Annotated in this window: 53 protein-coding genes and 3 pseudogenes (1 of these 56 running past the window's edge); 28 read left to right on the top strand and 28 right to left on the bottom strand. The window is 71.0% G+C overall.

Going from position 1 to position 55,703, the window contains the following annotated elements; translation table 11 throughout:
* Positions 1–1,237: the 3' portion of a sigma-70 family RNA polymerase sigma factor gene (locus KZ829_RS38330; protein ID WP_220148738.1), read on the top strand. 161 nt of this gene lie to the left of the window's left edge; only the last 1,237 of its 1,398 coding nucleotides appear in the window; its start codon lies off the left edge, out of view; the stop codon is at positions 1,235–1,237.
* Here KZ829_RS38330 and KZ829_RS38325 read toward each other — a convergent pair.
* A complete protein-coding gene (locus KZ829_RS38325) occupies positions 1,234–2,367 on the bottom strand; it encodes an EAL domain-containing protein (protein ID WP_220148737.1) in 1,134 nt (377 codons plus the stop codon). The genes KZ829_RS38330 and KZ829_RS38325 overlap by 4 nt on opposite strands.
* Before the next feature lie 108 nt (positions 2,368–2,475).
* Here KZ829_RS38325 and KZ829_RS38320 point away from each other — a divergent pair, with 108 nt between their 5' ends.
* The 5 genes from KZ829_RS38320 to KZ829_RS38300 all read left to right on the top strand — a co-directional run bounded on the left by KZ829_RS38320 (position 2,476) and on the right by KZ829_RS38300 (position 6,262).
* On the top strand, positions 2,476–3,147 hold the full coding sequence (locus KZ829_RS38320; RefSeq protein ID WP_220148736.1) for a hypothetical protein: 672 nt from the start codon (positions 2,476–2,478) through the stop codon (positions 3,145–3,147).
* A complete protein-coding gene (locus tag KZ829_RS38315; RefSeq protein WP_220148735.1) occupies positions 3,144–3,473 on the top strand; it encodes a transcriptional regulator in 330 nt (109 codons plus the stop codon). Before KZ829_RS38320 ends, KZ829_RS38315 begins: the two co-directional genes overlap by 4 nt.
* A gap of 54 nt (positions 3,474–3,527) precedes the next feature.
* A complete protein-coding gene (locus KZ829_RS38310; protein WP_220148734.1) occupies positions 3,528–4,853 on the top strand; it encodes an MFS transporter in 1,326 nt (441 codons plus the stop codon).
* Positions 4,854–5,099: 246 nt separating this feature from the next.
* The gene (locus KZ829_RS38305) at positions 5,100–5,360 is read left to right on the top strand and encodes a hypothetical protein (protein ID WP_220148733.1); all 261 of its coding nucleotides are present in this window, start codon (positions 5,100–5,102) and stop codon (positions 5,358–5,360) included.
* A gap of 329 nt (positions 5,361–5,689) precedes the next feature.
* Complete coding sequence (locus KZ829_RS38300) at positions 5,690–6,262, top strand: GNAT family N-acetyltransferase (RefSeq protein WP_246636963.1); 573 nt, start codon at positions 5,690–5,692, stop codon at positions 6,260–6,262.
* Here the strand turns inward: KZ829_RS38300 and KZ829_RS38295 are convergent.
* The 6 genes from KZ829_RS38295 to KZ829_RS38270 form a co-directional block, all read right to left on the bottom strand.
* Complete coding sequence (locus tag KZ829_RS38295) at positions 6,229–6,672, bottom strand: hypothetical protein (RefSeq protein ID WP_220148732.1); 444 nt, start codon at positions 6,670–6,672, stop codon at positions 6,229–6,231. The genes KZ829_RS38300 and KZ829_RS38295 overlap by 34 nt on opposite strands.
* Before the next feature lie 345 nt (positions 6,673–7,017).
* Complete coding sequence (locus tag KZ829_RS38290) at positions 7,018–7,809, bottom strand: RNA polymerase sigma factor SigF (RefSeq protein WP_220148731.1); 792 nt, start codon at positions 7,807–7,809, stop codon at positions 7,018–7,020.
* A gap of 79 nt (positions 7,810–7,888) precedes the next feature.
* The gene (locus KZ829_RS38285) at positions 7,889–8,710 is read right to left on the bottom strand and encodes an ABC transporter permease (protein WP_220148730.1); all 822 of its coding nucleotides are present in this window, start codon (positions 8,708–8,710) and stop codon (positions 7,889–7,891) included.
* Positions 8,707–9,639, bottom strand: a complete 933-nt coding sequence (locus KZ829_RS38280; RefSeq protein WP_220148729.1) for an ATP-binding cassette domain-containing protein — start codon at positions 9,637–9,639, stop codon at positions 8,707–8,709. Before KZ829_RS38280 ends, KZ829_RS38285 begins: the two co-directional genes overlap by 4 nt.
* Before the next feature lie 20 nt (positions 9,640–9,659).
* Positions 9,660–10,505, bottom strand: a complete 846-nt coding sequence (locus tag KZ829_RS38275; protein WP_220148728.1) for a DUF4097 family beta strand repeat-containing protein — start codon at positions 10,503–10,505, stop codon at positions 9,660–9,662.
* Positions 10,506–10,576: 71 nt separating this feature from the next.
* Entirely contained in the window at positions 10,577–11,092 is a 516-nt protein-coding gene (locus tag KZ829_RS38270) for a ribbon-helix-helix protein, CopG family (RefSeq protein ID WP_220148727.1), read from the bottom strand.
* Between the two features lie 175 nt (positions 11,093–11,267).
* On the opposite strand from KZ829_RS38270, the gene KZ829_RS38265 reads away from it, so the two are divergent.
* Positions 11,268–12,311, top strand: coding sequence for an NAD(P)-dependent alcohol dehydrogenase (locus KZ829_RS38265; RefSeq protein WP_220148777.1), 1,044 nt, complete (start codon positions 11,268–11,270; stop codon positions 12,309–12,311).
* A gap of 69 nt (positions 12,312–12,380) precedes the next feature.
* Entirely contained in the window at positions 12,381–13,391 is a 1,011-nt protein-coding gene (locus KZ829_RS38260) for a hypothetical protein (protein WP_220148726.1), read from the top strand.
* On the opposite strand, the gene KZ829_RS38255 is transcribed toward KZ829_RS38260, so the two are convergent.
* Complete coding sequence (locus KZ829_RS38255; RefSeq protein WP_220148725.1) at positions 13,381–13,902, bottom strand: pyridoxamine 5'-phosphate oxidase family protein; 522 nt, start codon at positions 13,900–13,902, stop codon at positions 13,381–13,383. The genes KZ829_RS38260 and KZ829_RS38255 overlap by 11 nt on opposite strands.
* Positions 13,903–14,029: 127 nt before the next feature.
* Entirely contained in the window at positions 14,030–14,395 is a 366-nt protein-coding gene (locus tag KZ829_RS38250; RefSeq protein ID WP_220148724.1) for an HPF/RaiA family ribosome-associated protein, read from the bottom strand.
* 84 nt (positions 14,396–14,479) lie between these two features.
* On the opposite strand from KZ829_RS38250, the gene KZ829_RS38245 reads away from it, so the two are divergent.
* Positions 14,480–14,938, top strand: a complete 459-nt coding sequence (locus tag KZ829_RS38245) for a GNAT family N-acetyltransferase (protein WP_220148723.1) — start codon at positions 14,480–14,482, stop codon at positions 14,936–14,938.
* On the opposite strand, the gene KZ829_RS38240 is transcribed toward KZ829_RS38245, so the two are convergent.
* Genes KZ829_RS38240 through KZ829_RS38230 form a run of 3 tightly spaced genes read right to left on the bottom strand, consistent with a single transcriptional unit; the run spans position 14,901 to position 17,632 of the window.
* Positions 14,901–15,938 (bottom strand): sensor histidine kinase, encoded by a 1,038-nt coding sequence (locus tag KZ829_RS38240; protein WP_220148722.1) that lies wholly within the window; start codon positions 15,936–15,938, stop codon positions 14,901–14,903. The genes KZ829_RS38245 and KZ829_RS38240 overlap by 38 nt on opposite strands.
* Positions 15,935–16,582, bottom strand: a complete 648-nt coding sequence (locus KZ829_RS38235; protein WP_220148721.1) for a response regulator transcription factor — start codon at positions 16,580–16,582, stop codon at positions 15,935–15,937. Before KZ829_RS38235 ends, KZ829_RS38240 begins: the two co-directional genes overlap by 4 nt.
* Before the next feature lie 18 nt (positions 16,583–16,600).
* Complete coding sequence (locus KZ829_RS38230) at positions 16,601–17,632, bottom strand: GTP-binding protein (protein ID WP_220148720.1); 1,032 nt, start codon at positions 17,630–17,632, stop codon at positions 16,601–16,603.
* Positions 17,633–17,887: 255 nt separating this feature from the next.
* Between KZ829_RS38230 and KZ829_RS38225 the strand changes: the two genes are divergently transcribed.
* From KZ829_RS38225 to KZ829_RS38215, 3 genes are read left to right on the top strand one after another with little or no spacing between them, the layout of a single operon-like run.
* The gene (locus KZ829_RS38225) at positions 17,888–19,249 is read left to right on the top strand and encodes a type III PLP-dependent enzyme domain-containing protein (protein WP_246636962.1); all 1,362 of its coding nucleotides are present in this window, start codon (positions 17,888–17,890) and stop codon (positions 19,247–19,249) included.
* Positions 19,246–20,565, top strand: a complete 1,320-nt coding sequence (locus tag KZ829_RS38220; RefSeq protein ID WP_220148718.1) for a pyridoxal-phosphate dependent enzyme — start codon at positions 19,246–19,248, stop codon at positions 20,563–20,565. Before KZ829_RS38225 ends, KZ829_RS38220 begins: the two co-directional genes overlap by 4 nt.
* A 2-nt stretch (positions 20,566–20,567) precedes the next feature.
* On the top strand, positions 20,568–21,752 hold the full coding sequence (locus KZ829_RS38215) for an aminotransferase class V-fold PLP-dependent enzyme (RefSeq protein ID WP_220148717.1): 1,185 nt from the start codon (positions 20,568–20,570) through the stop codon (positions 21,750–21,752).
* A gap of 510 nt (positions 21,753–22,262) precedes the next feature.
* Here the strand turns inward: KZ829_RS38215 and KZ829_RS38210 are convergent.
* The 5 genes from KZ829_RS38210 to KZ829_RS38190 all read right to left on the bottom strand — a co-directional run bounded on the left by KZ829_RS38210 (position 22,263) and on the right by KZ829_RS38190 (position 28,804).
* A complete protein-coding gene (locus KZ829_RS38210) occupies positions 22,263–23,243 on the bottom strand; it encodes an endonuclease/exonuclease/phosphatase family protein (RefSeq protein WP_220148716.1) in 981 nt (326 codons plus the stop codon).
* Positions 23,244–23,287: 44 nt separating this feature from the next.
* A complete protein-coding gene (locus tag KZ829_RS38205; RefSeq protein WP_246636961.1) occupies positions 23,288–24,355 on the bottom strand; it encodes a hypothetical protein in 1,068 nt (355 codons plus the stop codon).
* A gap of 207 nt (positions 24,356–24,562) precedes the next feature.
* Positions 24,563–26,035 carry an FAD-binding oxidoreductase gene (locus KZ829_RS38200; protein WP_220148715.1) on the bottom strand — a complete coding sequence of 491 codons (1,473 nt, stop codon included), beginning with the start codon at positions 26,033–26,035 and terminating at the stop codon, positions 24,563–24,565.
* Positions 26,036–26,100: 65 nt separating this feature from the next.
* Positions 26,101–27,714 (bottom strand): methyl-accepting chemotaxis protein, encoded by a 1,614-nt coding sequence (locus KZ829_RS38195; RefSeq protein WP_220148714.1) that lies wholly within the window; start codon positions 27,712–27,714, stop codon positions 26,101–26,103.
* A gap of 175 nt (positions 27,715–27,889) precedes the next feature.
* Entirely contained in the window at positions 27,890–28,804 is a 915-nt protein-coding gene (locus tag KZ829_RS38190) for a GNAT family N-acetyltransferase (RefSeq protein WP_220148713.1), read from the bottom strand.
* Between the two features lie 84 nt (positions 28,805–28,888).
* Here KZ829_RS38190 and KZ829_RS38185 point away from each other — a divergent pair, with 84 nt between their 5' ends.
* The gene (locus tag KZ829_RS38185; protein WP_220148712.1) at positions 28,889–29,575 is read left to right on the top strand and encodes a hypothetical protein; all 687 of its coding nucleotides are present in this window, start codon (positions 28,889–28,891) and stop codon (positions 29,573–29,575) included.
* Here KZ829_RS38185 and KZ829_RS38180 read toward each other — a convergent pair.
* Positions 29,572–30,978 carry a GGDEF domain-containing protein gene (locus KZ829_RS38180; RefSeq protein WP_220148711.1) on the bottom strand — a complete coding sequence of 469 codons (1,407 nt, stop codon included), beginning with the start codon at positions 30,976–30,978 and terminating at the stop codon, positions 29,572–29,574. The genes KZ829_RS38185 and KZ829_RS38180 overlap by 4 nt on opposite strands.
* A 74-nt stretch (positions 30,979–31,052) precedes the next feature.
* Between KZ829_RS38180 and KZ829_RS38175 the strand changes: the two genes are divergently transcribed.
* From KZ829_RS38175 to KZ829_RS38160, 4 genes are all read left to right on the top strand, one after another.
* Positions 31,053–33,410, top strand: a complete 2,358-nt coding sequence (locus tag KZ829_RS38175) for a helix-turn-helix transcriptional regulator (RefSeq protein ID WP_220148710.1) — start codon at positions 31,053–31,055, stop codon at positions 33,408–33,410.
* A 182-nt stretch (positions 33,411–33,592) separates the two neighbouring features.
* A complete protein-coding gene (locus KZ829_RS38170) occupies positions 33,593–34,720 on the top strand; it encodes a hypothetical protein (RefSeq protein WP_220148709.1) in 1,128 nt (375 codons plus the stop codon).
* 13 nt (positions 34,721–34,733) lie between these two features.
* A complete protein-coding gene (locus KZ829_RS38165; protein ID WP_220148708.1) occupies positions 34,734–36,515 on the top strand; it encodes a dynamin family protein in 1,782 nt (593 codons plus the stop codon).
* Positions 36,512–37,987: a dynamin family protein gene (locus KZ829_RS38160; protein WP_220148707.1), complete on the top strand. Its 1,476-nt coding sequence runs from the start codon at positions 36,512–36,514 to the stop codon at positions 37,985–37,987. The genes KZ829_RS38165 and KZ829_RS38160 overlap by 4 nt, the downstream gene beginning before the upstream one ends.
* 5 nt (positions 37,988–37,992) lie before the next feature.
* Here the strand turns inward: KZ829_RS38160 and KZ829_RS38155 are convergent, their stop codons facing one another.
* Positions 37,993–38,451: a hypothetical protein gene (locus KZ829_RS38155; RefSeq protein ID WP_220148706.1), complete on the bottom strand. Its 459-nt coding sequence runs from the start codon at positions 38,449–38,451 to the stop codon at positions 37,993–37,995.
* Positions 38,452–38,544: 93 nt separating this feature from the next.
* On the opposite strand from KZ829_RS38155, the pseudogene KZ829_RS43630 reads away from it, so the two are divergent.
* A pseudogene (locus KZ829_RS43630) lies at positions 38,545–39,582 on the top strand (Hsp70 family protein); the annotation flags it as partial.
* A 140-nt stretch (positions 39,583–39,722) separates the two neighbouring features.
* Here KZ829_RS43630 and KZ829_RS43625 read toward each other — a convergent pair.
* Positions 39,723–40,046: pseudogene (locus tag KZ829_RS43625) on the bottom strand (pentapeptide repeat-containing protein); the annotation flags it as partial.
* Between the two features lie 582 nt (positions 40,047–40,628).
* Between KZ829_RS43625 and KZ829_RS38145 the strand changes: the two are divergent.
* Positions 40,629–41,078 (top strand): hypothetical protein, encoded by a 450-nt coding sequence (locus tag KZ829_RS38145; protein ID WP_220148704.1) that lies wholly within the window; start codon positions 40,629–40,631, stop codon positions 41,076–41,078.
* On the opposite strand, the gene KZ829_RS38140 is transcribed toward KZ829_RS38145, so the two are convergent.
* Positions 41,068–41,253 carry a hypothetical protein gene (locus tag KZ829_RS38140; RefSeq protein ID WP_220148703.1) on the bottom strand — a complete coding sequence of 62 codons (186 nt, stop codon included), beginning with the start codon at positions 41,251–41,253 and terminating at the stop codon, positions 41,068–41,070. The genes KZ829_RS38145 and KZ829_RS38140 overlap by 11 nt on opposite strands.
* 145 nt (positions 41,254–41,398) lie before the next feature.
* Between KZ829_RS38140 and KZ829_RS44285 the strand changes: the two genes are divergently transcribed.
* From KZ829_RS44285 to KZ829_RS38130, 3 genes are read left to right on the top strand one after another with little or no spacing between them, the layout of a single operon-like run.
* Complete coding sequence (locus KZ829_RS44285; protein WP_281428339.1) at positions 41,399–41,527, top strand: hypothetical protein; 129 nt, start codon at positions 41,399–41,401, stop codon at positions 41,525–41,527.
* Positions 41,515–41,736, top strand: coding sequence for a hypothetical protein (locus KZ829_RS38135; RefSeq protein WP_220148702.1), 222 nt, complete (start codon positions 41,515–41,517; stop codon positions 41,734–41,736). Before KZ829_RS44285 ends, KZ829_RS38135 begins: the two co-directional genes overlap by 13 nt.
* A 5-nt stretch (positions 41,737–41,741) precedes the next feature.
* Positions 41,742–42,056 (top strand): hypothetical protein, encoded by a 315-nt coding sequence (locus KZ829_RS38130; RefSeq protein WP_220148701.1) that lies wholly within the window; start codon positions 41,742–41,744, stop codon positions 42,054–42,056.
* A gap of 6 nt (positions 42,057–42,062) precedes the next feature.
* Here the strand turns inward: KZ829_RS38130 and KZ829_RS38125 are convergent, their stop codons facing one another.
* A complete protein-coding gene (locus KZ829_RS38125) occupies positions 42,063–42,491 on the bottom strand; it encodes a hemerythrin domain-containing protein (protein WP_220148700.1) in 429 nt (142 codons plus the stop codon).
* A gap of 1,091 nt (positions 42,492–43,582) precedes the next feature.
* Between KZ829_RS38125 and KZ829_RS38120 the strand changes: the two genes are divergently transcribed.
* From KZ829_RS38120 to KZ829_RS38105, 4 genes are all read left to right on the top strand, one after another.
* A complete protein-coding gene (locus tag KZ829_RS38120) occupies positions 43,583–44,482 on the top strand; it encodes an alpha/beta fold hydrolase (protein WP_220148699.1) in 900 nt (299 codons plus the stop codon).
* A gap of 165 nt (positions 44,483–44,647) precedes the next feature.
* Entirely contained in the window at positions 44,648–45,586 is a 939-nt protein-coding gene (locus tag KZ829_RS38115) for an acyl-CoA desaturase (protein WP_220148698.1), read from the top strand.
* A 10-nt stretch (positions 45,587–45,596) separates the two neighbouring features.
* Positions 45,597–46,853 (top strand): AI-2E family transporter, encoded by a 1,257-nt coding sequence (locus KZ829_RS38110; RefSeq protein WP_220148697.1) that lies wholly within the window; start codon positions 45,597–45,599, stop codon positions 46,851–46,853.
* The gene (locus KZ829_RS38105) at positions 46,850–47,827 is read left to right on the top strand and encodes a diacylglycerol/lipid kinase family protein (protein ID WP_220148696.1); all 978 of its coding nucleotides are present in this window, start codon (positions 46,850–46,852) and stop codon (positions 47,825–47,827) included. Before KZ829_RS38110 ends, KZ829_RS38105 begins: the two co-directional genes overlap by 4 nt.
* Here KZ829_RS38105 and tkt read toward each other — a convergent pair.
* Positions 47,822–50,038, bottom strand: a complete 2,217-nt coding sequence (tkt, locus tag KZ829_RS38100; RefSeq protein ID WP_220148695.1) for a transketolase — start codon at positions 50,036–50,038, stop codon at positions 47,822–47,824. The genes KZ829_RS38105 and tkt overlap by 6 nt on opposite strands.
* A 153-nt stretch (positions 50,039–50,191) precedes the next feature.
* Here tkt and KZ829_RS43620 point away from each other — a divergent pair.
* Positions 50,192–50,545: pseudogene (locus tag KZ829_RS43620) on the top strand (sigma-70 family RNA polymerase sigma factor); the annotation flags it as partial.
* A 44-nt stretch (positions 50,546–50,589) separates the two neighbouring features.
* On the opposite strand, the gene KZ829_RS38090 reads toward KZ829_RS43620, so the two are convergent.
* The 3 genes from KZ829_RS38090 to KZ829_RS38080 all read right to left on the bottom strand — a co-directional run bounded on the left by KZ829_RS38090 (position 50,590) and on the right by KZ829_RS38080 (position 52,713).
* On the bottom strand, positions 50,590–51,330 hold the full coding sequence (locus KZ829_RS38090; protein WP_220148693.1) for a GAF and ANTAR domain-containing protein: 741 nt from the start codon (positions 51,328–51,330) through the stop codon (positions 50,590–50,592).
* A 37-nt stretch (positions 51,331–51,367) separates the two neighbouring features.
* Positions 51,368–52,057: a GAF and ANTAR domain-containing protein gene (locus tag KZ829_RS38085; RefSeq protein ID WP_308285840.1), complete on the bottom strand. Its 690-nt coding sequence runs from the start codon at positions 52,055–52,057 to the stop codon at positions 51,368–51,370.
* A gap of 203 nt (positions 52,058–52,260) precedes the next feature.
* Positions 52,261–52,713 carry a DUF5994 family protein gene (locus tag KZ829_RS38080; protein WP_220148692.1) on the bottom strand — a complete coding sequence of 151 codons (453 nt, stop codon included), beginning with the start codon at positions 52,711–52,713 and terminating at the stop codon, positions 52,261–52,263.
* Positions 52,714–53,210: 497 nt separating this feature from the next.
* On the opposite strand from KZ829_RS38080, the gene KZ829_RS38075 reads away from it, so the two are divergent.
* Positions 53,211–54,134 (top strand): nitroreductase family protein, encoded by a 924-nt coding sequence (locus KZ829_RS38075; RefSeq protein WP_220148691.1) that lies wholly within the window; start codon positions 53,211–53,213, stop codon positions 54,132–54,134.
* 157 nt (positions 54,135–54,291) lie between these two features.
* Here KZ829_RS38075 and trhA read toward each other — a convergent pair whose 3' ends face one another.
* Together trhA and KZ829_RS38065 are read right to left on the bottom strand one after the other, a co-directional pair.
* The gene (gene trhA / locus KZ829_RS38070; RefSeq protein WP_372454000.1) at positions 54,292–55,053 is read right to left on the bottom strand and encodes a PAQR family membrane homeostasis protein TrhA; all 762 of its coding nucleotides are present in this window, start codon (positions 55,051–55,053) and stop codon (positions 54,292–54,294) included.
* Positions 55,043–55,423: an STAS domain-containing protein gene (locus KZ829_RS38065; RefSeq protein ID WP_220148690.1), complete on the bottom strand. Its 381-nt coding sequence runs from the start codon at positions 55,421–55,423 to the stop codon at positions 55,043–55,045. The genes trhA and KZ829_RS38065 overlap by 11 nt, the downstream gene beginning before the upstream one ends.
* Between the last annotated feature and the right edge of the window lie 280 nt (positions 55,424–55,703).

Here is a 55,703-nt window from a genome sequence, read left to right as displayed (position 1 = left end):
GCTGCTGGACGTCGTCCGGGATCTGGGCTCGCTGCGGGATCCGGACCGGTTCCGGTCCTGGCTTCTGGTCATCACGATGCGCGAGATCAGCGCGCATCGTGGCCGCCGGGACCGGGAGGCGGTACGGGCCGTGCCGCTCGACGACGCGGCGGATCTTCCCGAGTCCGGTGGCGGTTTCGAGGAGCTGGCCGTTCTGCGGCTCGGCCTGCACGATCAGCGGCGGGAGGTGGCGCGGGCCGGCCGGTGGCTGGATCCCGATGACCGCGGCCTCTTCGCCCTGTGGTGGCAGGAGCTGGCCGGGCGGATCACCCGGCAGGAGACGGCCGACGCCCTCGGGGTCGGTCTCACCCACGCCGGGGTCCGCGTGCACCGGATGCGGGAGCAACTGGAGAACGCGCGGGCTGTCGTGGCCGCGCTCTCCGCCGAGCGGGTCTGCGCCGGGCTGACCCGGGCGGCGGACGGCTGGGACGGGGAGCCGGCTCCGCTGTGGCGCAAACGGCTCGCGCGGCACGTACGCGGATGTGGGGTCTGCATGCGGGCCAACGGTGACCGGATCCCGGTGGACCGCCTGTTGGGAGACCTGGCTCTCGTCGCCGTGCCGGCCGCTCTGGCCGGTGCGGCACTGAGCCGTTTTGCCAAGACCACGGCGATGGTGAAGACAGCGACAGCGGCGACGGTGTCGGTGGCGGCGGTGGCCACCGTGACCGCCGGCGTGGTGATGCTGCCCGGGGCGCAGAGCACGCCCGCCGCGGTGAGCAGGCCGAGCGCGTCGGCCGCGGTGAACAGGCCGAACTCGTCGGCCGCGGTCAGCGCCACTGCAGCACCGGTGACGCTGACCGGCACCCGTTCCCTGGAACTGGTCGCCACCCCGGGCCGTTTCCTGGCGTCCGGCCCCGAACTGGCCACACTGGCGCAGACCAGGACTCGGCGGACCGCCTTCACCGTGGTCGAGGGAATGTCCAACCCCGACTGCGTCTCACTGCGCGCCGCCGACGGCCGCTACCTGCGCCACTACGCCTTCCGGATCAAGCTGGCGGCGCCGGACGGCAGTGCGATCTTCCGGGCCGACGCCACCTGGTGCCCGCTCACCGGCGACGACGGCCGGGTGACGCTGCGCTCGGACAACTACCCGGCCCGGGTGATCCACTACCGGGCCGACGGCGAGCTGGGCATCGACGAGACCGACGGCACCCCGGCGTTCACGGCGGCGAGCACCTGGATCGTCCGTAGGACCTAGGCGGTGTGCGACAGCAGCACCCGGCTGACCGCGGCGGCCGTGGGCAGGTCGTCCACGGTCACCATGGCGCTGTCGCGGACGCACATCGCGTACCCGAAGCCCGGCCCGACCACCGCCGCCACGAACTCGCCCCCGACCGGCTGATCGAGCAGCACCACCGCCCGTCCCGGCGCGGCGAGCCCCTGGAGGAGCCCGGCGAGCCCCGGGTGGGACACCACGACGACCGCGCAGTCGTGATCGATCGCGGTCTCCCGCAGCCGGATGAGCCCCGCCTCGACATCCCCGGGAACCCGCTGCCGGGCCGGCCGGCTCCGGGTCGCTACCTCGAACGGCGTACCCACCGGCTGGTGGAATCGCGGCCGTGACCGGCGCAGCACACCGGCTCCCGCCGGGTCGAAGTGCCGGACGTTCTCGATCGGGCCGGGCCGGCCGAACAGCCAGCCCTGTCCCCAGCGCGCCCCGAGCCGCCGGGCCGTGGCGAGGTGCTCCTCGGTCTCGATGCCCTCGGCGATCACCACGGCGCCGGTCCGCGCGGCCTCGGCCCGCACCACGGCGGCGACGGTCCGGGAGTGTTCGGTGTCCGGGTCGTGGATCACGTTCATGTCGATCTTGATCACTTCGGGTTCCAGGATCGGCAGGAACGCCAGCGACATCGGGTCCGCCCCGAGGTCGTCCAGGGCGATGCCGTTGCCGTCGACCTGGATCTTTCCGGCCAGGCGGAGCATGCTGCCGGGGACGGTCGGCAGGGCGCGCTCGGTGTATTCGAGGATCGTCCGGAACGGAGGCCGGGCCGCGAACAGGTCCATCAGCCACGGTGACCGCGGCCGGTCCATGACGCCGGGTTCACCGTTGGCGAACAGCAGCGGCGGGGCGACCGGCGCCGCCAGCGCGCCTTCGACGGCGCGTTCGAAGCAGAGCATGTCCAGGTCGCCGAGCCGTCCCGCTTCGCGGGCCGCGGCGAAGAGCCGGTCCGGGAATTCCAGGGTGGTGCCGGCAGGCCCGCGGGCGAGGGCTTCCAACCCCATGACGGTACGGGTCGACAGGTCGACGATCGGCTGGAACACCGACCGTACGCGCCGTTCCTCCAGCAGTGCACCGATGGTGAGGTCGATCGTCGGCACCGAGCGCATCAGCCTGTGACTCCTTCCCGTGGCGGACACTGATGTCTTTCGGACCCCGTGCCCCCGGACTTGAGGGTTGCACTTGTGCAAATCGGTTTGTGATGGAAACCTGTTGGCATGACAACTGATGCGGTGCCCGGCGACCCCCGCCGGCTGCTGTCCGAGGTGCACGACCTCACCCACCGGGTCCGGCGCGATCAGCGGGTGACCTGGGTCGCACTGCTGGTGCTGGCCGTCGTGACGTTCGCGGCGATCCCGTTCGACTGGTTCGGCATGCGGGTCGACTGCGCGCCCACCGGCGAGTGCGAGTTCTCCCGTGACGGCGTGCTGTATTACTGGCCGCCCGCACTGCTGGTGGCGTACGCGGCGATCGCCTACGTCTACCGGCGGATCGCCTGGTCCCGCGGGGTGGACGCCCGCGTCCTGCCGTATGCGATCACCGGCGCCGCCCTGATCCTCGTCTTCCTCGCCGCCTGGGTGGCCGTCCGGGTGTACCTGGCCGACAACCCGCCACCCACCGAACCGCTGCCGTACGGGTGGATGGTCCTGGACCGGCTGGTCGCGCCGTGGGGCATCATCGGCGTCGCGCTGCTGGTGCTGGCCCGGCTGGAGCGCAACACCGGACTGCTGCTGTTCACCCTCGGCTACCTGGCCGTGGTCCTGGTGCCGATCGACTTCGGCTGGCAGACCCATCAGAGCGTGCCGGCCGAGTTCGTGCCGCAGCAGGTCATCAACGGTCTGGTGCTGCTGCTCGGCGCGGCCGGATTCGCGCTGGCCCGGCGGCGATGACCGCCGAGACAGAGCCGTCGCACCCGGTCACCGGCCTGGACGACGTGGTGCACCAGCGGGTCCGCCTCGGCATCCTGACCATCGCGCACGAGGCGCGGCGGGTCGAGTTCGGCTACCTGCGCGGCCAGTTGCAGTTGACCGCGGGAAACCTGTCCCAGCACCTCGGCGTCCTGGAGACGGCCGGACTCATCGAGGTCGAGAAGGGCTACGAGGGCAAGCGGGGGCGGACCTGGATCACCCTCACCGCGGCCGGGCGGACGGCGCTCGCCGAGGAGATCGGGCGGCTGAAGCTGCTCATTGCCCGCGTCGAGACCACGGACCAGTAGGGAACTGGCCGAAATCGGTCATGCGGTCGGGAAGCGCGGGTAGCGTGAACTGGCGTGCACATTCAGGACGCGATCGACCGGGTCGGGTTCGGCAGATTCCAGCGGCGGCTCTTCCTGCTGTGCGGAATCACCTGGGCCGCCGACGCCGCCGAGATCCTGCTGCTGTCGTTCGCGCTGCCCGGCGTGACCGAGGAGTTCGGCCTCACCTCCGGGCAGGCCGGGCTCGTGGTGGCGTCCACCTTCGCCGGGATGCTGGCCGGCGCCTGGTTCTGGGGGATCATGGCCGACCGGGTCGGCCGGCGCCTCGGCTTCCAGCTCACCATCGCGATCTTCGCGGTGTTCGGGCTGGCGTCCGCGTTCGCACCCGGCCCGGTCTGGCTCGCGGTACTGCGAGCACTGACCGGATTCGGACTTGGCGGGGCGATGCCGCTCGACTTCGCACTGTTCACCGAATACCTGCCGACCCGCGACCGCGGCCGCTGGCTGGTACTGCTGGAGAGCTGGTGGGCGGTCGGCACGGTGGCCGCGGCGGCGCTCGCCCTGATCATCATGCCGACGGTGGGCTGGCGCTGGCTGCTCGCCACCTCGGCGGCCGCCGCGCTGCTCGTGCTGTGGGCCCGGCTGCGGGTTCCCGAGTCGGCCCGCTACCTGCTCGCCCGCGGCGACGTGGCCGCAGCCTCCGCGCTGGTGGCCGAAGTGGCAAGGATCAACGGGGTCACGCCACCGGCCAGGCCGCTGACGCTGCCCGCGGGCCAGGGCACGGCGGGCCCGGGCGACCTGCTGCGCGGCGCGCTCGGCCGGACCACCCTGCTGCTGTGGACGGTGTGGCTGCTGATCGGTTTCGGCTACTACGGCATCTTCGCCTGGCTGCCGCAGATCTTCGCCGACGAGTACGGATTCCTGCGCAGCTACCAGTACGTGTTCTTCCTGGCGCTGGCCCAGCTGCCCGGCTACCTGTCGGCGGCCTGGCTGGTCGAACGGGCCGGCCGAAAACCGGTGCTCGCCGGCTATCTGGCCGCGGCCGCTGTCGCCACGTTCGGCTGGGCGGTGGCCGACACGTCGGCGATGGTGCTGATCTCTGCCGGCCTGATGAACTTCTTCACCCTCGGTGCCTGGGCCGCGCTCTACGCCTACACCCCGGAGCGTTATCCGACCCAGCTGCGCGCCTCTGGGCTCGGCGCGGCAAGCGGATTCGCCCGCATCGGCGCGGTCACCGCCCCGCTGGCCGGCGGTGCCCTGATCGCCCTCTCCCTGACGGTCGCGCTGACCGTATTCGCGGCGGCGTTCCTGCTGGCCGCGCTCGCGGTCGCCGGCTACGCGGCGGAAACCCGCGGCACCCGGCTCGACGACACCGTGGCGGAGCGCGTCCCGTTCCGCTAGACACCTTTCGGGCCAGGGTCTGAGTCGGGTCCATAGGAGACGGCGACGACGTACCGTTCGTTGTCCCCTGTGAAGCCGGCCGGCCGCCGTCGAGGGGGCGCCGGCTCGGCGAGGGGATGTGGTTCACAAGGGGGCAAGCGGGCCGAACAGAAACGGACGGGGATGTGGGCGTGACTGGTCGGCTGCTACCTTGACTCCCGTCGATCCGCCGGACGGCGGATCGTGAGCTCCAAACGGGGGAATGACATGCGCCGCAAGCAAGCTCTGTCCGTGGCCGCGCTCGCGGCCGTCACCGCCGGTCTCCTGGCGACGGCCTGGCCGGCCTTCGCCGACGAGACGCCCGTACCTACGCCGACCGTCTCGGTCGAGCCGAGCTTCCCGACACCGCCCGCCAAGCCGATTCCGACCGGGCCGGTCGAGACGGTGCCGCCGACGTACGGGACGTTGAGCCCGCCGCCGATGCCCACCTTCGACTGTGACCCGGTGGACGTGGACTGCGTGCCGTAAGGCGGCGCGCCGAGCCGGTCCGTGCCTTCCGCCCCGGGCACCACGCCTGGGGCGGCGGGTCCCCGACCGGACCCTGATCACCAATGGTGTCTGGCGATGGTCGAGGCCCGCGTTTCGCTCCTTTTGCGGTACGCGTTGCGGTCGGCCGGATCTCGCGGCGAAGGTGGGAAGCGCGCGAACAGGTGACTTGACATCGATGCCAGGCGACAACCGAGAAAGAGAATCCAGGGCAACCCGGATTTGTCCCGCACCTCGACCAATGACGGTTCTAGGGTCCCGGTCCTCCGAACACTTGTGTGATCCGCCGGCGTAGCCATAGCCTGCCGCCTGTGCCCGGATTCACGGTGCGAGCCCTCGACCCGGCGACGTGGCCGGATTTCGCCGCCCTCGTCGAGGATCAGAACGGTGTCTGGGGCGGCTGCTGGTGCATGGGCTTCCACTCCGAAGGCGTCGGCCGCGACCGGACTCCACAGCAGAACCGTGAGGACAAGCAGCGGCGGGTCGCGGCCGGACAGGCGCATGCGGCGCTCGTGTACGACGGCGACCTCTGTGTCGGCTGGTGCCAGTTCGGCCCCACCGGCGAGTTGCCACGGATCAAACACCGCCGGGCGTACGAGGTGGGTCTCAGCGTGCTGCCGGACTGGCGGATCACCTGCTTCTACGTGCACAAGAAGTATCGCCGCCGCGGGGTGGCCGAGGCCGCGCTGGCCGGTGCGCTGGAGGAGATCGCCCGGCTCGGTGGCGGCACCGTGGAGAGCTATCCGGAGGAGATCGGCGGCCGTACCCCGTCGTCGTCGTTCCTCTACAACGCCACGGTGGCCCTGTTCGAGAGGCAGGGCTTCACCCGAACCCGCCAGATCGGCAAACATCACTGGGTGGTGACCCGGGTCGTCGTGAAGTAGTCGCCCGCCGGGCCGGTGAACATCAGTGGGGTCGCGGCCAGCACACACAGCAGATGCAGCACCCGGGAGCCGGCCACGAGCAGGGCGGTGAGGTCGGCCCGCCCGATGGCCGCGCCCACGTCGTTGCCGTCGAGCAGCCAGCCGATCGGTTCGACGATCAGCGACAGTGTGCCGAGCATCCCGAGCCCGACGGCGAGGGTGAGCCGGGCCCAGTTGTGGCCGTCCCGCATCCGGAGCATGACGAGGGCGAGTACGGCGTAGAGGCCGGTCCGCACGGCGATGCCACCCGGCCCGGCCTCCTCCCAGCGCAGCAGCATCTCGGCGAGGCCGGCCCCGAGAGCCCCCAGCCACAGCCAGAAGGCGAGATCGACGGCGGCGGGCCGAACAGTGGTGGTACTTCGAACGGTCATACGCCGAGTCTCGGCCGCCCGGATCCCGCATTCACTGGCGTGAACTCCCCGTTTTGTACGGGGGACAACCCCACCCGGCTGGTTGTGGGGGGGGGGGCGAAGCCCGGGGGGAGGCCCACCCCCCCCGGGGGGGTTGGGGGTGCTTACTAACCCCGTTTGACACACCCCCCACAACCAGCCGGAGGCGCGCGAGCGGCGGCAGGCGGGGAGTGGCGGGGTGGCCGGCCTGCGGGACCACCGATCTGAGCCCGGCGGGGGCGGCACAGGCGGGAGTGGGCAGCGGGATCGCGTGGGCTGGCGGAACGGTCCTGAAAAGACGGGACGGGGCCGGGCGTACCGGAAAAGTCAAGCGATGGCCTCGAGCTGACCGCGCAGCTTGACCAGCGCCTTGGCCAGGAGCCGGGAGACGTGCATCTGGGAGATGCCGATCTGGTCGGCGATCTGCTGCTGGGTGAGGTTGCCGTAGAAGCGCAGCGTGACGATCTTCTGCTCCCGCTCGTCCAGGCTGGACAGCGCCGGGCCGAGGGCGACGCGCAACTCGGCGGCCTCGTAACCGGCGTCCTCGCCGCCCAGGGTGTCGCCGAGCTCGGTGCCGGTCTCGGCGACCGGGGTGGACAGGCTGGTCGAGTTGTAGGCGCGGGCGCCCTCCAGGCCCTCGACCACCTCGTCCTCGCTGATGCCCAGGTGGGCGGCGATGTCGGCGACCGTGGGGGAGCGGCCCAGGGTGTTGCTCAGCGTGCTGTTGGCGGCCGTGATGGCCAGGCGCAGCTCCTGGAGGCGGCGGGGCACGCGCACCGACCAGGTGCGGTCCCGGAAGTGGCGCTTCAGCTCACCCACGATGGTGGGGATCGCGAAGCCGCTGAAGTCGACGCCCCGGTCGGCCTCGAAGCGGTCCACCGCCTTGATCAGGCCCACCATGGCGACCTGGTGAAGGTCGTCGCGGGGTTCGCCGCGGTTCGCGTACCGGTTGGCGAGGTGCCGGGCCAGCGGCAGCCAGGCCTCGATGGCGCGGTCCCGCAGGGCGGGCCGGGACGGGTGGCCGGCGGGCAGGGCCGCCATCGCGCTGATCAGCTCACTGGCACGGTCGGTGCTGGTGGCGGCCTCGTCGTGGACGGCGGTGTCGGCGAGGACGGTCATCCGGGTTGCTCCCTCGGTCTATCAGGAATCTACGGCGGGCGACCGGGTACTTCCCGGTCGCCCGCGCCGGTAAACCGGTTCAGAGTTTGGATTCGCGATTGAACAGTCGCTTGGACCAGAGGTAGCCGCCCAGGGCGATGACGGCGCACCAGCCGAGCGCGATCCACAGGTCGTTGCCGGGCGGGTTGCCGGCGAGCAGGGCGCGCATGGTCTCGATGATGGGGGTGAAGGGCTGGTACTCGGCGAACCAGCGGATGCCGGCCGGCAGCGACTCGGTGGGTACGAAGCCGCTGCTCAGGAACGGCAGCAGGATCAGCGGCATGGGTGCGTTGCTGGCCGTCTCGACCGTGCCGCTGGCCTGGCCGAGGGCGACGGCCAGCCAGATGAAGGCGAACGCCACGGTGGCGACGAAACCGGCCGTGGCCAGCCATCCGAGCAGGTCGGCCGTGGGGTCGAAGCCGACCAGCAGGGCCACGCCGGTCACCACGGAGACCGCCAGCATCGCCTGGATGAGGCTGCCGATGACGTGCCCGGTCAGTACCGAGACGCGGGCGATGTGCATGGTCCGGAACCGGGTGATGATGCCCTCGGTCATGTCCATGGCGATCGCGATGGCGGTGCCCTGCACCGTGGACATCACGGTCATCAGCAGGATGCCGGGGGTCAGGTAGTTGGCGTAGGCGGCGCGCCCGTCGGCCGCGGACCCGCCGAGGCCGGCGCCCATCGTGCCGCCGAACACGTAGACGAACAGCAGCAGGAAGATGACCGGCATGCCGATGAGCAGGACGGTCATCGACGGGTATCGCAGCATGCGCTTGAGGTTGCGGCGCAGCATCGTGGTCGAGTCGCGCAGCGGGTGGAAGCGCAGCGCCGGGGCGGCGGTGAGGGTCGGGGTGCTCATGCGATGGCCACCTTGTCGTCGGTGAGGGCGAGGAAGACGTCGTCGAGGTCGGGGGTGTGCACGGACAGCTCGCCGACCTCGAGGGAGTGCGCCTCGAGCTGGTCGATCAGGGCTTTCAGTGAGCGGACGCTGCCGTCGCTGGGCACCCGCAGGGCGAGCGCGTCGCCGTCCGGGGCGGTCTGGCCCAGCACCCGTACGGCCTTGTCGTGGGCCTGCTGCTCGGCGAACCGCAGGCGGACGTGCCCGCCGGGGATGCGCCGTTTCAGTTCGTCGGCGGTGCCCTCGGCGACCAGCCGGCCGCCGGCCAGGACGGCGATCCGGTCGGCGAGTTCGTCGGCCTCCTCCAGGTACTGGGTGGTGAGGAAGATGGTGACGCCGCCGGCGACCAGGTCCCGGACGATCTGCCACATGTCCCGGCGGCTGCGCGGGTCGAGGCCGGTGGTCGGCTCGTCCAGGAAGATCACCTGTGGGCTGCCGACCAGGGTCATCGCCAGGTCGAGCCGTCGCCGCATGCCGCCGGAGTAGGTGGAGACCGCCTTGCCGCCGGCGTCGGTGAGTCCGAACTGCTCCAGCAGCCCGGTTGCCTTCCGCCGGCCGTCGCGCCGGCCGAGGTGGTGCAGGTCGGCCATCAGCCGCAGGTTCTCCTCGCCGGTGAGCAGATTGTCGACCGCGGAGAACTGGCCGGTGACGCCGATCGCGGCGCGGACCGCGTCGGCGTCACGGGTGACGTCGTGGCCGGCGACCCGGACGTCGCCGGCGTCCGGGCGCAGCAGCGTGGACAGGATCTTGACGGTGGTGGTCTTGCCGGCGCCGTTCGCGCCGAGCAGGGAGAACACCGTCCCGCGGGCCACGGTCAGGTCGAGGTTGTCGAGCACCACCTGGTCGCCGAACGACTTGCGGAGCCCGGTCACGGTGATCGCGGAGGTCATGGGGGTCCTTTCGGGGAGTGTCACGCGCGGTGGATGGTGATGTCGCCGTACGAGGTGCGGCCGCGGATCTCGACGGTCTCGTCGCCGCTGCCCGGGCCGGTGGTGTTCGCCAGCTGGTTGGACACCCGCCCGAATCCGGTGTCGACGGACACCCAGGCGGCGGTGCCCTCGGCGATGCCGATGTCCAGGTCGCCCATGGAGGTGCCGATCGTGATCGAGCCGCGGACCACCTCGCCGATCCGGATCTCGCCGTTGGACGTCTTCGCGTCGACATCGGCGCCGGCCCGCCCGACGGTGATGGCGCCGTTGGCCGACCGGACCCGTACGTCACCGCCGGCCGTGTCGATCGTGGTGTCGCCGTTGCTGTTCTTGACCGTGGCGCCGCCGTCGACCTCGCCGACCCGGACCCGTCCGCTGCCGCTGGAGATGTCGGCGTCACCGGTGACGCGGCCCACCGTGACGTGCCCGGCGGCCGTGGTGACGCGCAGGCCGGTGGCGTGCTCGACGGACACGTGCCCGGCGGAGGTCTTGAACCGGCTGTCCCCGAGCCGGCCGGCCGACCGGTAGTTGCCGATCTGCACGTCGGCGGAGACCGTCGAGCCGCTGGGCAGTTCGACGGTCACGTCCACCGCCTTGGACCGGCGGGAGAACTCGAGCGGGCGGTACTTCGGGCCGGTGATCCGCAGGGTGCCGTCGGTGTGGTCGATCCGGACCTGCTCGGCGGCCTTCGTGTCGGACTCGTCGGACGCGTTGCGGGGGCGGACCTCGATCAGGGTGTCGGTCCGGTCGGTGGCGGTGATCTGGACGTCGGCGCCGCCGAGGTCGAGGTCGAGGGTGATCGGGCCGGGGGTGCCGAATTTTGGCATGGCGGTCTCCACATCATCGGTACGTGGACCGTCTCCGCTGGTGGGGACGGGTGTGAGGGTGGTGCGGTGGGTCAGCGGACCCAGCCGCTGAAGGTCTTCCTGCCGGGCGGGCCGGGGATCGACGGCTCGGCGGGCCGGGCGGGCTCCGAGTGCTGGAGTGCGGCGGCCGCGGCCCGGACGAGCCAGGCGTTGGCCGAGCGGCCCTCGCGGGCGGCGGCCTCCTCGATCGCGGCCTTGAGCTGCTCGGGCATCCGGACGTTGAGGCGGGTGGCCGGGCCGTCCTCGGCGAACTGCGGGTCGGCCTTCGTGTCGGGCGTGGCACCGGTCGGTGCCAACGGCTCGGTGGGGGGCAGCGCCACCACGAAGTCCGGGTCGCGGCCGCGCAGGCGCAGCTCCACCGAGCCGGGCGCGAGGTCGCGGGTGATCTCGTCGGCGGCGGCGGTCAGCGTCTCCAGCAGCGTCATCCGGATCGCCGACTCCAGCGGGCCGGTCAGGCGCTCGACCAGCGCACGCGCCTCCTCGCCGCCGGCCTCGGCGAGCGCGGCGAACTCGCGTCCGAGGTTGTTCACATACGTGGTCAAGTCCATGGCACTACTGTGGCACTGGGATGGCACAAGCGCAAGACCCTATGGCACAACTCTGGTGCCAGGTTGGCACCGGACGTGGGGATGCCCTGTCAGTACACCCCTCCGGGTGGTCGTGCCCACCGTTTCCCAGGCAAGATCTTCAGTACGGAGAGACATCACCACCTCGGAGGACACCATCTTCACCGTCAACGCCATCGCGGCTCCGTCGGCCACCGACCCGCTCGTGCGCACCACCGTCGAGCGGCGCGACCCCGGACCCCGCGACGTCCTCATCGAGATCAGCTACGCCGGCATCTGCCACTCCGACATCCACACCGTCCGCGGTGAGTGGGGCGAGGTGCCGTACCCGCTCACGGTCGGCCACGAGATCGTCGGCCACGTGACGAAGGTCGGCGCCGAGGTCACCAGGCACCGGGTCGGCGACCGGGTCGGGGTCGGCTGCATGGTCAACTCCTGCCGGGAGTGCGCCAACTGCCGCGCCGGCCAGGAGCAGTACTGCCTGAACGGCAACGTCGGAACGTACGCGTCGACCGACCGGGACGGCACCGTCACCCAGGGCGGCTACTCCACCCACATCGTCGTCGACGAGGACTTCGTCCTGCGGGTGCCCGAGGCGATCCCGCACGAGGCCGCCGCTCCGCTGCTCTGCGCCGGCATCACCACCTACTCGCCGCTGGCCCACTGGAAGGCCGGGCCCGGTAGGAAGGTGGCCGTGGTCGGCATGGGCGGCCTCGGGCACATGGCTGTCAAGATCGCCGTCGCCATGGGCGCCGAGGTCACCGTGCTGTCGCAGACCCTCGGCAAGAAGGACGACGGGCTGCGGTTCGGGGCCGAGCACTACCACGCGACGAGCGACCCGGCCACGTTCGAGGCGCTCGCCGACACCTTCGACCTGATCGTCAACACGGTCAGCGCGCCCATCGACGTCAACGCCTACCTGCGGCTGCTGCGCCTGGACGGCACCATGGTCAACGTCGGCGCGCCGCCCGAGCCGCTGCCGGTGAAGGTGTTCACGCTGTTCAGCAACCGGCGCTCGTTCGCCGGGTCGAGCATCGGCGGCATCGCCGAGACCCAGGAGATGCTCGACTTCTGCGCCGAGCACGGCATCGCCCCGGAGATCGAGCTGATCGACGCCGACCGGGTCAACGAGGCGTACGAGCGGGTGCTGACGTCCGACGTGCGCTACCGGTTCGTGATCGACGTCGATTCGCTGCGATAGCGGAACCGGCGGGCATCCGGGCACGTCACACCGGCGGAACACAGGAACCGCCGATGCTGGAGGACCCGGATGCCCGTTCGAGCGACAGTCGCGACGATCGCGATGCTCACCCTTCTCGTGGGCGGCTGCGCCCGGCCCGGCGAAACCGTGAGCGACAGCGCCCGGCCCGGCGCGACCGTCGGCGACAGCGATCTCCGGTTGGCGGACCGGATCGGCACCCTCACCACCAACGACCGGTGGGAGTCCTGCGCCAGGCACCGGCCGGCGGACCCGATCGGCGTCGACGGAGCGCAGGAGGCACTCACCATGCCGCTGCTGGACGACTCGTTCCAGCCGGTCAGCGCCGTCATCTGCGGCACCACCGTCAAGGAGCGGCCGTCCGGCGGCAGCGACCTGGTCGAGTTCGAGTCGAAGACCGGCGATCTCGGCGCGCTGCTGCCGGCCCTGCGGCTGCCGGACGTCGACACCCAGGCCGAGGCGTGTACCGCCGACCTGCCCGCCGTGCCGTGGCTCGTGCTGCTCGACGCGCAGGGCCGATGGGTGCGGCCAGGCGTCCCGATCGACGAGTGCGGCAAGCCCCGCATGGAGTTCCGCGACGTCTTCGAGAAGCTGAAGACCACCGAGATCTCCAGCAAGGTGGTCAGCGAGATCGAGTCCGCCGCCGCCGCGCAGGCCGGCTGCTCCCAGACGTACGGGGACATGACCTGGGCGTACGGGACGTTCGACAACGTCCGCGAGGTGGACATCGACTCGCTGCCGACCGCCACCGAGGTCCGGCGCTGCGTCTACTTCGTGCCGGAGAAGGAACGGGGCGGCGACAAGCCGGCCGGCGACTTCCGCTCCGGCGGCCTGATGGACGACGGCGCGTGGGAGGCCGTCCGCAAGGCACTGCTCGCGTCCGCGCCGGCGCCCGCCTGCACCACCCCGGCCAGCGGCTTCGCCGTCCTGCACCTGACCCGGGGCGGCTCGGTCTCGGTCGAGAAGGACGGTTGCAAGCGGGCGCTCGTCGAGCCGATCGACGGCGGCGCCACCCTGCGCGTGGCCGGCCCGGAACTGCTGGAACTGGTCTTCAAGAAGTAGCGGTGAGCTTCGTGACGTCGGGGGCGTAGACGGTCATCCAGTGCGGGTGGAGGCGGTAGTAGACCACCTCCAGCTCCCAGTCGAACGCGTCCGCGCCGTAGAAGTCCTGGAAGTAGGCGAGCAGCTCCGGCCAGTCGTCGGCCGGGGCGCCGCCCAGCGGGTTCAGGGTCTCGACCGTGCCGTGGGTGAAGACGCCCAGATCCTCGCCGCGCAGGTGGGCGACACTGGCGGCCGGGCGGGCGGCGAGATGGCGCGCCTTCGCCGCGGTCCGGGCGGTGCCGAAGACCCACCTGCCGTGCAGGAAGTGGCCGTCGACCCCGCTGATCCGTGGCTCGCCCTTGGCCGTCACGGTGGACAGGGCGAGGGTGCACATGCCGGTCAGGACGCCGGTGAGCTGCTCCGCCGTCACCGTACGATCCGTGAAGATCGACTGGAGGTGGTCGGTGGAGCGGGACAGCGAGGCGTCGAGAAGGGCCTGGAGCTCGATCAGTTCTACCGGCGTTTCACGCATACCGTCACGGTAGCGGGACGATCATCGGCGGACACCCGTACGATATCGGTCCTCTCCCGCCACGCACCCACGGTGGCCGCCGCCGGTCGACTCCGGGTGAGCGGCGGCCATCCGCCAGGTGAACGTGTCACTCCTCGGCCACGGCGGGCTGGGGCACCTCCCGCAGCTTCCGGTTGTGCTTGCCCTTGACGTCGTCGATGCGCCGCCGGAGATCGTCGCGGACGTCCATGACGGCCGCGTGCAGGTCTTCCTCGGAGGACGTGGTGACGATCTTCTCGCCGCCGCTGAGCCAGCACTCCAGGGTGACCTTCTGGCCGCGGGCGGCCCGGTCCTTCACCATGATCTCCAGCTCGGTGGCGTCGGCGTGGAACCCGGCTAGCCGGGCGTCCAGGGTGCTGAACTGCTCGACCAGCCAGTTCCGGTCACCTTGGGAGAATCCGGCGCCCATACGCAGGCACTCCGCGACGGTGGCCGGGTCGGTGACGGCACTCATCTGAACAACTCCTCTGTCCGGCGAATACGGTCGGACACCTCATACCCACTTGATCGCAGCGAACACCGCCCTATGGTCTTGGTCATGCACATCCGGCCCATCCATCAGGGCGACGTGGCCCGCCTCGCGGTGCTCCTCGACCAGCTCGGCTTCCCGTCGACCGAGCGTGACGTCCGCCATCGCCTCGACTACTGGCTCGGCGACCGGGCCGGCGCGCTGCTCGGCGCCGACGACGACGGCGTCCTGGTCGGCGTGGCGGCGCTGCACGTCACCCCGCTGCTCGAGGTCACCGGCAAGTTCGGGCGGCTCGCGGCGCTGGTCGTCGACGAGGCCAGCCGTGGCCGCGGGGTGGGACGGCTGCTGATCCGGGCGGCCGAGGAGCGGGCCCGGGCGGCCGGCTGCCTGTTCCTGGAGGTGACCAGCAGCAGTCATCGGCATCCGGCGCACCTGTTCTACGAGAGCCTCGGGTTCACCGACAGCCGGGAGGACTGGCGCCGCTTCGTGCTCAAACTGGATGAGGCGGCAGGCACACCCGGACGGTGAGCCCGCCCTCCGGGTTCGGCCGCAGCGTGACCGTGCCGCCGTGCGCGCGGACGATCGCCGCCACGATCGAGAGACCCAGCCCGGCGCCGTCGCGGGACCGGCTCCGGAACGGCTCGAACAGCTCCCCGGCGGTCTCCTCGGCCACCCGCGGGCCGCTGTTGCTGATCGTCAGCTCACCCTTGTCGAGCAAGGCGACCTGTACGCCTCCGTCAGGCACGTTGTAGCGGATCGCGTTACGAACGAGGTTCGACACCATCTGGGCGAGCATCACCTCGTCACCGAGCACGGTGACCGGGGTCAGCGCCGTGCGGACGGTGACCGCGTCGGTGGGGTGCTCCGCGACGACCTGCCGCACCACGGTCGCCAGCTCCACCGGCGCCGGCGCGTCCGGACCGCGTTCCCCGTTGGCGAGTTGCAGCAGACCGTGGATGATCCGCTCCGAGCGGAGCGTGTTGCTCAGCAGTTCGGCCCGGATCCGCTCCAACCTCTCCGGGGTCGGATTCGCCAGGCCCACCTCGATGGCGGTCCGCTGCACGGCCAGCGGGGTGCGCAGCTCGTGCGAGGCGTTCGCGACGAACCTGCGCTGACTGCTCGCCGCCCGTTCCAGCCGGTCCAGCATCGCGTCGAAGGTGTCCGCGAGCCGCCGCAGCTCGTCGTCCGGGCCGGTCAGGGCGATCCGCTCGTGCAGCGTCGACAGCGACAGGCGCCGGGCGGCGTCGGTGATCCGGTGCAGCGGGCGCAGCATCCGGCCGGTCAGCCACCAGCACACCGCGAACGCCAGCACCACGATCACCGCGATCGCGACCAGGGTGGTGATCCGGCCGCCGTCGTGGGGCTCGTCCATGGGCGGGTCCGGGCAGTCCGCCTCCCCGCATTCGGCACCGCCGTGGCCGACGACAAGGGCCTGGAAACCCAGGGCGGCGAGCGGCACCCCGATCGTGATGAGCGCGAAGAACCCGCCGTACAGCAGGGTCATCCGGGTGCGTACCGAGTGGCTCACAGCCGGTACCCGCCGCCCGGGACCGTCACGATCGCGGGCGGGTCACCGAGTTTCGACCGCAGTTTGCTCATCGTCACCTTGACCACCGTGGTGAACGGGTCGATGTGCTCGTCCCAGGCGCGTTCCAGCAGGTCCTCGGTGCTCACCACGGCACCCTGGGCGCGCATCAGGACCTCCAGCACGGCGTACTCCTTCGGTGACAGCGGCAGGCGGCGGCCGTCCCGGGAGGCCGCACGGCGGGCGCTGTCCAGCGTGATCCCCGCGCGCCGCAGCACCGGTGGCAGCGGGCGGGCGGTCCGCCGGGCCAGCGCGCGGATCCTCGCCACCAGCTCGTCGAAGGCGAACGGCTTCGCGAGGTAGTCGTCGGCGCCCAGGTTCAGGCCGTCGACCCGCTCGTGCAGCTCACCGGAGGCGGTGAGCATCAGGATCCGGACCGGATCGCCGGCCACCCGCCGGCACACGTCGTCGCCGTGCACCTCCGGCAGGTCGCGGTCCAGGACCAGTACGTCGTACTCGTTGACGGCCAGCCGTTCCAGCGCGGCCGCGCCGTCGTAGGCGACGTCCACCGCCATGGCCTGCTCCCGCAGCCCCTCGGCCACCATCTCGGCCAGGAACCGCTCGTCCTCGGCCACCAGAATCCGCATGCCTGCCACCCCCGCCGATCAGCCTGTCGCGTCCCCGGTTTCCGCCCGGTCAACGCCCTGGTGGAACGGGTCGGGCAGGTGGCGCCACCCGGCCTCGCCGCGGGAGAGCTCCTCGTCGGTGAGCAGGCAGGCGGTCAGGGTGCGGTGCAGGCGGACCGGGTCCAGGTCGAAGCCGATGAACGCCAGGTGGTGGTGGCGGTCGCCGTAGTAGGGGTCCCAGTCCAGGTCGGCGGCGATCCGGCGTTCGGCGTGGACGGTCTGCCACTCCTCGTCGTCCAGGCCGGCCAGCCAGACGCTCGCCGGGGCCAGGTGCGGGGTGGCCGCCGACTCCCAGGACATCACCAGGTCGGGGCGGCTGGCCAGCCAGAGGTGGCCGCGGGAGCGCAGCACCTGGTCGAGCACGTCGTCGAGGGCCGCGTGCAGGCGTTCCGGGTGGAACGGGCGGCGGGCCTTGAAGACGGACGAGACGACGCCGTTGACGGGCAGTGGCTCGTGCAGGCCGACCGGGCGGCCGCGCAGGCCCCGGGTGACCGGGGTGAGCGGGACCGGACGGTGGGCCACGGCGGGCGGGTGGGTGTCGGCGGTGGTGAGCACGGCCGCCCACGGGGCGAGCCGGTGCAGCAGGACGCGCAGGCGGTCGGCCTCCCACGGGTCGTCGTCGGGCAGGTCGGCCAGGACGATCGTGTCGGCCTGCTCGATCTGGTGGGCCACGATGTCGCTGATGCCGCGGCGGTCGCCGGCCTCGGGCAGGACGGTCTCGTCGGCCAGCGCGTCGAGCAGCAGGTCGGCGGCGACCGCGGTGACGGTCCGGCCCAGTGACACGCCCGGCGGTGGGTCGGCGGTGGCCCAGTCGAGGCGCAGGCGGTCCGGCTCCCAGGTCTCCGGGAACACCACGAGCAGGTCGCCGTCGTCGTGCCGGCCGGCGATGGTCAGCAGGTCGTCGAGGGTGGACCAGGTGATCAGCCGCGACGGCCGGTCGGTCAGCAGACGGTCCGCCACCGCGCCGGTGACGTGCGGCCAGAATCCGAACAACGGGGTGACGGTCGCCATCTTTCCTGCTCATCGCTGATGTAGGAGTGCGGCCGAGCATAGCGGTCGGCGCGTGTCCTCCGGAAGACGCTTACTGAAAACGATTTTCGTTATACTATGAGTTCGTCAGGTTACCTCAAGCCCGGCTCATCGATTACGTTGGAATGGACCGGCGCTGAGCGCGGTCGGGCGGGAGTGTAGATGGCGCCGAATCTCCAACCGCGCGTCGACGGCGATTTGCGGTCCATCCTCGACAGTCACGACACCCTTCACCGGATGCTCGACACCCTGGGCTCACCGCTGAACCTGGTGCTGCCGGACCGGCTCGCCGCCAACGTGCGAGACTTCGAAACCACCCTCCGGGCGTACGACCTGGGCGGCACCGTCTACTTCGCGCACAAGGCCAACCGGTCCAGCGCCCTGGTCCGGGCACTGGCCACCACCGGCGCCGGGATCGACGTGGCCTCGCTGGGGGAGTTGCAGCACGCGCTCGGCGCCGGCATCGGCCCCGACCGGATCATGGCGACCGGGCCGAAGAGCCGGGAGTTCCTGTGGCTGGCCGCGCGCACCGGGGTGACCGTCGGCGCCGACTCGGTGCCGGAGCTGGCCGAGCTGGCCGGGATCGTTGCGGCGCACGGCCTGCCCCGGGTGCGGGTGATGGCCCGGCTGTCCGGGTTCGCCTCCACCGGGACCACCGTGCTGAGCCGGGCCAGCCGCTTCGGCGTACCGGTCTCCGCTCTCGATCCGCTCTGGGCGGTGCTGGACAAGCACCGTGAGCAGCTCGACTTCCACGGCGCCGCCTACCACCTGGACACCAACGGGCTCCCGGAGAAGGCCGCCGCCCTGGAGGGCTGCCTCCAGGCGCTGGCCGAGGCGCAGCGGCGCGGCCTGAGCCCGCGGGCGGTCGACGTCGGCGGCGGGTTCGGCGTCAACTACCTGGCCGACAGCCGGGAGTGGGAGGCGTGGACCACCGAGCTGACCGGCGCGGTCCTCGGGCAGCGGCCGCCGATCACCTGGGACGGCCACGGCTACGGGCTGCGCAACGAGGGCGGGCGGCTGCGCGGCGCCCTGGCGGTGTACCCGGCGTACCGGGCGGTGGCCGGACCGGCCTACCTGGACCGGCTGCTCGCCACCGCGTCGACGGCGCACCGCCGGCCGCTCGGCTCGCTCGTCCTGGACAACCTGTACGACCTGCACCTCGAACCCGGCCGGGCACTGCTCGACCAGTGCGGCGCGGTCCTCACCCGTGTGGAGGAGGTGCGCGACGGACTGGTCCGGGTGGCCGCGAACAGCAACGACGTCGCTCTGGAGGCGCACGGCGTACTGATGGATCCGATCCTCGTGCCCCGCGGTGAGCCGCGGCCGGACGACGGCCCGGTGGAGGTCTTCCTGGCCGGCAACCTGTGCCTGGAAGCCGACCTGATCACCCGGCGCCGGGTGCTCCTGCCGCGCCCGCCGCGCGCCGGTGACCTGCTGGTGTTCGCGAACACGGCCGGCTACCTGATGGATTTCAGCGCCGGGAGCGCGCTGATGCAGCCCACCGCCCGGACCGTGGCCGCCTGGCGGCACGGCGGCGACTGGCGGTGGTGCCTGGACGAGCGGTACTGGCCCGTCACGGGCCGGGAGGAGACCGGGTGAGGTACGACAGCGTCACCGACATCATCGGCGACACCCCGTTGGTGCGCATCGACGAGGCCGTGCACGGCCTGCGCAACATCGACCTGTACGCCAAGATGGAACTGTTCAACCCGTTCGGATCGGTGAAGGACCGGGCCGCGTGGAACATGGTCCGCCACCGCCTCGCCGACGCGGCCGACCGTGGCGACACCGTGGTGGAGCTGTCCAGCGGCAACACCGCCAAGGCGCTCGCGGTGATCGCCGGGATGCACGGGCTGACCTTCCGCAGCGTCACCAACCGGATGCGGATCCCCGAGGTCAAGGATCTGTTGCTGCTGCTCGGCGCGCAGATCGACGAGCTGCCGGGGCGGTCCGAGTGCCTGGATCCGGCGGACACCGACGATCCGCTGACCCGGATGTACCACACCGTGTCGGCGGCCGGCGGCGGCTACCTGCACACCGACCAGTACTTCAACTCACGCAACGTGCAGGCGCACCTGCACGGCACCGGGCCGGAGATCATCGCCGATCTGGGCGGGCGGGCGCCGGACTACTTCATCGCCTGCGTCGGCACGGCCGGATCGTCCACCGGCGTGGCCCGGGCGCTGCGCCACCATGATCCGAACGTGACCGTGGTCGGGCTGGTCGCCGGGAAATCGGACTTCATCCCGGGGATCCGTAACCTCGACGAGGTGCACGAGGTCGGCCTGTTCGACCCGGAGGTGTACGACACGATCGAGGCGGTCAGCTCGGACGAGGCGATCGACGGGCTGCTCACCCTGGTCCGCCGGTGCGGAACCCTGGCCGGGCCCACCGGGGGCGGCGCCTACCAGGGGGCGGTCCGCTACCTGCGCGGGGTGGACGCGGGGCTGACCGAACGGCGTACCGCGGTGTTCATCGTCTGCGACCGGGTCGAAAGTTATATGAGCTACCTGCGGGAACGGCGTCCCGAGCTGTTCCGGCAGCCGGCCCGCGCCCACTCGGTGCGCACCCTCACCGGTGACGAGCTGGCCGCCGCCCGGACCGTCGACGTGGCCGGGGCACAGGAGTGGATCGAGAAGGAGCAGCCGCTGATCGTGGACCTGCGCAGCCCGTTCGCGTACCGTGCCCTGCACCTGGACGGGTCGGTCAACATCGTCGACGACCTGTTCGAGGAGATGCTGCGCGGTGGGCTGCCGTTCAGCCGCCGGCGCCCGGTGCTGCTGGTCTGCCCGGTGGGGGAGAAGTCGGCCCGGTACGCCGCCCTGCTCACCCGGATGGGCCACCCGGACGCCCGCTCCCTGTCCGGCGGGGTGATCGCCTGGCGCGACTCCGGCGCGGAACTGGTGAGGGACTGACCATGTTCCCCGACGAGCTGCGGTGCTGGCAGGAGGGCCTGCGGGAACAGTTCCCCATCCTCGTCGCCGACCCCGGGCAGGTCTATCTGGACAGCGCGGCCACCGCCCAGAAGCCGCAGGCCGTCCTCGACGCCGTCACCGGCTATCTGACCAGCGAGAACGCCAACGCCGGGCGCGGCACCTACCGGTGGGCCAACCGCACCACGGCCCTGATCGACCAGGCCCGGTCGCGGGTGTCGGCGTTCCTCGGCGACCCGTCGCCATCACGGTCCGGCGTGCACTTCGTGAGCGGCACCACCGAGGGGCTGCGGACGGTCGCCCGCGACTGGCTGGTCCACGAACTCCGCGACGGCGACGAGATCATCGTGCCGTTCGCCGACCACACCGCCAACACGATGCCCTGGCAGGAGGCGGTGGACCTGCTGGCCCGGCAGGGAGTCCGGGTCACCGTGCGGGAGATGCCCTACGACGCGGCCCACGACTACGACACGCGGGCGCTGCCGGGCCTGGTCACCGAGCGGACCCGGTTCATCGCGGCCACGCACGTGCACCACGTCTACGGCGGCGACATGAACCTGGCCCGCCTCCGGGCCGCCGCCGGACCGGAGGTGATCATCTGCGTGGACGCGGCGCAGAGCGCCGGGCACCTGCCGGTCGACGTGGCCGCCATGGACGCCGACTTCGTGGTCTTCTCCGGCCACAAGGCGATGGCGCTGCCCGGCACCGGGGTGCTCTGGGCGGCCAACCGGCGCGGCGCCCGCTTCACCCCCGGCGGCTGGAGCGGCACGCCCAACACCAGCGGCATCGTCTCCCTGGTCGCCGCACTCGACTGGCTGGAGGCGGCCGGCCTCGAACGGATCGCCCGCTGGACCGTGGCGCTGGGCGCCCGGCTCACCGACGGTCTGCGCAAACTGCCCGCCTACGAGGTGCTGGGCTGTCAGCGGAGCCTGGCCGCCGACTCGCAGGTGCAGCAGCGGCACGGCATCGTGACCCTCCGGCACCACGCCATCGGCTCCAACGACCTGGGCTTCATCCTGGCCGCCGAGGGGTTCATGGTCCGCTCCGACGGCCACTGCCAGGCCCATCAAGGCGAGAAGACCTCATCGGTACGGGTGAGCCTGCACGTCTACAACACGGCCGACGAGGTGGACCGCCTCCTCGACGTCCTCGCCGCCCTGGACGACTGACCCGCGGACGTGATGGCGCGTTTTGTGGCCGGGCTCCGCGTTTCGCTTCCGGCTCCTTTCTCTTGTACGCGTGTCCTCGTCCCGCCTTTTCTGGGCCGTCCCGTCCGGTCGGCGCGATCTCGCTGCCTGCTTCGTCCTTTGCCGCGCCCCGCCGGGCGTAGATCGGTCGGATACTCCCGCATGTGCTGCCGCTCCCTCCGGGTGGGTGGTCGCGGTTGTGCTTGCCAGGCAACCGGTGGTGGTCCCGGCCGTCACGCCGGTGGCGCCAGGTGAGTGGTCACGCGAGATTCGGCCGGTCACCGGCGGTCGTTCGGGCCATCCGCAAACTCCGATATAGATCTTGGGTGATCGTCGCCGGGCACCGCGATCTTGGGTGATCGTGGCTGCCTGGATATCTCTGATTGCCCAATATCCTCCAGGAAAAATAGATCTTGAGCGATTGTCGACCGCCGGACGGCAACCAGGACTCAAGATCGGCCTGGAAACGCGGACCTCGGCCAAGAAGGATCTCTAGACCGTCTCGGTCACCCGCATGCCGATGGGGAAGTGGTCGGAGAAACCGGTGACGTCGACGTCGTGGCCCATGCCGCCGAACGGGCGCGGCTTCGGGTAGACGCCGGTGTCCACGGTCCCCGGGAAACGCAGCACCTCCACCGAGGCCGGATCGACCCGCAGCGGGTCCGCGTCACCGGCCATGTTGACGTTGACCAGGAACTGGTCCAGCTGGTTGGGCTCGTTCTCGAAGTAGAAGCTGCCGTCCGGGACGCCGGTCTCCGGCCACATCAGGTTCCACAGGCGCGGGGTGTCCGCCTCGATCACCCGCCGCCGCTGACGGGTGCTCAGCGCGTGCTTGACCATCGACACGTCGAACGGCTCGTCGTTGAAGTCGCCCATCGCCAGGGCCGGTGTGCCGGGGCCGAGCACCTCCAGAGCCCGGGAGTGGAAGTAGGCGAGCGTCTCGCCGGCGATGTGCCGGTATCCGGCCGACTCGAACTGGCCACCGGAGCGGGACGGCCAGTGGTTGCCGAACACCACCAGGGTCTGCCCGGTGGTGGTCCGGAAGTTGACCTGCACGATCTCGCGGGTGGCGTTGCGGCGCATCACCACGTGGAAGAACACGTCGGTGGTGGCCGGCGCGGCGAACCGGTCCAGGCTGTACAGGAACGCGACGTCGATGCCGCGGGCGTCGCCGGTGTCGGCGTGGACGATGCCGTACTTGCGGCCGGGCAACTCGGTGTGCACGGCCTCGGCGAGCAGGTCCAGGACGAACCGGTTCTCCACCTCGCAGACGCCGAGCAGGTCCGGGCCGGCGCCGCCGTTCATCCGGACGATCACCGACGCGAGCTGGGCGATCTTCTGGTCGCGCAGTTCCGGCGTCCATCCGGCGATGTCGTTGTGGATGGCGCGGGCGACCTTCTCGGTGCGGTGGGGCGAGTTCTCCTCGTCGAAGAGGTTCTCCAGATTCCACCAGGCCACGTAGTAATCGGGCATGTGCGTACCGTAACCGCCCCCGGTGGTGCCCGGGCAGCCACCGATCATCCGATCCGGGCCTGGCCGAGCGCCCGGTAATGCGCGGCCCTGGCCGGGTCGCCGGCTTTCCCGGCGGCCTCGGCGGCGGCCTCCAGCGTGGCCGGCGGCAGACCGGAGACGGCCCGGGACTGGTGTTCCGCCTCGGTGAACACCACCCGGGCCAGTTCGCCGTCGGCGTCGGCGGCCAGCCGGAACAGCTCCTCGACGTAGCTGTGGCCCAGGCCCGCGCCGGTCCAGCCGGAGACGTCGTCCAGGACCCGGCGGCACTCCCGCAGCGCTGCCCAGGAGGCGTCCAGGTCACCGGCCCGGCGTTCCAATCCGGCCAGACTCCGCCATCCCGCCGCGGACTCCCAGGCGGTGCGGGTGAAGGCGAGAAGCTCCCGCTGGGCGGCCGCCGCCTCGGCGTACGAGCCGAATTCCGCCAGCCGGTGGCGGAGCAGGGTCAGCGTGTCCCGATCGCGTGGGCGGCCGTCCGCCCACCGGTCCAGCCAGTGCCGGGCCAGAGCCTGGTCGTCGAGGAGCCGGGCCCGGTCGAGCCAGGTGATCTCGTCCTCGTCGGCCGGATCGGCGGGGAAGTACGACCGCCGGTGCTCGAACCAGTCGGCCAGTTCCTGCTCGGACACGATCGGCTGCCCCTCCTCGTCGAGCAGGTGCCCCAGGACGGCGTCGCGTTCGGGGTGCGCGCTTGCCCGTACGAAATCGATGGTCTCCTGAATGCCCGCCGCGAAGAGGAACTCGACGTCGTAGCCGCACCACGTGTCGTAGTCGACGCCCTTGATCTCCCATTGCAGCCAGACATCGTCGACCTGCCGGAATTCGGCCAACAGGTAACCGGCCAGCTTGGTCTCCTCGGTCAGCCCCTGAAAGACCTCCTGTTCGGCCAGCCAGCGGACCAGCGGGAGATCGCCGGGGCGGCGGTCGTATTGCAGCGCCCACAGCACCTGCGCCCGTTTCGCGGCATTCCGGTCGTAGTCGTCCCCGTCCTCGTCGGTTGCAGCCTCGTGGCGCAACTCCGGCCATGCGGCAGGAAGCCGCCGCATCCGGTCCAGCTCTTCTCGCCCCGTGTCCAGCATCGGGCAAGGATGCCACGGCCCCGGCATGCCACTGTGGATCTATAGCCGGGCGCGGTCATCCCGGACCGGTCCGACATCAACGTGTGGACCGCGGTCGGCCGCAAGCCGTGACGTCCACCTATCCGCCGCTGAACCTCGCCGTCCGCACCCCGCGGATCGCCCTGTCCGGCGTCGAGGAGTGCCGGCCCGTCCTCGGCGTGTGACCGGTCAGCGGCCGTACGCCTCGTAGAGGCCGTTGCGGAAGACCGGCTTCCGGTCCAGGCGGCGTTTGGCGGCCATCGCGGCGTCCCAGCCCGGGTAGGCGCGGCGCAGCTGATCGGCTGTCGCGTGCAGCCGGTACGGCAGGTAGAACGTGCCGCCGACCGCGGCCGCCGCGTCGATCAGCGTCCGGGTCAGCTCGCGCATGCGGTCGTCGGCGCGGGCGGTGCGTTCCTGCCGGAAGCTCATGACCAGGCCGAACACGTCCTCGCGGGCGTATGCCAGGGCGCTGCGGGTGTCGGCGCGGACATCCCGGACGGTGACGTTGAGCAGCTCCATCGGACTGGCCGCGATCACGTCCCGGGCCGTCTGCACGAAGTCCCACAGCCGCTGCCGGGGCACGAAGTACTCGTGCAGGATGTCGCTGGTCTCCTCGGACCGGTCGGCGAAGACGGCGGCCGGCTCGTTCTGGATGGTGTTGCGGCTCATCGGGGCGGCCAGCCAGGGCGCGGCCTCCCGCTCCAGCGACCAGCGCAGCGTCTTGCCCACGTCGCTGCCCGCCGAGCCGCGGAAGATCGCCCGCTGCAACTCCGGCGCCGACGGCCGGGTCAGCGGCAGGACGGTGCCGACCGTTCCCGCCTTCGGGGTGAAGCGGACCAGGATCGCCTCCTCCAGGAAGCTCAGCGGATCCACCGACAGCCGCCCGTACGCCATCTCCGACGTCCCGGCCGCGAACCGGGCGGCGTACCCACTGGTCGGCACCGACACGAAGTGCGGCTCGTAGATCGCGTTCGGCCAGACCTCCAGGTCCGCCTCGAGGATCACGCCGAACATGCCGTAGCCGCCCAGGACCAGGCCGAAGAGCTCGGCGTTCTCGGTGGGCGAGCAGGTGAGCACGTCACCCTCGGCGGTCAGCAGGAGCAGACGGCGTACGGTGCTCGCGATCGGTGGGTGCGACGCGTGCCAGCCGTGGCAGTTCACGCTCAGCGAGCCGCCGATCGAGAAGTCGTGGTTCGACTGCATCACCTTGGGCGAGAACCCGGCCTCGTTCAGCACCGGGATCAGGTCCCGCCAGGTGGTGCCCGCGCCGACCCGCACCACGCCCGCGGCCCGGTCCAGGTCGATCCGGTTCATCGGCCGGGTGTCGAGCACCCAGCCGCCGGCCAGCATGCTCTGGCCGCCCATCGAGTGGCGGACGCCCGCGACAGCCATCGCCGGGTCCTCGCCGGTCGTGATGCGGCGCAGCAGTGGGGCGACGGTCCGCGCGGTCCGCTCCGGTGCGGGATCGGCGAACAGCACACCCCGTACCGCGGTGGGGTTGATCCGGCTCGCGTCGTCGAGGAGCGCGCCGGGCGCGGACGTGGCCGGGATGGCGCCCAGCCCGGCCAATCTCGTCACCGCGAGCGTGGTGGCGCTGCCCAGAGCGAGCGCGCCCGCGGCCGTCACACCGTGGGTCAGTACCTGTCGCCTGGTCGGGCTCATCGCCACCTCCGTCGCCCCTTCATGATCACATGGGCCGGCCCGCAGCCGGCGGCCGCGCCGGGCGCTCAGACCCGGAACGTGGCGACGAGGCGCTGCATCTCGCTGGACATCCTCTCCAGCTCGCACGCGGCGTTCTGGGCCTCCCTGGTTCCGGAACTGGTCAGTTGCGCCGCGTCGGCCACTCCGGTGATGTTGTGGGCGATGTCGGCGGATCCGGAGGCGGCCTGTGCCGCGCTGCGCCCGATCTCGCTGGTCGCGGCGGTCTGCTCCTCGACCGCCGCGGCGATGGTGGTCGTGTACCCGTGGACCTGGTCGATGATCTCGGAGATCTGCGTGATCGCATCGACGGCGGCGCCGGTGTCGCCCTGGATCGTCTGGATCAGGGTGGAGATCTCCTCGGTGGCCGAGGTGGTGGCCTGCGCCAGGTCCTTCACCTCGCTCGCGACGACCGCGAAGCCCTTGCCCGCATCACCGGCCCGGGCGGCCTCGATGGTGGCGTTGAGCGCGAGCAGGTTCGTCTGCTCGGCGATCGTCGTGATCAGCTTGATGACGGCGCCGATGTCCGCGCTGGACCGGCCGAGCTTGGACACGGTCCGGTTGGTCTGTTCGGCCACCTGCACCGCGTTCTGTGCCACCGTCGCGGCGTCGGTGGCGCTGGCGGCGATCTCCTGGATCGAGGCGCCCATCTGGTCCGCGGCGGCGGCGACCGTCTCGACGTGGTGGGAGACGATGTCGGCGGCGGTGGACACCCCTCCCGCCTGGCCGTCGGTCCGCTCGGCGGAGTCCGCCATCTGCTGGCTGACCGTGGTCAGCTCGTGTGCCGCCCCGGCGAGCGTCTCGCCATGGGTGCCGAGCATGCTGACGGTCTCGCGCAGGCGCCCGGTCGCGGTGTCCAGTCCGGCGGCCATCCGGCCCAGCTCGTCGTGGCTGGTCACGTTCGCCGTGGCGGTCAGGTCACCGGCGGCCAGCCCGTCGACGGCCGTGGAGACCCGGCGCAGCGCGCCGGCGATGCGCCGGGCCACGAACAGCCCGAAGGCCACGGCCAGCACCAGCCCGGTCACCAGGAAGACGATCATCTGCCGCCGCGCGGATTCGTGCACGGCGTTGGCCTCGTCCGCCTGCTTCTCGGAATCCTGCTGCTCCATGGTGATCAGCTCGCGGGTGATCGCCGCGGCCTTGACGATCTGTGGTTCGGCCAGCTCGTCACGGAGGCGTTCGATTTCGGCGACGTCGTTGCGGCGGCGGGCGGCCGTGATCTGCTGCCGGCCTTCGGTCCGGTACTCGTCCCACGCCGCGACGAGTTCATCGACGCGTTCGGGCGCGACCGATTCCGCGCGGTAGACGCGGGCCTGGGTGTCGAATGCCGCGTCGTCGGCCGCCATGGCCTTCTCGAAGCGGGTCATGTTCTCGTCGGTGGTCGACAGCGCCTGGTTGAAGCTGTCCTCGGTGGTACGCCGCATGATCAGCGCGAGGGTGTCCACGTGTTCCTGGGACAGCACGCCACGCTGGTAGAGGTAGCTGGCGTTGTCGTTGAGCGCCGACAGCCGGTCCAGGCTCAGCAGGCCCTGCGCGGTCGCGGTGACCGCCAGCACCCCGATCACCGAGAGGATCTTCGTCTTCATCCGGCGGTTGTCGACCCACCGGCCGAAGCCGCCCGTGACCTGCTGAGAAATAGTCATTCGCTGCGCTCTCGATTCTGAGCCGGTGACATGCGCGGGCTCATCCGTTGCGGCTGGTTCCGAGTGCCGGTTCGGTTGTCCGCGATGGCCCATGAGCCCAGCAACCGTCTCGCATCGGACGGTGACCGGAAACTACCGTTGATCCGGGCACGGAGTGGTGGACCGGGCGCCGCGATCAGACACCGTCGGCGGTGAACTCGCGGGTGGTCCGGGTCAGCACGGTGAAACCGGCCGCGACCAGGAACTCCGTGTAGTCCTCCTCGGTCACGTCGGCGTAGTCGAGCAGACGCGTGGCGCCGCCCAGCTCCAGCCATGCGGCGGCCTGCCCGAGCAGCCAGGTGCCGATCCGCTGACGGCGGTGGTCCGGCTCGACCCACAGGTTGCCGACCTCCGCCCACGCCCCGACGCGTGACACCCGGGGCCCGGCGTCGAGGTTCGTGTCGACCTCGATGTGGCCGACCTCGGCGCCGTCCAGCAGCGCGGTGATCCGGGTGCCGTTGATCCCGACCGTCCGGCTCGTGGTCAGCCCGTCCACCGGCCCGGCCGGCCGGGCGAGACGGTCGACCGGGGCGAGCAGCACGGCCTCGACCCGTCCGTCGTCGCGGAACCCGATCCGCTCGTAGATGGCGCGGATGTGCGGCCACTGCTCCGGAACGCCGTACACTCCCGGGGCGGGCAGCGCGCCCTCGGCGAAACTGCGGGCGACACCCCACCGCCGCAGCTGGGCGTGGCAGGCCACCGCGAGCGCGTCGCCGGCCGCCAGCGAATCCGGCCAGTACGGGGCGTCCGGCCAGCACACCAGCCACCGGATCTCGCCGGCGTTGCGGTACATCTCCCCGGTCTCCGGGCCTTCGCCGTACCGGATCAGATGGGCGGCCGCCACCACCCGGCCGCGCTGCTCGGCGACCAGCGTGATCCGCTCCCGGGCCCAGCGGTCGACGATGAACTCGCCCGGCTCCCGTTCCAGCTGGCTCAGAAGTACCTGAACGGAGACGGACACACCGGGTACGACGGCGGCGATGTGGGCATTGACCAGACCGGTGACCTGTTCCCGGTCGCCACGGGTGAACGGGCGGACGGAAATCGACATGGCGGACCCTCCAACACGATGGACTGGACGAGCCGCTACCGGGCGGTACGCCACCACTTTACAAAGGGGCGCAAGGTGGAAGGCATGACGAACACGAGGATCCGCCGGGCCGTGAGCGCCGGACTACTGGTCGCGGCGATCGCGGGGTGCGGTTCCAGCCCCGATCCGGCGCCCGCCGCACCGGTCGCCTCCGCTCTGCCGCCTTCGGTCCCGGCCTCCGTCCCGGCGCCGGCCGGGATCCCTGCCGCGGCCCTGCTGCAACCCGAGGACGTACGCGGTGCGACGGCGGAGAGCCTTCCGCAGGGCGAGTACGCCTACGTGCGGCCGCTGCGCCCGTGCGGTGGCCGCTACCCCAGCGACCCCACCCGTACCGCCGCCGTGGCCAAACGGTTCGTGGTCCCCGGCAGCACCCCGGAAACCGTCCCGACCGTGGTCGTGCAGTTCATCGGCCGCCACCAGCCCGGCGGCGCGGCCCGGCAGATCCAGGAGATCGACGCGGCCCTGAAGAAGTGCCGGGGCGGGCTCGCCGAGGGCCAACGGAAATGGGACATCATCGAATCGGGCGGCGACACGATGCTGGTGCGGATCGGGCAGCGGTTCAGCTACGCCGACGAGGAACCGGCCACGGTCAACCACTACGCCGCACTGGCCCGGGTCGACGACGTCGTCGTCGTGGTCGCCGACATGGGCTGGGAGAACATGGACGGCTCCGAGAAACTGGTTCGCGACCTCATCGGCAAGGCGAAGGTGCGGGCCGAGGCGGTCCACTAGACACCGGCCATCACCCAGCGGCCCCGGCCCAGCCTCTTCGCCTCGTACATGGCCATGTCGGCGGCGCGCAGCACGTCGTGGTCGTCGGCCGTGTCGTCCGGGCCGTACGCCGCGATGCCGACGCTGACCCCGATGTCCAGGGTCTCGCCGTGGAACGGGATCGGCTGGGCCACGTCGCCGAGCACCCGCTCGGCCAGGCGGACCGCCTCGGCCTCCGGCAGGTTCGGGCAGAACAGCACGAACTCGTCGCCACCGAGGCGGACCACCAGGTCGGTGGCCCGTACGGCGGCCGACAGCCGCTGCGCGACAGTGGCCAGAACCAGGTCACCCGCCTCGTGGCCGTGGCTGTCGTTGACCTCCTTGAACCCGTCCAGGTCCAGGTAGAGCACGGCGACCGGCCCGGACCGCCGCTCCAACTCGTCGGTGAGCACCGCCCGGTTGGCCAGCCCGGTGAGCGTGTCGTGCCGGGCCTGGAAGGCGAGCAGCGCCTGCGCCTTCTCCTGCTCGCGGACCGCGATGGTGAACCGGGCCAGCACGAACGCCGTGCACAGCGACGCGGCGATCAGCCCGGCGACCGCGTCGCCCTGGAGCATGGACAGCACCGGCGTGGCCAGCAGCGCCAGGCCGAGGAACACCACCCGCGCCGGGTGCAGAATCCGGATCTTGTGGCCGGGGCTGGTCAGCTCGGCCCGGTTCTCGTGCAGGCAGGCCGCGACGATCATGGCGTTGCCCAGCAGGATCAGCGGGCCGATCCGCTCCACGACCGGGTAGTCCAGGAACAGCGGCAGCACGTTGTAGGCCACGTCGATCGTCAGGTACAGCACGACGGCGCCGACCATGAGGCAGGTCGGCACACCCCGGTCGCCGGGGGACAGGGCGATGAACAGCACCGCGGCCAGCAACACCACGCTGGCGACCGGGTAGAGCGGCGGCACGACCGTCTCGGCGAGGCTGTAACCGGAATCGAGGTACGGCAGGATCAGATACTGCCAGCTCGCCAGGGCGGCGGCCACCGTCAGGGTGAGGCCGTCCAGGACGGCGCCGCGCAGATTGTTCGGGGCGCGGCGGCGGGCCATCATCGTCAGGGCCGCCGCCAGCAGCGGGTATCCGGCCAGCCAGAACGCGTCGGCCACGCCCACCGGCGGGACGGAGCCCAGGTAGACGTAGACCAGCTCGATGACGTCGCCGGTCAGCCACAGCGCCGGCGCGACGGCGGCCAGCAGCCACGGCCGGCGGTCCGGGCCGGGCGGGATCCGGCGTACGGCCAGCCAGGCCATCGTGCACAGGGCCAGATAGGTGATCACGTACAGGACGTTGCCGATCGTGGTGTCCCACGTCAGCATCAGACCGGCGACCGCCGCGATTGTGCCGCCCAGGAAGATCCGGATGCTGGTGGAGGTCATGGGCAGACAGTCGGCGGGCGGCGGCCGGATCTGTGGGAAACCGGAGTGACGTGGAGCACCGGTAGAGTCGCGCTGTGACGGTCGTGGTCGGTGTGGACGGCGCGGGCCGTACCCATCGGCTCCGTGCGCTCGCCGCGGCCGTGACCGGATCGGTGTGGTTCGCCGGCGGGGTGACCGGCGCGCTCGGGGACGCGCCGCTCGTGGTGGTCGACGACGCGCACCGGCTGGATGCCGTCGCCCTGCGGGAACTGGTCGCCCTGTGCCGGGCCGGGGTGCCGATGGCGGTCTCCCGGCGTCCCACGATCGACCGGCCGGAGCTGGCCGCCCTCGACGAGGCGGCCTCCGCGGGCGGTGTGGAGGTGCTCGGGCCGTTGGGCCCCGGCGCGGTGGCCCGGCTGGTGGCCACGGTGACCGGGCGGCCGGTGTCGCCCGAGGTGGTGGAGGCCGTGCACGAGGCCTCCGGCGGGATCCCGGTGGTCGCGGTCGCAATCGCCACAGCGCCGGCCGATGACGTGGCGCCCGCGCTGCTGGCCCGGGTGCAGCGGCGGTTCGCGGTGCTCGGCGACGCGGCGGTGACGGTGGCGCGGGTGCTGGCGTTGCGGCTGGATCTCGGCGACCCGGTGCTCGCCGCCGCCTCCGGTCTCGATCTGACCGGGCTGGCCGCCGAGCTGCGGACGCTGCGGGACGAGGGTCTGCTCCTGCCGTCCGAGCGGATGATCCCGGCGATGGCCGCGGCGGTGCTCGCCGAGCTGCCCGGGGCCGAGCGGCGGCGGATTCACGACGCGGTGGCGGGTGCGCTGCTGGCGGCCGGCGCCGATCCGGTCGCGGCGGCCGGTCAGTTGCGGGCGGCACGGGCGGCGACCCCGGCCGCGGCGGCCGTCTACCGGGCGGCGGGGGAGCGGCTGCGGTTCACCGATCCGGCGGCGGCGCTCGGCTGGTTCGACGACGCGGCGGACGCCGGAGCCGGGGCCGTGGAGCTGGCGGCCGGCCGGGCCGAGGCGAGCGCGCTGCTCGGCCTGCCGGTCGACGTCGACCAGCTCACCCTCACGACGTCCCGGGAGAAGCTGGTCGCCGGGGCGGTCGCCGCCCAGGAGGGCCGGGCCGCGCGGTCCGCCGAGCTGCTGCTCGCCGCCGGCGGCCCGGGGCCGATGCTGGCGGTGCCCGCGCTGGTCGCCCTCGGCCGCCCGGTTCCGGCCACGCGGGTGGTCGATCCAGGAGCGGATCCGGGGGTACGGGAGAGCCGCGCCCTGGCTGCGGAATCCGACGAGGACCCGCTGCCCGTGGCCTCCGGGCCGGCTCCCGGCGGGGGCATCCCGCTGGCGCTGGTTCGGCTCGCCGAAGGTGCGCTGGCCGCCACGGAGCCGGAACAGGCGCTGCCGCTGCTCATCGAGGCCGCCGAGGCGATCGAACGGGGATCGCCGCGGGTCGTGCTGCCGGACACGCCGCACGCGATCGCCGCCGTGGTGGCCGTCGCCGCCGGTGACGTCGCCTCCGCCGAGCACCTGCTCACCCGGGCGAGGGCGGCCCGGGCCGGCGGCCCGGCGGCCGACGAGCGGCACCGGCTGCTGCTGGCCTGGGCGCGGATGCGGGCGGGCCACTACGACACCGCCCTGCACGAGCTGCGGTTCCCGCCCGGCGCCGACCCGTCCGGCCGGGACCGCGTGCTGCGGGCCGCGCTGGCCGCCGGGATCGCCCGCCGGCGCGGTGACATCGCCGGGCTGCGGGACGCGTGGACCGGGATCGAACCGCTGCTCGCACGCCGTACCGTGGATCTCTGGCAGCTGGAACCGCTCGAAGAGCTGGCGGTGGCGGCGGCCCGGCTCCGTAGGATCGGCCGCCTCACCCCGGTGCTGGCCCTGCTCGACGACATCGTCACCGGCCTGGGCCGCCCGGCCGCCTGGTCGGTGGCCCTGGACTGGCTGCGCCTGCAGACCGCGATCGTCACCGAGGACGCCGGCGCCGCCGCCGAGACGGCCGAGCGGATGACCACGACCGGCGGGACCCGCCCGCGGGCGCAGTGCGTGGCGGCCCGGCGCTGGGCCGAGGTGCTGGCCGGAACCGTGGACACCAACGAGATTCTGGCCGCCACCGAGGACCTGCACGCCGCGGAGCTGCCGTGGGAGGCGTCCCGGCTGGCCGGGCAGGCCGCCATCCGGACCGGCGACGCAGGAGCCGCGCGGCGTCTGCTGGAGCGGGCCCGGGAACTGTCCGAACCGGAGGCCGACAGCCCCGGCGGTGGTGGCGGACTGTCCGAACGCGAGGTCACCGTGGCGCGTCTCGTCCTGGCCGGCAGCACGCACCGTGAGATAGGCGCTCAGCTATATATTGCGCCGAAGACCGTCGAGCACCACGTGGCACGGATCCGTGGCAAGCTCGGCGCGAACACCCGGGCCGAGCTGCTGGCCATGCTCCGCGAGATGCTGGACGGCTAGACAGCGCCGGTTTGCACCGATTCCGCGATCCGATGGGTTGGATCTCGGACACCACACTGTGGATCCCCTAGCGCACCCCCTATACCACGGGGGACACCCCGATGCCCGGACCGGCTCACGGGTCGCACGCTGGTGCCGTGCCCGGATGAAGGAACGGGACACACACCGAGCTAGGAGAGATCATGACCGTCAACGCAGCTGAACTCCTCAAGGACTTCGTCGTCAACCTAATCACCGACCGTGACTTCGCGGCCCGGTACGCCGAGGACCCGAACGGCACCCTGACCGCCGAGGGCGTCACCGATGTCGACCTGTCGGCCGTGGACGTTCCAGCGGTCGTCAACGACGCCGCCACCGAGCCGGGCGTCTCCTCCGAGGCCCGGTCGGCACTGAGCAACTACTCCGGCGGCGGCGGTGGCGGTGGCGGCGGGGCTCCGGCCCACTCGGCCGGCACCCAGTCCGTCGAGCACGTCGTGCAGCACCTGAACTACGTCACCTACGCCACCTACGAGGGCGACGAGACGATCACCCAGAACCTCGACCTGTCCGTCACCACGATCACCGACAACAGCCTCGACCTCGACGTGGACGGCAACGTCTTCGGCGACATCGACGCCACCAACATCAGCGCGTCCGGAGACGGCGCGGTGGCCGGCGGCGACGATGTGAACGCCGCGACCGGTGACGGCGCGGTCGCCACGGTCGGCGACGGCGACGTGAACGCCGCCACCGGCGACGGCTCCACCGTCGTCGACGGCGACATCAACTCGGTGAGCGGCGACGGGGGCCTGCTCATCGACGGCGACAACTTCGGCCAGGCGAACACCGGCGACGGTGCCGTGCAGGCCGGCGACGACATCTCCGGCGCCGTCAACACCGGCGTCAACACCGGCATCGTGGCCGACGAGCTCGACGACGCCGTGGTCGGCGACGGCAACCAGACCGCCCAGGTCGACGGTGGCGCCGACGAGTCGGTGTTCAACTTCGGCGACGGCGACGTCAACAACCTGCCGGACGCCGAGATCGAGGACAGCGCGGTCACCTTCGGCGACGGCAGCGACGCCACCAACCTGTCCGACGTGACGGCCGACGACGGCTCCGCCATCTCGGTGGGCGGAAACGCCAGCGGCAACAACGAGGACAACGACACCACCGTCACCACCGTGTCCGACGACGACACGACCATCAACGACAACGACACCACCGTCAGCGACAACGACACCAACATCACCGACATCGACACCACCACCGTGACGTCGGACGACGACACGATCGAGAGCGGCGACGACACCACCGTCGTCGGCGCCTGACCCTGGAGGAACCGTGGCCGAGGTCGCGAAGGCCGTTGCCCTGATCGATCTGGCGCTGCGCGCCTGTTCGGCGTACGACCGACCCGACGCGGCCACCCGCCTGACCGCCGCCAAGGAGTCCCTGGCCGACCCGGTGCTGCACGTCGTCGTGGCCGGCGAGTTCAAACAGGGCAAGAGTTCCCTGGTCAACGCCCTGGTCGGTGCGACCGTCTGCACGGTCGACGACGACGTGGCCACGGCGGTGCCGACCTACGTGCGACACGGTGCGAAACCCGAGGCGGCCCTGCTGTACGAGCCGGGCCGCCGCGAGCCGATCCCGGTCGCCGACGTCCGCCGGTACGTGCTGGAAGGCGGCGCCGGCGGCGTGAACGGGGACCGGGTTTCCGGTGTCGAGGTCCGCATCCCCCGCAAGATCCTCGCCGGTGGCCTGGTCCTGGTGGACACCCCCGGCGTCGGCGGCCTCGGTTCGCCGCACGCCGCCGCCAGCCTGGCGGCCGTCTCGATGGCCGACGCCGTCCTGTTCGTCACCGGCGCCGCCCAGGAGCTGACCCGCAGCGAGGTCGACTTCCTGCAACGCGCCCGGTCGCTGTGCCCGGTGGTGGCGTGCGTCGTCACCAAGACCGACTTCTACCCGGCGTGGCGGCGCATCCGCGAACTCAACGAGCGGCACCTGGCGGCCCACTGCCCGATGCCGCTCATGCCGGTGTCGTCGGCGCTGCGCTCGCGGGCGGTGAAGGCCAACGACACCGCCCTCAACGCCGAGTCCGGCTTCACCCACCTGGTCGCCTTCCTCACCGAGAAGATCGGCGCCTCGGCCGTCGACAGGCTGGCAGGAGAGGCGTCGGCCGAGGTGCTCGCGCTCTGCGAGCAACTCGACGGCCGCTTCCAGGCGGAACGGGCCGCGCTCGCCGACCCGGAGGCCGCCGCCCGGGTGGTCCGCGAACTGACCGGCGTGAAGGAACGCGTCGAGTCCCTGAAGAGCGCCGCCGCCAAATGGAACCAGACCCTCAGCGACGGCGTCACCGACCTCACCTCCGACGTGGACCACGACCTGCGGGCCCGGGTGCGGGTGGTGATCGCCGAGGCGGACACCGCCATCGAGGAGGGCGACCCGGCCGACACGTGGGCCGAGATGGAGGCGTGGTTGCAGTCGCGGATGGCCGATGAGCTGCTGGCCAACTACGAGCTGCTCCGCGACCGGGCCACCGACCTGGGCGTACGGGTGGGCGACCACTTCCACGAGGCGTCCACGATGATCATGCGGCGGCCGTCGGTGACCGACCCGACCCCGCTCGCCACGGTCGCCGACTTCCAGCACAAGATCGACCTGGAGCGGATGAAACTCACCAAGCAGGCCATGGTGGCGCTGAAGAGCGCGTACGGCGGCGCCCTCATGTTCATCATCCTGGGCAGCCTGGTCGGCGTCTCGCTCGGCCCGATCGGCATCGGCATCGGCCTCGTGATGGGCCACCGCGGCCTGCGCGACGAGAAGAAACGCCAGGTCACGAAACGCCGCGCCGAGGCCCGCAACGCGATTCGCCGCTACTGCGACGAGGTCAGCTTCGTGGCCGGCAAGGACTCCCGGGACACCCTGCGCCGGGTCCAGCGGCAGCTGCGCGACCACTACAGCGGCCTCGCCGAGGAACTCAACAAGGCCAACGCGCAGGCCCTGAACAGCGCCGCCGAGGCCGCCAAACGCACCCAGGCCGACCGGGAGAAACGGCTCAAGGACGTGGACGCCGAACTGGCCCGGGTCCTGCAACTGCGGCAGCGCGCCCAGGCGGTGGCGGCATGAGCGCGAACCTCGTCGACCGCACCCGCGCCGTCCTCGACCAGGCGCTCGCCACCTACCGCGGCACCGCCGACGCGGCCCGGCTCGGCGCGATCCGCGACCGGCTCGCCGCCCCGCTGCGGGTGGCCGTCGCCGGCCGCGTCAAAGCCGGCAAGTCCACGCTGCTCAACGCCCTCGTCGGGGAACGGCTGGCGCCGACCGACGCGGGCGAGTGCACCCGCATCGTCACCTGGTACCAGGACGGCCACGCCTACCAGGTGCACGCCGCCCTCAAGAAGGGCCCGGCCCGGCCGCTGCGGTTCACCCGCGACGACGGTGCCATCGACGTCGACCTGGACGGGCTGAACGCCGCCGACGTCGACCGGCTCACCGTGACCTGGCCGTCGCGGGCGCTGCGCACCGTCACGCTGATCGACACGCCCGGCATCGGCTCGCTGTCCGAGCAGACCGCCCGGCACACCTGGGAACTGCTCGCCCCCGACGACGAGGAGACACCCGCCGACGCGGTCGTCTACCTGCTGCGGCACCTGCATCCGGGCGACGTCGAGTTCCTGCGCGCCTTCCACGACACCGAGGTCTCCCGGCCCAGCCCGGTCAACGCGATCGGGGTGCTGTCCCGGGCCGACGAGATCGGCGCCGGCCGTCCCGACTCGATGGCGTCGGCCCGGCGGATCGCGACCCGGCTCGGCACCGACGGGAACGTGCGCCGGCTCGTGCAGTCCGTCGTACCGGTCGCGGGTCTTCTCGCCGAGACGGCCGTGACGCTCACCGAGACCGAGGTCTCGCAGCTGCGGAAGATCGCCGCCCAGCCGGTCAAGCAGGCCGAGGAGCTGCTGCTCTCGGCCGACCGCTTCGCGTCGGCCATGCCCGGGCTGGGTCTGACCTCACTCGAGCGGGAGGCGCTCCTGGCCCGTTTCGGGCTCTACGGGGTACGGCTGACGAGCACCCTGCTGCGCCGGGAGGTGGCGACGACCGCGACCGCCCTGGCCAAGGAACTCACCGACCGCAGCGGCCTCACCGAACTCAAGGAGATCATCGGCTCGCTCTTCTACGACCGCGCCGACGTGCTCAAGAGCCGGTCGGCGCTGCTCGCGCTGGCCGAGATCGTGCGGGACCGCCCCCGGCCGGGCAGCGAGGCGGTGGCCGCCGCGGTCGAGGAGATCATGGCGTCCGCGCACCCGTTCAACGAACTGCGGGTGCTGTCCAGCCTGCGGGCCGGATGGATCACCGGGAAACCGGACGCGGTCGCCGACCTGGAACGCCTCATCGGCGGCTCCGGCAGCACCGTCAGCGACCGCCTGCACCTGCCCTCGGACGCTTTGGAGAAGGAGCAGGCCGCCACCGCGCGGGAGGCGCTGGCCCGCTGGCAGCGCCGTGCCGAGAACCCGCTGACCTCGTACGAGATGACCGTCGCCGCCCGCGTGGCGGTGCGCTCCTGCGAGGGCATGCTGGCCCGGCTGGAGCAGCGGCGATGACCCGCTCAGAGGATCTCGGCGCCGTCGTCTGGGAGATCGTCGATCTCCGGCCAGTCCACCGCGAGGTCCATACCGCTCTCCGCACCGGTGAACTCAGGCAGATCGTCGGTGATCTCGTCGACCGCTTCGTCTTCCTCGACCTCGAACAGGCCGGGCTCCGTCACGTCCTCGACGCTGTCGGCGCCCGTACCGAAATCGAGGTCCGTCTCGTCGATCTCCGGCTCCGCCGGAACCGGGGCGGTCGTCAGCAGCTCCAGCCAGCCGAGCTCGCCGGCAGTCTCCGCGCCGACCGTGCTGTGGGCGCTCACGAACGACGCCAGATGCTCGGCGACCTCGACGGGAGCGGTGTCCGCGTAGCTGACCACCGCCTCGGCGACCAGGTCCTCCGGCAGCTCGCGCAGGAAGTCGCCGGGGGCACTGCCCGGGCCGGCGAGCCCGGCGAACACATCACGGAGGGGTTCCATGCCTCTACCTTATGAGCGCCGCGCGCCCGCCTGCCTGGGGGAAACCCCCACACGTACCCCCAACCGTCACGACACGATACGGAGCATCCGGCGATGTACGCACTCGGCATAGACCTCGGCACCACCTACACCGCGGCCGCCACCTGGCGCGACGGGCACGCCGAGATCGTCCCGCTCGGCAGTCACAGCGCCGCGATCCCGTCGGTGGTCCTGCTCCGCGAGGACGAGACGTTCCTGACCGGTGAGGCGGCCAGCCGGCGCGGCCTGACCGAACCGCACCGGGTCGCACGCGAGTTCAAACGCCGCATGGGCGACACCACCCCGATCCTGCTCGGCGGGGTGCCGCAGTCGGCCGAGGCGCTCACCGCCCGCATGCTGCGCGCGGTCGCCGACCAGGTGATCGCCCGGGAGGGTGGCGCCCCGGCGGCGACCTGTGTCTCGTACCCGGCGAATTGGGGCCCCTACAAGACGGACCTGATGCGGCAGGCCGTGCGGATGGCCGACCTGGACGGCCCGGTCACCTACACCACCGAGCCGGAGGCGGCCGCGGTCAGCTACGCCCAGCAGCAGCGCATCGAACCCGGCTCGATCGTCGCCGTCTACGACCTGGGCGGCGGCACCTTCGACGCCGCGGTGCTGCGCAAGACCGGCATCGGCTTCGACATCCTCGGCCGCCCCGAGGGCATCGAGCGGCTCGGCGGCATCGACTTCGACGCCGCCGTGTTCAGCCACGTCCAGGCCGCCCTGGGCGGCAAACTCGCCGAACTGGACGAGGACGACGGCACCGCGATCGCCGCGGTGGCCCGGCTGCGTGAGGAGTGCGTGCACGCCAAGGAGGCGCTCTCCTCCGACACCGACACCACCATCCCGGTGCTGCTGCCCAACATCGCCACCGAGGTCCGGCTCACCCGCTCCGAGTTCGAGGCCATGGTCCGCCCGGCCCTGTACGGATCCGTCGAGGCCCTCAAACGCGCCATCCGCTCCGCCGACGTCACCCCCGACCAGCTGCACTCGATCCTGCTGGTCGGCGGCTCGTCCCGGATGCCGATCGTCGCCCAGCTGGTGGCCTCCGAGTTCGACCGGCCGGTCGCGGTGGACGCGCATCCCAAGCATGCGGTGGCGCTCGGCGCGGCGTGGCTGGCCAGCGGCAAACAGGCGCAGCCCAGCGGGCCGGTGTCCGGCCGGGCGAGCGCGCGGCCGCCCCGCCCGGCGCCCATCCCGGTGACCCCGGTCAGGTCCACGCCGGCCAGTACCGCGCCCGTCAGTTCCGCGCCCGTCAGTTCCACCCCGGTCAGTTCCACCCCGGTCAGTTCCACCCCGGTCAGTTCCACCCCGGTCAGCTCTACTCCGGTCAGCTCTACTCCGGTCAGTTCCGCTCCGGTCAGTGTTCCCCAGGTCAGCGCCCCGCCGGTGACCTTCCCCGCGCAGCCCACCGCCTTCCTCGCCGCGTCGGCCACCCCGCCGGCCGCGCCGGTCAAAGCGCGCGCCGCGGCGGTGCCGAGCGGCGGGTTCCCGACCGTCAAGCCGCGACCGGCGCCCACCGGGCGGGCCGCCGTCGAACGCCGCCGATCGCGCCGCCGGCTCACCCTGCTCATCGCCGTGGGCGCGGTCACGGCCGTCCTGGCGGCGGCCGGCGTCGCCTACGCCCAGTTCGGCCTCAAGGACCGGGACAAGCAGCTGACCGGCGCCGGCGCCACCACCCCGGCCTCGCCGAGCGTGAACGCCGGACCGCCCGCCGACGAGGTGTGCGGCGACGCCATCAAGAGCAACAAGCGCTGGGTGTGCCTCACCTCGGCGGTCGTCGCCGACGGGAAACTCACCATCGACTACGACGTCGAATGGGCCGGGTCCACGCCCGACGTGAGCGGCGGCTACCACCTGCACATGTGGGGCGGCGACGGGAGCTATCCGGCCGACCACGACATGGGCTCCCACGCCCCCAAGGCCGATCAGGGCGAATGGTACGTCGAGGACCGCGACCAGTCGGTCCTGGACCTCGACGACAAGCGCTACACCAGGGCGATCGCCGACGCGCCCAAGGTGTGCGCCCGAATCGCGCTGGCCGGCCACGGCCTGGTCAAGGACGCCAACGAGGGCTACCTCACCGGCAACTGTGTCCCGATCACCCGGGAATGACCGGCCCCCTACGGCTCGTCCGGTTGCGCCATGATGGAGCGATGGCAGTCAAACAGCGGCGAATCGTCATCATCACGATGATGGTGTTCGGCCTGATCCTGATGGGTGTCGGGCTGTTCTTCCTGGACCTCGGCCTGGAGGACGCCGACAAGGCGGCCAGCGTCGTCGGCGCGATCACCGGCATCGCCGGCCTCGGCCTGTCGACGGTGAGTTTCCTGCTCGCCCGGCCCGGCGCCAGCTCTGCCGCCGCTCCCGGGCCCGGTGGTCAGCGGGTCGACAACGTGGAGTCCGGCGCGGCCGTCGACGTGGTCGACGGGGTGGCCGGAAACGCCCGGCTCGGCGATCATGCGCCGGCCGTCACATCGCGGCCCGGCGCGCGCCCGGTCGCGCCGTCCCACCCGCAGGGCGAACAGTCGGTGACCAACACCAAGGCCACCGGCGCGATCCGCATCGTCCGCGGCATCGACGGAGACCTCGACATCAACTCCTGAGCAGCCGGGTGAGCTCGTTCAGGCACGTGGTGACGTCGTCGGCGCCGGTGAGGCGGTAGTAGTACAGGCTGGTCAGCCTGCCGGGCTGTTCGACCACCTTCATCTCGGCGTCGCCGTCGGCTCCGACGACGAGATGGACAACGACCCGGCCGGTCTCGCAGTCGATCGAGGCCACCGACCCGTCCCGTTCGGATCCGGCGGTGAGACTCCAGCGGGCGCCGGCGTTCTCCCCGCACCGCTCTCACCGCTGTCGGGTCGATCGGATGTTCTCGTCACGGATGTCAGCCTGCCAGCATCTCCGGGCGGTTGCCGCGTTCGTCATGACCGTCACCTCCGCCGCGGTCGCCGCCTACTTCACCGCACACGGCAACCGCGACCACCTCGGCGCCGGCCGTACCCTGCTCACACCTTCACCGCTGCTGTCGGACTCGCTCTGGTGCTGCTCGTGACGCTCGACGAGTTCGCCACCCTGCTCGGCGTCGACCCCACCTCCAGCCTGCGCTGGCAACTGCCTGCCAGCTACGCCGTCGCCGCAGTGGCCGGGATGGCGTGGGCGCTCATCCTCAAGAACACCAGGCCACAGGCGTACGCAGCGATCGGACGCGGTGCCAACAGCGCCACCCTCGACCTCCGGCCGCCGACACGGGCCGGACGGTGACCGCCATGACCATCCGATCGCAGCCGACCATCCGCACCGCGACTCCTGCCGACCAGCAGACGATCAGCGAACTGCTGGCCGAGGCATTCCTGCACGGCGACCTCGCCGACTGGCTCATCCCGCACCTCGACACCCGCGCCCGCATCTACCCGCACTACTTCGCCCTGCACGTCGAACACGCCCTCACCCACGGATACATCGACATGACCGCGGACGGCTCATCCGTAGTCAGCGAGACGATCATCAGAGCTCAGGGGCTCAACGCACCCTCGATCTCGGTCGCCACGAATCGTGGAACGAGCCGCCGAGATCCGCGGTGAGCGGAGTCAGGCCGCGGCCATGAGCTGGACGTCGTTCAGCTCTCCGGTCATTCCGTGAAGCCGCTGTACCGGCACACGGAGCCGCAGGATCGGGAACTCGTCCAGTTCCTCGCGCGTGAGGTGTTCCAGGATCGCCAGGCGCAGGGCGGCGAATCCCGGATCGAAGTCGGGATCGTCGGCGCCGAGAGCGTCGAGGGCGTCCAGCGACAGCAATAGGGCGGACTCCTCGGTCAGGCGCATCATGCCGATCATGGCAGCGGCGGCGCTCACGTTCCGGACTACTGGATGAACGACTCTCTGTTCGCCGAGTTCGTGCAGGTACACGGCGTGAGAGAGCTCAGCGAACCGCCGCACTCTTTCCCGGCCACCGCTGCGCTCGACAGCCGCGCACAGCCGGCGTATTTCGTCGTGTTCCCTGAGCAGGACGTCGATCACGTCGGAGAATGTCATCGACGTTGCCGAATCTGGCGGCAGGCGGATCGGGGAAAAGACAACATGGCGAGGGCTCCTGACTCTGCCGGAGCCGGGTCGGTGGAACTCACCCAGCACAATCTCCGCTTGAAACACAGCCGTCAGGGTCCGGAACGACACCTCCGATCGTACTCCTCCCACAGGCCACGGCTTGACGTTCGTCGGCGGGGCGAGACCCGGCTCGGGATGTGGTCAACCCGGCTCGGGGATGTCGACCGTGCGATGGAGCATTGCGGCGAGTTCTTGCGACGCGTATCCGGGGACTGGGCCTCCGGTTTTGACCGGTGCAGTAGGGGAGTCAGGGCCGAGACAGGCGTCAGGGAGCCGCCTGCGAGCAATGCCGACGATCCATTCGACGATGTCGAATGGATCCGTATGACGGCCGGCCAACCACCACACCTCGAGATAACTGGCGGCGAGCACGTCTTCTCGGCGGCCGTCGTCGATCGGGCGTCGACGAAGTTCCCGGTAAATCTTCAGCGGTGTCCGACACGGTCCTCCTGTGGGCCGCCGGTCCCCCTCTGGCGGCGGCCCACAGGAGACCTCATTTCGAGGAGAGATCGGAGACTTCTTCCACTCTGCCCACGCCGCGCGCAGTGGCCCGGGGCGGGGAAAGACAGCTGTGATCATGGATGACGACTCCTCGGTGCACCACCCACCATGAGTTGACGAGGCGGTGGGTGTGGACGGTGATGAGGCCGCGGAGTCTGGACGGCCGCTCGCCGGCGAAGGGATCGACGACGGCAAGGCCCGGGTACCCCGTTCGCCGGGCGGTAAACCGGACGGATGCGAGCTGTGATCCGGTTGGTGCATCGCTGTGGTCCCCGGGCCGAACGGATCCCGTCGCTCGTGGCCGGCCGACGTAGGCTCGAGAAGTCGCCCGGGACCCCGGTGGCCCATCCGGCTGCCGCTGACCTTGTTCCTCGACCACCCTGCGCGAGCGGTCGGCCGACTGCCTGACCGACCCGATGTCGCCGTGCCGCGGGAAGCACCGACCATGACGACCGTCGCGGCCGTTACCCCTTCGTACCACCGAGTGCAATGAAGGACGGTTCGTGACCTCTCCCCGCCAGACGATGATCCTGGGCAGCGAACTCGCCTACACCACGGCCGGTACCGGGCCTGCCGTACTTCTCGTGCACGGTCTCGGCGGCGACCGCCGGACCTGGCGGCATCTCATCGGCCCGCTCGCCGCCGGCCACACCGTGATCGCCGTCGACCTGCCCGGGCACGGGCAGTCCGGCGCTCCGGCCGGGGACTTCTCTCTCGGCGCGCACGCCACCGCCTTACGGGACCTGCTCATCACCCTCGGCCACGGCAGTGCCACTGTCGTCGGTCATAGCCTGGGTGGTGGCATTGCGCTGCAATTCGCCTACCAGTTCCCCGAACGTACCGATCGGCTCGTTCTCATCAGCAGTGGTGGTCTCGGCCCGGAGGTCACCCCGGTGCTGCGGGCCGCGACCCTCCCCGGCGCGGAGGTAGTCGTGGCGGGCATGGCACTGCTGCCCCGCTGGCTGACCCGACGAGTGGTTCCGGTGCTCTCGCTGTTGCCGGGGGTGGCGGCCCGCCAGGACGCCGGGCCGTTGGCCGAGGGCCTGCACCAGCTCCTTGGAGCCACCCATCGCCGGGCGTTCATCCGCACGGCCCGCTCGGTGCTGGGCTGGCGGGGGCAGGCCGTCAGCGCGACCAGCCATCTCCAGTTGCTCGCCGACCTGCCGGTCATGGTCGCCTGGGGCGATCACGACGCGACCATCCCACCCCGGCATCACCAGGCCGTTGCCGATCTACTGGCGAATCCCACCGTCGTCGAGATCACCGGGGCGGGCCACTACCCGCACGAGACCGCCGTCGACCAGATTCTTCCGGCGTTGCTCGCTTTCCTCGCCGGCAGCACCGCGTTCCGGTACTCCGAGGACCGCTGGCGCCATCTGCTCGCCCGGTCGCCGCTGACCTGAGCGGTGCCGTTTGCCGACAAGGCAGCGGGGTATTCCGTACTCACCAGATTCTATGTCGTGGCCCGCGTGGTCCCGGCGGCCGTCCAGACTCCCGCGGCCTCACCTCTCGCCGCAAACGCTTGTCGCACGATGCACATCGGCCGACAGCATTCTAGGAGTCGAGCCATGAGCGCACCTGTCATCACCGCTCTTCCCGGCCCCAAGCCGATGATCGAGGAACCGCAATCACGCGCGGCCATCGCCATGCTCTGGATCTTCGTGGTGGGCCCGTTCGCCGCGCTGTTCGCCGCCGTACCGATCGCCTGGGGGTGGGGTCTCTCCGCACTCGACGCCACCATGGCGGTCATCGGGTATGTGATCGCGGTCGCCGGCGTCACCGTCGGGTTCCACCGCCATCTCACCCACGGCTCGTTCAAAGCCAAGCGGCCACTGCGTCTGGCGCTGGCCGTGGCCGGCTCCCTCGCCGTCGAGGGGCCCCCGACCACCTGGGTCGCTGATCACCGACGGCACCACGCCTTCACCGACCGCGAAGGCGACCCCCATTCCCCATGGCGGTACGGCACCGGCGTCCGCGCCCTGGCCAAAGGACTGTGGTACGCCCATTGCGGCTGGTTCCTCAACCCTGAGGTCACCAACAAGGCCCGGTTCGCGCCGGACCTGCTCGCCGACCGCGGCATTCGCGTCATCGACCGGTTGTTCGTCCCGTTGATCGTGCTGTCGCTGCTGTTGCCCGCGGTGATCGGCGGGCTCGTCACCGGCACCTGGACGGGGGCGCTGACCGCCTTCTTCTGGGCCGGGCTGATCCGGATGGCCCTGCTGCACCATGTCACCTGGTCGGTCAACTCGATTTGTCATGTCGTCGGCGAGCGTCCGTTCAACAGCAAGGACAAGGCCACCAACTTCTGGCCGCTGGCGATCCTGTCGTTCGGCGAGAGCTGGCACAACAGCCACCACGCCGACCCCACCGGTGCCCGGCACGGTGTGCTGCGCGGCCAGATCGACCCGGCTGCCCGTCTCATCTGGATCTTCGGGAAGCTCGGCTGGGTACACGACGTACGCTGGCCCGACCCGGCCCGGCTCGCCGCCAGGCGCAGGACGGTCTGAGGTGCCGTCGGTGTGGGTCGACACCGCCCGTAAGCGGACTCAGGACCGGCTCGCCGTCGCCCGGCAGGGGTGGACCCCACCGCCGTTCACCGCCGATCCGGCACTCGGCGAGGCCCCGGTCGTGCTGCTGGAGCAGACCCCGTCAGTGGACGACGGGCTGCCACGGGGGGTACGCGTCGCCGGCGCGTGGGCATGGCGGATCATTCTCTTCGTCGCGGCCGCCTACCTGCTGATCCAGGTCGTCAGCCGGTTGCAGATCGTGATCGTTCCGCTCGCGATCGCGCTGTTGCTGGCCGCCCTCTTCGAACCGTTGTCGGCCGCCCTGCGCCGACGGGGCATGAACCGGTCACTCGCCGCCGGGCTCGTACTCGTCGGTGGTCTGGTCGTGGTCTTCGGTGGTCTCACCCTGATCGTGCAGACGGTCATCTCGCAGCTGGACGACCTCAGCACGCAGGTCGGGGAGGGTCTCGCCGAGGTGCAGGGGTGGCTGGCGCAGGGACCACTGCATCTGTCCCAGAGCCAGCTCAGTGACGGTCTGGAGCGTCTGCGGACGACCATCACCGCCAATCAGGGCGCGCTGACCTCCGGCGCCGTGAACACGGCCACCACACTCGGCGAGGTCGTCGCCGGATTCCTGCTCGCGCTGTTCACACTCTTCTTCTATCTGCGTGACGGTGGACAGATCTGGACGTTCGTGTGCCGGATGCTGCCGCGCGCCGCCCGGATCCCCACCGCCCGGGCCGGGCACTACTCGTGGCACACCCTGGTCTCGTACGTGCGGGCCACCGTGCTGGTCGCCTTCGTCGACGCCGTCGGCATCGGCGTCGGTCTCGCGATCCTGCGCGTCCCGCTCGCCCTGCCGCTGGCCGCGCTCGTCTTCCTCAGCTCCTTCATCCCGGTCATCGGCGCCACCCTGTCCGGCACGGTCGCCGTCCTGGTCGCGCTGGTCACCGTCGGCCCGGTCAAGGCCCTGATCGTGCTGGGCGTGGTCATCGCCGTGCAGCAGCTCGAAGGCCACGTCCTGCAACCACTGATCATGGGGCGGGCCGTCGCTCTGCACCCGCTCGCAGTGATCCTGGCCATCGCCGTCGGCGTGGTCGTCGCCGGCATCGTCGGCGGACTGGTGGCCGTACCGCTGCTCGCGGTTCTCAACACTGCCATCCGCTACCTGTTCAGCCACCCCGGCGGCGAGCCCACCGCGGACGATGAGCCGCCGGGAACCGAGCCGGCCGAAGTCCCCCTCGACGAAAGTGAGTCACCTCGATGACCGTCACGACCACCCGCACCGGCCCGGCGCCCCGATCGGCGGTCGTCGTCAACCCGGCGAAGATCGACGACATGGACGGGCTGCGCAGCACCGTCGATGACACCCTGACGGAAGCCGGCTGGCCCGCGCCGCGATGGTTCGAGAGCACCGAGGACGACCCCGGGCTCGGCCAGACCCGTGCGGCCGTCGAGGCGGGCGCCGAGGTGGTGTTCGTCTGCGGTGGCGACGGGACCGTGATGTCCGCGGTGTCGGCGCTGGCCGGCAGCGAAGTGGCGATGGCCGTCCTGCCCGCCGGCACCGGCAACCTGCTCGCGGCCAACCTCGGGCTGTCCACCGATCTGGCGACCGGCCTCGCGGTCGCACTGGAGGGCGGCCTGCGGCTCCTGGACGTCGGCACTCTCGACGGCCGGCACTTCGCGGTGATGGCGGGCATGGGCTTCGACGCGCACATGCTCGACGCCACGTCGGACACCGCGAAGAAGCACATCGGCTGGCCGGCGTACGTCCTCGGTGCTCTGCAGCATCTCAAGGACCGGCCGATGCGGGTCACGATCCGCATCGACGGCGGCACGCCGATGCGCCGGCGCGCGCGCTCGGTGCTCGTCGCCAACGTCGGCCGGCTGCAGGGAGGACTGAGGCTGCTGAGCGAGGCGCAGCCGGACGACGGCGTCCTGGACATCGCCGTCCTGACCCCCAACACGCTACGGACCTGGGTGGCGCTCGGGTGGGGGCTGATCCGGCGTAGTGAGCGGATCCCCGCGCTCGAGGTCTTCCGCGGCAGCCGGATCGAAGTGATCAGCAACCGGCCCCAGCCCCGGCAGCTCGACGGCGACCTCATCGAGGCCGGCGACCGGCTGACCGTGTCGGTCCTCCCGCACGCGCTCTGGCTGTGCGTGCCGCAGCCGGCCGGCCACCCCGACCTCAGCGTCGACGCGGACGCCGCCGCCGACCGGCTGGACTCGGCGCGTCTATGACGGTGCCGGCCGATCGCCGGTCTCACCCGTGGTGGGAGCGGCGGTCTGCTGAACGCCACCGGGACGAACCGGGCCCACGGCGTCGGCGATACTCGCCCGGGCGGCGCCGGCGACAGCCTCGGCGGTGATGCCGAACTCCCGGTAGAGGCGCTGCTGATCGGCGGAGGCGCCGAAGTGTTCGAGGCTGACGATCCGGCCGGCGTCGCCGACGATCTCCCGCCAGCCCTGCCCGATCCCGGCCTCCACACTGACCCGGGCCCGGACGGCCGGTGGCAGCACCTCGTCGCGGTACTCGGGCGACTGCCCCGCGAACCACTCCCAGCACGGCAACGAGACCACGCGGACGGTGCGGCCCTCGTCGGCGAGCAGGGTCCGGGCGTCCAGGGCGATCTGCACCTCGGAGCCGGTGGCGATCAGGATCACCTCCGGTTGCCCATCGCCGCCGGCCACGACGTACCCACCCCGGGCGGCGCCCTCGGCGGAGGCGTACCTTCCCGGACCACGGTCGAGCACCGGAACGTTCTGCCTGGTCAAAACCAACCCTGCCGGCCGGTCGTGGTGCTGCAGGATGGTGCGCCAGCACACCGCGGTCTCGTTGGCGTCACCCGGGCGGACCACGTCCAGCCCGGGGATGGCCCGCAGCGCGGCGAGGTGTTCGACAGGCTGGTGGGTGGGCCCGTCCTCACCGAGACCGATCGAGTCGTGGGTCCAGACATAGGTCGCCGGAAGCTGCATCAGCGCCGCCAGACGTACCGCGGGCCGCATGTAGTCGCTGAAGACCAGGAACGTGCCGCCGTACGGCCGGGTCAGGCTCTGCAGGGCGATGCCGTTGAGGATCGCGCCCATGGCGTGCTCCCGGATCCCGAAGTGCAGGGTGCGACCGTAGGGCCCACCGGTCCAGTCCTTCGTCTGCCTATCGGCGGGAACGAACGACGGCTCCCCGACCATCGTGGTGTTGTTGCTCTCGGCAAGATCAGCCGACCCGCCCCACAGTTCCGGCAGGACCGGCGCCAGTGCGCTGAGAATCCGCCCGGAGGCCGCGCGTGTCGCAGTACCCTTCGGGTCCGGCTCGAAGGTGGGCAGGGCGTTCTCCCAACCGTCGGGCAGGTCCCGGTCCAGTAGCCGGTCGAGGAGGGCGGCCCGGTCCGGGTTCGCGGTGCGCCAGGCCGCAAAACCCGGCAACCATTGCTGATGTACGGCTGATCCGCGCGCGGTGGCGGCGCGGGTGTGTGCCAGCACGTCCTCCGGCACCGCGAACGTGACGTCCGGGTCGAACCCGAGAACCGTCTTGGTCGCGGCGATCTCCTCGTCACCCAGCGCCGACCCGTGCGCCTTACCGGTGTTCTGCTTCGTCGGCGCAGGCCACCCGATGATCGTCCGAAGCAGGATCAGCGATGGACGCCCAGTCTCCGCCTTGGCGGCCTCGGTCGCGGCGAGCAGCGCGTCGATGTCCTCGACGTAGGCGCCGGTACTGGTCCAGTCGACGGTCTGCACGTGCCACCCGTAAGCGGCGTAACGGGCGGCGACGTCCTCACTGAACGCGATGTCCGTATCGTCCTCGATCGAGATGTGGTTGGAGTCGTAGAACAGCACCAGGTTGCCCAGTCGCTGGTGACCGGCGAGAGAGCTGGCCTCGGCGGTGACGCCTTCCATCAGGTCGCCGTCGGACGCGACCACGTACACGTGATGGTCGAAGGGGCTCTGTCCGGGTGCGGCGTCCGGGTCGAGCAGGCCGCGCTCCCGACGTGCCGCCAGCGCCATGCCGACGGCACTGGCCAGCCCTTGGCCGAGCGGTCCGGTGGTGATCTCCACGCCCCGGGTGTGCCGGAACTCGGGATGGCCGGGCGTCGCCGACCCCCACGTCCGCAGGGCCTTCAGATCGCTCAGCTCCAGGCCGTACCCGCTGAGGTAGAGCTGAATGTAGAGCGTGAGGCTGGAATGCCCGCAGGACAACACGAACCGGTCCCGGCCGAGCCACTGATCGTCGGCCGGGTCGTGTCGCATCACGTTCTGGAACAGCAGATGTGCCAGTGGGGCCAGGCTCATCGCGGTGCCGGGGTGGCCGTTGCCGGCCTTCTGCACCGCGTCGGCCGCGAGTAGCCGGGCTGTGTCGACCGCACGGACGTCGATCTCGGTCCAACCGGCGTCGCCGGCGACCGGCGACGCCACGGAGCGTCCTGAGGGGGAGCGGGCAGCATCGAACTGGCTCATGGTCGGGTCTTCCCGTAGTGGGGACCGGCGCGATCCGGACGACAGTGACCGCGAGGTCCGGGCGGCCTCCTGGCGTGTGCCCCTCCAGGATCAGCCGAAACAAGCCGTGCCGAAATGCCGGAGGACGCCTAGAGTCGATGGTGCGACTCCTTTGTGGCCGCCGCCCCGGACCCCGGCATCCAGCAAGTGGAACGCAGGGACGCTGATGTCACCAAATCCGGAACCGCCGACACGACCTCCCGCGCCCTCATCGACGACAAAGCAGACCCCGGCGGCTACTCGCGGCGATGTCCTCGCTTCCCGCCGGGCATCCGGACCGTGCGGCGTGAAGCCCGGCTCGCCATCATCCCCGCACTCGCCGGACTCGGTGAACGGGAGCGCCGGATCCTGACCCTGCGCTTCTACGGCAATCTCACCCAGGCGGCCATCGCCCAGCAGGTCGGCATCTCCCAGATGCACGTCTCCCGGTTGATCGCACGAGCCCTCGGCAGGCTCCGCAGCGAACTACGGCAGGACTCCCGTATCGGCGACCGCGGGCCCGGACCTCATGATCATCCGCGTGTGGGCCCGGCGAAGTCGGTCAGACTGGACAGGTCGGTGACGACCAGGTAGGCGATCTCGCCGAGACGGCGATTGTTCCGGCGAGCATAGGAGCGAATCATCCGGAACGCCGCATCGACGTCGATCTCGTAGTGCTGTGCGATGGCGCCCTTGGCCTGTTCGATGACGATACGGCTGTTCAATGCGGACTCCAGTTGCTCGGTCAGCACCTCGGCACGGCTGATGGTCCGCTCCTGCAGCAGGCTGATCGCCGCGATGTCGGCCAGCGCCTGCACGATCCGCACATCGCTCTCGTCGAGATCGCCGGTGACCCGGCTGAACAGACCCATCGCGCCGATGATCTCGTCCCGGAGCCGGAGCGGGAACGCGTGCACCGCGTGGAACCCGAGGTCCGTGGCGGAACGGGCGAAATCCGGCCAGGCCGCGGCCGCGGTAGCGTTCAGATCAGTGTTGACCACCGGGCGGCCGGTGCGGAACGCGTCGAGACACGGCCCCGCTTGCTGTTGCAACTGGAGCAACTCGAGCAGCTTGGCACTCTCGTCGGAAGCCGCCATGAAGTGCAGATGGCCTTTCGCATCGACCAGCAGGATCCCGACGGTGGCATCGGCGGTGAGTGCCGCGACCCGGTCAGCGAGCATCTGCAGGAACTCGATCAGGTCGAACTCGGCGACGAGGGTGTCGGCGACCTCGACGAATACCTTGGCGAGGCTGTCGGCGGATACGGTCGTCATGGCTGCCTCCCGGCCTTGCGGTCAAACATTATGCGGTTCACGACTGCGACGGATCGAAACGCAAGCGGCGGGTCACGACATCGGTCGCGACTTCCGACAGGGGGCGGTCCTCGGCGTAGGCGTAGGCCCGCAGCCGTGCCATCGCCTCGGCAAGGGAGACCCCTAACTGCACCATTACCATGCCCTGGGCTTGATACAAGTGCGCATGATGCTCGATGGCATCATCCAGATCCCCGTCGTCCTTCCCGTCCAGCAGGGTCGTCACCGCGCGATCGGCGAACGTGACAGCCCACCCGATCTGGTCGCGGGACAACCGCCCCGACTGGGTACGAAGCACGTCCAGCGCACCGAGACGGACAGCACCGACCTGAAGGGGAAACGCGAATACCGCCCGGATCCCCTTGTCGTGGACGGCCGGGCCGTAGACCGGCCACCGTCGCATGACCGTTTCGTCAAGGTCGGGGATGAGGACCGGCCGCCTGGCGGCGAAGGCGTCGATACACGGGCCCTCACCGAGGGTGAACTGCAACTCTTCGATGCGCTCGGTGGCCGGATCCGAGGCGACAGCCATGCGGTGGCCGTCACCGACGGACATCACGCTCACCCCGACCCCGGTGGCCGACAACGCCACCGTCGCGTCCGCGCACACCTTCTGAAGCCGTCGCAGAACACCCGCACCGGCGGCCGGAACTTCCGGTATCCGCGAATCATCCGCGCCCTCGTCCACGTCGACTCAGCCGGACCGTTGCGTGCCGAACCGCGGCACATGCCATGACAACCCGTCACGGCCTCGGCGAATACGCACTGCCGCCGCACCTCCCCTAAACACTGCCGGGGTCCGGGGCAGCAGCAGAAATCCGTGGATTCCCACGACTCTAGTCAACGGATGCCGCCCGGAAGTGCCGAGAGGGGGTGAATTCCTTCCGCGGATCATTTTTCGTACGCGATCCCGGCGAGCAATTCAGGCGCGTGGCGTGTGTCGGTGCCGTCCGAGGCGGCGGAGAGGGCGTCGCCGGCCGATTCCCGGCTCGCCTCCGGCGGAACGACCAGCAGATCGAAGCGGTCACGTCCGAACTCCGTGATGACGGTGAGCAAGCCGGCCGGCTGAGCCGTATGCCAGCCGAGCCGCACTGGCCGGCTGTCCATGGCCGCCCGGCGATGATGTGGAAGATCCCACTCGGTGACGTTCAGTAACACATGGGTGATCTGTCCCCGAAGCCCGCCAAGCGCCGACACCAGCGCGGGCAACTCGGCAGCCAGGTCCGTCGACCTGGGCCACCAGGCTCCGTCCAACACGGTGCTCCGGGACGGATGCTGGTCCAGCCGCAGGCGTACCGCGGTCTCCGGCGTCGAGACGTTCGCGGGTTCGACAGTTCGGGTCATGGCGACGACTCCTCGTGGTGCCGCACGACGTGCGGCCAATGGAAAGGCGGACCGGTGCGGCCGCGGAGTCTGGACGGCCGCTCACCGATCATCTGGACGGCCGCTCACCGATCAAGGAAAGACGTTCTCCGGTTACCCATTATTCATGATCGATAAACCTGTCGATACGCAGCTCAGACGGAGTCAGAGACCGCAGCCGGGTACCCGGAGCTCGAGCAGCCGCTGACCAACCCGCATCCCCGCACCCTGCGCGTACACTTGGAGACGACTGATGGCCTCGCCGTCGGGCGCCGGCCACAGTCGGCGTGCGCGGCCCGGCATCTGCTGAGGTCCGCGCCTTTCACCGGCCTCGGTGGACCTCGTCTCGCCCGCGTCATCGGGCCGGACCCGCGCCTGCGTTGGTCCTGAACGACGGGAAAACCCATGAGGACACCGGCTCGACTTCTCGGATCATCAGCTTCCGCCGACCGGCCGCAAGTTCGAAACCAGGTAATCCGGTGACATCGGTACGCCGGGTCGACCGGCGTGTCACGAACGAGGCCTTCTATCGAGCCGTCGTCGCTGCCCAGCAAGCGCCTTCGGCCTACGGCACACAGCCGTGGCGATGGCAGGTGGCCAACGGTGTTCTGGACCTGTTCGCGCACACCGAACCCTCAACCGGCTGTCCCGGCCCCGACGAACGACTCGCCACGATCGGCTGCGGAGCGGCCCTCCACCACGCCCGCCTGACCCTGGCCGCGCGCGGCTGGCGGGTGACCACCACTCGTCTGCCCGACCCTACGGAACCGGCCCATCTCGCCCGCCTGCACATCGACGGCCCCGCACCGGTCAGCCCCGGCACCGCCCACCTGGCGCGCACCATCAAGCTGCGTCACACCGACCGGCGCCCGATCACCGGCCAGCCGATCACACCGGAACACCTGAGTGCCATCCGCTCCGCCTTCGAGTCCCAGCACACCCGTCTCGCCGTGTTACGGCCTGACCAGATCCTCGATCTGGCCGTGGCGACGGCCCACGCCGACGATCTCGAACCGGCCGGCTGGCAATGGCAGTCGGAACTGGCTCTGTGGGCCGGGGCCGGCCGCATCGTCGGAGCACTGCACCGCGTGCTCCTTCATCCCGCCCTCGACGGGCACGACCGGGCCGCGACGTTCGCGGTGCTGCACGGCCCGGGGGATCAGAGCCTGGACCTGCTCCACGCCGGCGAAGCGCTCTCCGCGGGCTCGCTGGTCGCCGCCGAACTCGACGTATCGACCCTCTCCTTCAGCGCACCGATCGAGCAGGACCGCGCTCGCGACATTCTGCGGGATGCGATACCCGACCTCGGTCATCCGTACCTGATGGTGCGCCTGGGTCACCACGCCCCCGAGGCGTGGGACACCATCTCGACCGCGAGCAGCAAGCCCGCCGTGATGGCATAGCCGACCGGTCGGCGGTGCCCTCGGCCCCACGACCCGTTCGGTTCACGACTCCAGCGCCAGCGTCGCCCAGACGGTCCCCCTGACATCACAGCGAGAATCCTGTGTTCACGCTTGCTTCGCTGACCGCAGGCGACGGCTACGGATCCACCGGGCGAGGTCAGTCGGCTTGCAGTGCGATGGCGATGCCGACGCAATGGGCGCCGAAAGCCACGATGGTCAAGGCGTGGAAGACCTCATGAAAACCGAACCAGCGCGGGTGGGGATCGGGACGTCTGAGGCCGTAGACCACGGCGCCGACGGTGTAGAGCGCGCCACCCAGGAACAGAAAGGTGACGATCGGTGCGCCGCCGGCCCGCCAGAAGGCGGGTAGGTAGATGACGGCGACCCAGCCCAGGACGATGTACACCGGCACGTACAGCCAGCGCGGCGCGCCTACCCACAGGACCCGGAACACGACGCCGGCCAGCGCGCCGCACCACACGATCCAGAGCAGGCCCCGGGCCTGCCCAGGCGGCAACGCAAGCACGCAGAACGGCGTGTAGGTACCCGCGATGATCAGGAAGATGTTGGCGTGGTCCAACCGCCGCAGCACACCCTCCGCACGTACCCCCCAGTGGCCGCGGTGATACACCGCACTGATCCCGAACAACAGCGCCGCCGACAGCGTGAACAACGCCACCGCCAGCCGGGATCGGGCGTCCGGGGACAGTACGGTCAACAGTCCCCCGGCTCCGACGGCGAAGGGAAAAGCGCCGACATGCAGCCATCCACGTAGCCGCGGCTTGATCATCGTGCCTAGGTTGTCCAAACCCTTCTCGACCCGGTCCTCCAGGTGACCCGGCCCCGCACTCGGACCGCCGCCGGCTCCCACGTGCCGGGAACGATCCACGCTCATGTCGCCAGACACGTCAGAGTGCATGGGCGCCGTCCTCAACAGGTGCACTCAGGCCCGCTGGTAAGGCGCTGATCACCAGGACCCGCGCCATACCGGTCACTTCCAGGATCCACTGATGCATGGGCCGGGGCCGGCACACTGTCACCGACATCGCCCGCGGGAGGACACCGACAAGGCCGGCAAGAAAGTTGGAGAGGGCGGCACCCGCGAAAGCCACTTCAGCCAGATCCACGAAGACGCGTTCCGGCGACAGAGCCAGGACCCGGACGACGACGCCACTCAGCGCCTGCGCCGCGTCGGCATCGACGTCCCCGGCAACATAGACGTTGACCTGCCGGAACTGCGGCACAGCCAGAACTGCGACAGCGCAATCGGAGAGCGGATACTGAGTCACGGCCGACCCCTGCAGACGCGGTGAGACACGCCGGGGTCTGGGGCGGCGGCCGACGACGTGGCCGTACCAACGACAGTACGCGCACAGTATTCCCGGTGACCACATCATTGCGTTCCAGGTCGGCGGGAACCCGGAATATATCGACAGGCGCTGCTAGGCCGTGTATCGAAGTCGGTGGTGGTGGGTGGAGAGGATCACGCGCGTCGTTGATCGATAGACAGTGAGGTCTCCGGTAGACGGTTTAGCGACCAAGCAGAACCGGAGACCACCGGAGACCTCG

Source organism: Actinoplanes hulinensis (assembly GCF_019429605.1).
Lineage (GTDB): Bacteria > Actinomycetota > Actinomycetes > Mycobacteriales > Micromonosporaceae > Actinoplanes > Actinoplanes campanulatus.
Note: the sequence above shows the minus strand (reverse complement) of the source record. Positions and strands in the feature narration are given on the sequence as shown.

Coding starts and splice junctions, on each gene's coding strand:
- KZ829_RS38325 (WP_220148737.1), bottom strand. CDS start 2,367: ATGCGCTCGGTGCCGACGATCGACCTCACCATCGGTGCACTGCTGGAG.
- KZ829_RS38320 (WP_220148736.1), top strand. CDS start 2,476: ATGACAACTGATGCGGTGCCCGGCGACCCCCGCCGGCTGCTGTCCGAG.
- KZ829_RS38315 (WP_220148735.1), top strand. CDS start 3,144: ATGACCGCCGAGACAGAGCCGTCGCACCCGGTCACCGGCCTGGACGAC.
- KZ829_RS38305 (WP_220148733.1), top strand. CDS start 5,100: ATGCGCCGCAAGCAAGCTCTGTCCGTGGCCGCGCTCGCGGCCGTCACC.
- KZ829_RS38295 (WP_220148732.1), bottom strand. CDS start 6,672: ATGACCGTTCGAAGTACCACCACTGTTCGGCCCGCCGCCGTCGATCTC.
- KZ829_RS38290 (WP_220148731.1), bottom strand. CDS start 7,809: ATGACCGTCCTCGCCGACACCGCCGTCCACGACGAGGCCGCCACCAGC.
- KZ829_RS38285 (WP_220148730.1), bottom strand. CDS start 8,710: ATGAGCACCCCGACCCTCACCGCCGCCCCGGCGCTGCGCTTCCACCCG.
- KZ829_RS38280 (WP_220148729.1), bottom strand. CDS start 9,639: ATGACCTCCGCGATCACCGTGACCGGGCTCCGCAAGTCGTTCGGCGAC.
- KZ829_RS38275 (WP_220148728.1), bottom strand. CDS start 10,505: ATGCCAAAATTCGGCACCCCCGGCCCGATCACCCTCGACCTCGACCTC.
- KZ829_RS38270 (WP_220148727.1), bottom strand. CDS start 11,092: ATGGACTTGACCACGTATGTGAACAACCTCGGACGCGAGTTCGCCGCG.
- KZ829_RS38260 (WP_220148726.1), top strand. CDS start 12,381: ATGCCCGTTCGAGCGACAGTCGCGACGATCGCGATGCTCACCCTTCTC.
- KZ829_RS38255 (WP_220148725.1), bottom strand. CDS start 13,902: ATGCGTGAAACGCCGGTAGAACTGATCGAGCTCCAGGCCCTTCTCGAC.
- KZ829_RS38250 (WP_220148724.1), bottom strand. CDS start 14,395: ATGAGTGCCGTCACCGACCCGGCCACCGTCGCGGAGTGCCTGCGTATG.
- KZ829_RS38245 (WP_220148723.1), top strand. CDS start 14,480: ATGCACATCCGGCCCATCCATCAGGGCGACGTGGCCCGCCTCGCGGTG.
- KZ829_RS38235 (WP_220148721.1), bottom strand. CDS start 16,582: ATGCGGATTCTGGTGGCCGAGGACGAGCGGTTCCTGGCCGAGATGGTG.
- KZ829_RS38230 (WP_220148720.1), bottom strand. CDS start 17,632: ATGGCGACCGTCACCCCGTTGTTCGGATTCTGGCCGCACGTCACCGGC.
- KZ829_RS38225 (WP_246636962.1), top strand. CDS start 17,888: ATGCTCGACACCCTGGGCTCACCGCTGAACCTGGTGCTGCCGGACCGG.
- KZ829_RS38215 (WP_220148717.1), top strand. CDS start 20,568: ATGTTCCCCGACGAGCTGCGGTGCTGGCAGGAGGGCCTGCGGGAACAG.
- KZ829_RS38210 (WP_220148716.1), bottom strand. CDS start 23,243: ATGCCCGATTACTACGTGGCCTGGTGGAATCTGGAGAACCTCTTCGAC.
- KZ829_RS38205 (WP_246636961.1), bottom strand. CDS start 24,355: ATGCTGGACACGGGGCGAGAAGAGCTGGACCGGATGCGGCGGCTTCCT.
- KZ829_RS38200 (WP_220148715.1), bottom strand. CDS start 26,035: ATGAGCCCGACCAGGCGACAGGTACTGACCCACGGTGTGACGGCCGCG.
- KZ829_RS38195 (WP_220148714.1), bottom strand. CDS start 27,714: ATGACTATTTCTCAGCAGGTCACGGGCGGCTTCGGCCGGTGGGTCGAC.
- KZ829_RS38190 (WP_220148713.1), bottom strand. CDS start 28,804: ATGTCGATTTCCGTCCGCCCGTTCACCCGTGGCGACCGGGAACAGGTC.
- KZ829_RS38185 (WP_220148712.1), top strand. CDS start 28,889: ATGACGAACACGAGGATCCGCCGGGCCGTGAGCGCCGGACTACTGGTC.
- KZ829_RS38180 (WP_220148711.1), bottom strand. CDS start 30,978: ATGACCTCCACCAGCATCCGGATCTTCCTGGGCGGCACAATCGCGGCG.
- KZ829_RS38170 (WP_220148709.1), top strand. CDS start 33,593: ATGACCGTCAACGCAGCTGAACTCCTCAAGGACTTCGTCGTCAACCTA.
- KZ829_RS38160 (WP_220148707.1), top strand. CDS start 36,512: ATGAGCGCGAACCTCGTCGACCGCACCCGCGCCGTCCTCGACCAGGCG.
- KZ829_RS38155 (WP_220148706.1), bottom strand. CDS start 38,451: ATGGAACCCCTCCGTGATGTGTTCGCCGGGCTCGCCGGCCCGGGCAGT.
- KZ829_RS38145 (WP_220148704.1), top strand. CDS start 40,629: ATGGCAGTCAAACAGCGGCGAATCGTCATCATCACGATGATGGTGTTC.
- KZ829_RS44285 (WP_281428339.1), top strand. CDS start 41,399: ATGACCGTCACCTCCGCCGCGGTCGCCGCCTACTTCACCGCACACGGC.
- KZ829_RS38130 (WP_220148701.1), top strand. CDS start 41,742: ATGACCATCCGATCGCAGCCGACCATCCGCACCGCGACTCCTGCCGAC.
- KZ829_RS38115 (WP_220148698.1), top strand. CDS start 44,648: ATGAGCGCACCTGTCATCACCGCTCTTCCCGGCCCCAAGCCGATGATC.
- KZ829_RS38105 (WP_220148696.1), top strand. CDS start 46,850: ATGACCGTCACGACCACCCGCACCGGCCCGGCGCCCCGATCGGCGGTC.
- tkt (WP_220148695.1), bottom strand. CDS start 50,038: ATGAGCCAGTTCGATGCTGCCCGCTCCCCCTCAGGACGCTCCGTGGCG.
- KZ829_RS38090 (WP_220148693.1), bottom strand. CDS start 51,330: ATGACGACCGTATCCGCCGACAGCCTCGCCAAGGTATTCGTCGAGGTC.
- KZ829_RS38080 (WP_220148692.1), bottom strand. CDS start 52,713: ATGACCCGAACTGTCGAACCCGCGAACGTCTCGACGCCGGAGACCGCG.
- trhA (WP_372454000.1), bottom strand. CDS start 55,053: ATGCACTCTGACGTGTCTGGCGACATGAGCGTGGATCGTTCCCGGCAC.